Raw genomic sequence first — 57,671 nt, forward strand, 5'->3', positions numbered from 1 at the left:
ACAATGGGGGAGTCCATTAGCAAAATCTCATAGCCTTTTGCCTTGGCGGCTTCAATGTAGCTGTGTTGTGCTTCCATATCCGAAGCATAAAGCACTACCAATTTGCCATCTTTATCGGTCTGGTTGTCCTTGATTTTGGCCTCCAGTTCCTCAAAAGTGTAAAACTTGCCATCCACGGTAGGGTAAAGGGCAAACTTATCGGCTTTTTCAAAGAATTTCTCTTCGGAAAGCATCCCGTATTCAATCACGATTTTGATATCGTTCCATTTTTGTTCAAAATCCTCACGGTTGTTCTTGAATAGGGAACTCAACTTATCGGCCACCTTTCTGGTGATGTAGGAAGAGATTTTCTTCACGGCGCCATCGGCCTGCAGATAAGATCGTGATACGTTCAAGGGAATGTCCGGGGAATCAATGACCCCACGCAACATGGTCAGGAATTCAGGAACAATACCTTCCACGTTATCCGTAACAAACACTTGGTTCTGGTACAATTGTATCCTGTCTTTCTGGATGTTGAGGTCATTCGTCAACTTTGGAAAATATAGGATTCCGGTCAGGTTGAAGGGATAGTCCACATTCAGATGGATATGGAACAAAGGCTCCTCGAACTGCATGGGATAAAGCTCCCTGTAAAAATTCTTGTAATCCTCGTCCTTAAGGTCGGTGGGCTGCTTGGTCCATGCTGGAGAGGGGTTATTGATGATATCGTCCACCTCTTTTGTTGGGGCCGGCTCGTCCTCTTTGGCATCTTCCGGTTTGGGAAGCGTTTCGGTGCGGGTTCCAAATTTAATGGGAATGGGCATGAACTTGTTGTACTTGGTCAGCAGTTCACGGATTTTGGCATCTTCCAAAAATTCGGTGGAATCCTCCGCAATATGAAGGATGATCTCCGTACCCCTGTCTTTTTTCTTGGCTTCTTCCAAGGTGAATTCAGGGGAGCCATCACAGACCCAATGTACCGCGGGCTCGTCCTTAAAACTCTTGGTGATGATCTCTACCTTTTCCGCCACCATAAAGGCCGAATAGAAACCAAGTCCAAAATGACCTATGATTCCAGCGTCCTTACCGGCATCTTTATATTTGTCCAAAAACTCCTCTGCTCCCGAAAAAGCCACCTCGTTGATGTACTTTTTCACTTCATCCTCTGTCATCCCGACCCCTTGGTCCAAAATATGGATGCGTTTGTTGTCCTTGTCCACTTTGACCTCGATGATGGGATTTCCATATTCCACCTTGGCCTCTCCAATGGAGGTCAAGTGCTTTAGCTTTAGGGTTGCATCCGTTGCATTTGAAATAAGCTCCCTTAAGAAGATTTCATGATCACTGTACAGAAACTTCTTGATCAAGGGAAAGATGTTCTCTACTGAAACATTGATTTTACCTGTTGCCATTGTTTTTACATTTTCTTTACGCCATTAGGACAAAAAAAATACCATACTGATAAAGGTGACAAACTGACATTGACCCTTGACATAGGAGCGAGGTGAAAATTTAACATAATTTTGTTTATCTTTTTGGTTAAAAAATTAAACAAAAATAGTATCTTTATGTCGTTATAGGAAAGATTGCTATGAAATGGAATTATCTATAACGCACTTTTATTTATTGGTTAGGTTGTTGGAAATGCACTTTCGCTAGGAAGTGCATTTCCTTTTTCAATACCCATATCCACCTTGATGGAAAGTTTATTTTGTTGATAAATGTGCAGTTCTAAGGATATATTTTTTACTTTTCCGTTAAATAGCCCCTAATTTTTGATAATTTATTTATAAACATAGGATAATGTACAATTCAAGAATATCAGGACTGGGATTCTATGTGCCTGAAAATGTGGTCACCAACGACGATTTGTCCAAAATAATGGACACCAATGACGAATGGATTCAGGAACGGACCGGTATCAAGGAACGTAGACATGTGGTCAAGGGTACCGATACCACCACATCCATGGGGGTAAAAGCGGCTCAACAGGCTATTGAAAGGGCGGGGATTGATAAGAACGACATCGATTTTATTGTGTTCGCCACCTTGAGCCCGGATTATTACTTTCCAGGCCCGGGGGTTTTGGTGCAACGCGATTTGGATATCAAGACGGTGGGCGCTTTGGATATACGCAACCAATGTTCTGGATTTGTGTATGGCATATCCGTAGCGGACCAATACATTAAAAGCGGCATGTACAAAAATGTGCTGGTCATTGGTTCCGAACTGCATTCCCATGGGTTGGACATGACCACTCGGGGTAGGGGAGTCTCCGTAATATTTGGTGATGGGGCCGGAGCGGCTGTGCTCACCCGTGAAGAGGACACGTCCAAAGGAATTTTATCGTCCCATTTGCACTCCGAAGGGCAACATGCAGAAGAACTTTCACTGATTGCCCCGGGGATGGGAAAACGTTGGGTGAACGATATTTTGGCCGATGTGGGTAGCGGTGAAGAGGACACCTCTTATTTTCCATATATGAACGGACAATTTGTCTTTAAGAATGCCGTGGTCCGTTTCAGTGAGGTAATCATGGAAGGGTTGGCGGCAAACAATTTGAGTCCGCAGGATATTGATATGTTGATCCCCCATCAGGCCAATTTGCGCATTTCGCAGTTTATACAAAAGAAGTTCGGACTTTCGGATGATCAGGTTTTCAACAACATCATGAGCTATGGGAATACCACAGCGGCCTCGATACCCATTGCCCTTACCGAGGCATGGGAACAAGGGAAGGTCAAAGAAGGCGACTTGGTGGTCTTGGCTGCATTTGGTAGTGGCTTTACCTGGGGAAGTGTAATCATTAGATGGTAATATGGGAAGACAGATCCCGGAGCTGACCCCGCCACTGATTGAATTCATCAAAAACCAAAAAATGTTCTTTGTGGCCACGGCCATGGATGAGGGTTCCGTGAACCTGTCCCCAAAAGGATTGGATTCATTGAGAGTGATCAATTCCCAACGGGTCATTTGGCTCAACCTTACCGGAAGCGGAAATGAAACGGCCATCCATTTGGAGCACAAAAACCGAATTACCCTTATGTTCTGTGCCTTTGAGGGCGACCCTTTGATTTTACGATTGTATGGAACAGCAAAGGTCTATTCCTATAATAGTACTGAGTGGGAAGAGTATATTGGGTTGTTTCCCGAAATCGCGGGTGGTAGGCAGTTGGTTGACGTACATATTGAAAAAGTGCAGACCTCATGCGGTATGGGAATTCCCATTATGGAATACCAACACCAACGGAAAGAACTGGTGGATTGGGCACAAAAGCAGGGAGAAAGTGGTCTGAAAAAATATTGGGAGAAGAAAAACACCGTCAGTTTGGATGGTCTCCCGCATAAGTTTGACTAAATAAAAACCCCGATCTTTCCAGACCGGGGTTTTTTATTGATACCTCTTGCAATATTAACCAACCAACACTTTTTTGCAGAGGATACCAATGTTGGGTTATAGGATGCCGCCACCCGTATCTTTAGTACGGTTGTCCCTTCTTTTTCGTTGCTTGGCACGGTTTTTACCACTTCCAAACTGATAGGACAATCCTACATATACATTGTTGCTCTCCCAGTTGAATCCTCCCTCTTGCAAATAGGGGCGGTCTCCTTCAAAGGCAAAGCGCATGGTGTTGAAGATGTCGTTGTAATTGAAACTGAGCGTTCCCTTGCCTTCGGCAAAGCTATATCGGGCTCCCAAGTTTACAAAGTACATGGGCTTTACATTAAATTGGATGTTACGGTTTTTGCCTCGATAAAATCCAAAGGCCTGTAGCGTCAGCTTTTTGGTTACGGTAAAACTGTTGTTCATCCGTAGGTTCCAAGCCGTGTTGTCCACCTTAACGCTTTCCACGGTAATATCATCCTCAGTGGGATCGGGAATGTTGCCGGGAATACTCTCTGTGATACCTCTATTGGTTTGGGAGAAAATATCGAAACTTCCATTGATGTTCCACCATTTTGCCGGTCTGTAGTTGGATGAAAGTTCAAATCCATAGGCAGAGGTTTCATCAAAGTTATCAAAGGTGAGTATGATTTTGTTGAAATCCAATCGGTCTACAAAAACAGCCCTGTTGATCTCATCCTTGATGCTTCGGTAAAACACCCCTCCGGTAATACTACCATTTTTAATGCGACGTGTATAATTGGCCTCATAGGAGCTAGTGAACTGGGGCACCAAATTCGGGTTACCAAAAGAAGAGATCAGCGGTGTGGCAAACTCCCTGATAGGATTTACCTGTTGCAATCCGGGACGGTCCACACGTCTGCTGTAGCTTACCTGGAGTTGGTTCTTTTCGTTGGGGCTATAGGTTACAAAGGCCGAAGGATATATTTCGGTATACTTATCGGTAAAGGCCCGTACTTGGTTGGTATCCGCTTGAACCTCCACATCTTCAATACGTACCCCCATTTGATAGGACCACTTCTCGTAGTTTTGACCAAAAGTGGCATAGGCCGAGTAGATATCCATCCCGTAAACAAAGTTCGTGTCGGGAGTGGGTACCAAAACACCGTTCGAGTTGAATGAAGAACCGGTGGAGGCATAGTCCACATCGGTTTCAAAGTTTCTGGATTCCAATCCAACTTCCAATTTGGAGATACTGTCCAACGGATTCACGTAGTCCAAGTTGGCAATGGTCTGGGTTCTTTCCGTATCCACAAAATCCATGTAGTTAGGATATAGTGAGGCACCCACAGACCTGAAATTGGCATCTTGGTTGTTCTCAAAACGGTTATGGTCTACCTCCAATTCAATATTGTGGCCTTCCTTGCCAAAATCCAGCTTGTAGTTAAAGTTGTACTGTTCGCTTCGGTTGTCCGAAACATCGTTGAAAAACTGGGTCACGTTGCGGGAGGCATCCGTATTGTAGGTTACATCGGTGATACCGCTTCCATCGCCCTCAAAAATGTTCTGGTTGGTGAAGAAAGAAATGGTATTCTTATCATTAAGGTAGAAGTCAACCCCCAATTTGTACAAGTGGGATTTGTTGTTGTTGAAGAAATCAAACTCTTGCAGTGAGTTCTCCTCCAGCCTGAAAATACTTCCGTCATTGACATATTTCCCAATGTTGTTGCCGTAGTTTCCGTAAAAGTTGAACTTCCCGTTTCGGTAGTTCAAATCAATGGAGCTGTTGAATTTGGCCTCAATTCCTTTGGTGAGTCCAAGGTTTACGTTTCCGTTGAACCCAATATTGGCGTTTTTGTGCAGTACAATATTGATGATACCACTCATCCCTTCCGGATTGTACTTGGCGGATGGGTTGGTGATCAATTCAATGGATTTAATGGAGGTAGATGGAATTTGACGCAACAATTGCGCTACGGGTACATTGGATAGTTTTCCGTCTACCATGACCCGTACATTGGAGTTGCCCCTTAGGGTGATGTCCCCGGTCTGGGCATCCACGTTTACCGATGGAATGTTGTTCATAATATCTGAAGCAGTGGCACCTGCCGTGGTCAAGTCCTTGCCCACATTGATGACCTTTCTATCTACCCGCTGTTCTATGGTGGTACGTTCGGCAACCACTTCCACTTCAGCCAGTTCCTCGGTGTTCTCCATCAAAGTGATGGTGCCCACCTTTAAGTTTCGGTTGTTCTTGGAGATGACCAAGGGCTGTGAGTGGGTCTTATACCCAATAAATTGTACTTCCAGTACAAAAGAGCCATCAGGGAGTTTGTTGATTTCAAAGGAACCATCCTCCGAGGTGATGCCACCGGTAATGGTCTCTGTGCCATCCTCGGATTTTATCACCACGGCTGCATAGGCAATGGGTTCTTGGAGAGTGTTGTCAATAACGGTGCCGGATATGGAGCCAAAAGCTTCGTTTTCCGGGTTGTTTCCAAAAAGTTTGGTTGAGGGTACACTACATAAGAGCAGTGCAAAAAGTAAGACTACTTTTTTCATGAGCTGTTCGTTTTTTGATTAGATTGACGATGATACCTACAAGACGGTATCAGGGTTGGAATGTTACACTTTAAATTGATTTTAACATTCTTTAACAAATGCGGTGCGGCAAAGGTGTAAGTTGAGGGTAAACATGCGGACCAACATAGGGTTGAAAAAAAGAAACCCTGACATATTCAACCGAAGTTGACTGCCAGGGTTTTACATTGATAAGCTATACTAAACACTAACCATTAACTATAAAAAAATACAGTCTTACCAATGAATGATTTCTTATATACAATAGACGTTATTTTTTATAAAAAGTTGCAATCTTTAACCCAGTTTAACACATAAATTAACAAATGGGCCAAACACTTGTCATTGGGGCTTCTACAAACCCTGGAAGATACAGCAATATAGCAATTCGTAGATTGGTTGAAAACCATGAGGAAACAACCGCATTTGGGATAAGTAGGGGAACTGTATCAGGAGTACAAATTAAGGACAACTTGGACAATTTTCAAAATATAGATACGGTAACCTTGTATTTAAACCCAAAAAGGCAAAAGGAATACTATCAAAAGATAGTGGATTTAAAACCGCGAAGGGTCATTTTTAACCCTGGTACGGAAAACCCGGAGTTCCAAGAAATCCTTTCAAAGGAAGGTATTGAGGTACAGGAAGCCTGTACCTTGGTCCTTCTCGCTACTGGGCAGTACTGAGGTTTGCTCCCTTTTTCCGAATCAGCCAAAGTCCAAAAAAGGTCAATAGCCCATTTAGCGGTAGAAGTTCATATCCAACCACATATCCGCCCAAATAGGATGCTGGCACATTGGCGACCAATACAATGGTCACTACTGAAAGTAAGGCCACGAGCCAAACATATTTGTCATGGATGGTATGTTTGGTGAAAATACCAAAGGCGAAAAGTCCCAATAGTGGTCCGTAGGTGTACCCTGCCACGGTCAAAAGACTATCGATCACATTGCTGCTCAGAATATATTTAAAGGCAATGATGACCAAGACCAACAATATGCTCATGGCAATGTGGGTACGCTTTCTCACTTTCTTTTGTTCTGCCTCATCCTTTTTCTCCACATTCAAAAAATCCACACAGAAAGAAGTCGTCAGGGAGGTAAGCGCACTATCCGCGCTACTATAAGCTGCAGCAATGAGTCCCAGCATAAAGGTGACCGCGAGTGCAAGTCCCAATCCACCGTTCAGTGCAATTTCCGGGAAAAGTAAATCGGTTTTCGGAGTTCCATCCATTAGGGGGACGGCTATGTTATTTCGTTTGGCGTAAATAAAAAGTAGGGCTCCCAACAGCATGAACAAAAAGGTGGCCCCCACCAAAACAAAACTAAAGGATACCATATTCTTTTGCGCGTCCTTCAATGATTTACAAGTAAGGTTCTTCTGCATCATATCTTGGTCCAGCCCTGTCATACAGATGGTCACGAACATTCCGCCAACAAAGGATTTGATAAAGTAATTTCGGTCCAAAAAGTCATCGGTCTTTAAGAAAGAACTATAGTCCTTAAGTTCATCGGAAGTCAAGAATTCCCCAAAACTCCATCCCAGTGCATCATTGATCAATACAATGGATAGTACTACCGCAATGAGCATAAAAAGAGTTTGCAAAGTATCGGTCCAGACAATGGTTTTAATGCCACCACGGTTGGTATAGAGCCAAATCAACAAAATGGAGATGATCACGGTGAACTCAAACCGCACCCCGAGGTCGTCAAAAACAAACTGTTGCAATACTATGGCCACTAGGTACAATCGGAAAGCGGCACCCAAAACCCTGGAGATGAAAAAGAAAAAGGCCCCGGTTTTATGACTTACCGCACCAAAACGCTCCAACAGATATTCATAAATGGAGGTTAGATTAAGTTTGTAGTAGAGCGGCAACAATACAAAAGCCACCACAAAATACCCGAAAAGATATCCCAGTACCACCTGCATATAGCTGAATTGAATATCTTCTACCCACCCTGGAACCGAAATAAATGTGACCCCGGAAAGCGAAGCGCCCACCATGCCAAAAGCTACCACATACCAAGGAGACTGTTTCCCTGCCTTGAAAAAATCAGCGTTGGAGTCATTTTTACCGGTAAAATAAGAAATTAGTATCAGCACCAAGAAATAGGCACCGATGAGTAGGAGAATTTGTGAGGATGTCATAAATGTATTTTGATTTGCAAAGTACAAAAGTTAATTGGTAACGCTAAAATCGTAATTTTGTTGGAACAATCAAGGCTATGGAATTTTCATCAAAGCTATTGCAGAATGCCGTCCACGAAATGTCCCAGTTGCCTGGCATAGGCAAACGGACCGCTTTGCGGTTGGTCCTGCATCTATTGAAACAGCCCGAAGAACGCACGGAGCACCTGTCCAATGCCCTTGTGAAACTCAAGAGCGAGGTCAATTTCTGTAAAAAATGCCACAATATCTCCGATACGGAGCTATGCGAAATATGCGCCAGCACTAAAAGGGATGGGTCCGTGGTCTGTGTGGTGGAGGATATCAGGGATGTAATGGCCATAGAGAACACCTCGCAGTACAATGGTCTGTACCATGTTCTGGGAGGAAAGATATCCCCCATGGAAGGAGTGGGCCCACAAGACCTGAACATTGCCTCTTTGGTGCAAAGGGTAAAGGAGGGAACCATAAAAGAGCTCATTTTTGCACTGAGTTCCACGATGGAGGGAGATACGACCAATTTTTATATTTATAGGCAATTGGAAGGGACGGAAGCGGCCACCTCGACCATTGCCCGTGGAATTTCGGTGGGTGATGAGTTGGAATATGCCGATGAGGTAACTTTGGGAAGAAGTATTTTGAACCGGGTTCCCTTTGAAAGCTCCATTAAGGCCACTTGATCGTTGTTAATTTGTGCGCATAAATCAATGAAGAGTCGATTTCTTTAGTATTTTTGCAAAAAATAAGTCAATATCACTTCGTTAAATAAGAATATGTCAAAATTTGAATTGAAATTACCGCAGATGGGAGAAAGTGTTGCCGAGGCAACATTGACCACTTGGCTCAAGGAAGTGGGAGACACCATTGAAATGGACGAGGCCGTATTTGAAATCGCCACCGATAAGGTTGATTCCGAAGTGCCCAGCGAGGTGGAAGGTGTGCTGTTGGAAAAACGATTCAATGTAGACGATGTCATTAAAGTGGGCGAAGTGGTCGCCGTGATCCAGGTTGAAGGAGCGGTTGATAGTGACGAAAGTAATTTGGATGTGGTCGATGGGAAAAAAGATGTGGTTGTGGAAGAATCCGCCATGGCCTTGGAAAGCCAAATGGCCCAGGCAAAAGAATCCGTATCGGCCCCTGCACCTGACTTTTCAGGAACAGAACGGTTTTATTCCCCCTTGGTGAAGAACATCGCCAAGGAAGAAGGGGTTTCCATGGAAGAATTGGAATCCATCATAGGCACCGGAAAAGAAGGAAGGGTCACCAAAAATGACATCAAGGCCTTTTTGGAAAACCGCTCCACCAATGGAAGCCATAAACCGGTGGATACACCCGTTAGCGCGCCCATAAAGACCGTTGAGACAGCTCCACAAGAACCAAAGGAAAGCGTGGAAAAACCAAAACCGGCCCCCGTTCCTGTAGGGGCTGGGGACGAGATCATACCTTTGACCCGGATGGGCAAGCTCATTGCCCAACATATGGTGGATAGTCTGGCCACATCGGCCCATGTCCAGAGTTTTGTGGAGGTAGATGTTACCAACGTGGTCAACTGGAGGAACAAGGTAAAGAAGCGCTTTGAAGAGCGTGAAGGGGAAAAACTCACCTTTACGCCAATTTTTATGGAAGCTGTGGCCGTAGCCTTGAAAAAATACCCGCTGATGAACATTTCGTTGGATGGTGACAAGGTCATCAAAAAGAAAAACATCAACCTTGGGATGGCCGCTGCGCTACCTGACGGAAACTTGATAGTGCCCGTTATCAAAAATGCGGACCAACTCAATTTGGTGGGCATGGCAAAAACCGTGAACGATTTGGCCAATAGGTCACGTACCAATCAATTGAAACCGGACGAGATCAAGGACGGTACCTATACCGTAACCAATGTGGGTTCTTTTGGCAGTGTCTTCGGGACCCCCATCATCAACCAGCCACAGGTGGGTATATTGGCCTTGGGGGCCATCCGTAAGATTCCATCGGTCATTGAAACCGACCAAGGGGAATACATCGGTATCCGTAGTAAAATGTTCCTGTCCCATAGCTATGATCACCGGGTGGTGAACGGGGCCTTGGGGGGAATGTTTGTCAAGGCCGTAGCCGATTATCTCGAAGCTTGGGACATGAATAGGGAAATCTAGTCCAAAAAAATAAGGTTTTCTATCAACTATTAGTATTTTAGGGATTCTAATTATTTTACCTACATGAGAATTAAAATCCTACTACGCTGTGCCTTACTAGCTTCATTATGTTGTAATTTTTCTTATGCGCAAAATAATGACGCATATAAAAAAGAATATTTCATAAAAAGAGGGGACACCCTTCCGTATCGCATATTACTACCTAAAAATTACAATCCTGCCGAGAAGTATCCCTTGTTGTTGTTTCTGCATGGTTCCGGGGAACGTGGCAAAGACAATGCCTCGCAATTGATGCACGGGGGAAGTCTATTTGCAGAGGATGAAAACAGAAACGCACATCCGGCCATAGTGGTGTTTCCCCAATGCAGGACCAATAGCTCATGGGCAAGGATAGATGTTGAAGGAGAAGGGGCCGATCGAGAATTTGTGTTTCATGAAAAATCAAAGCCTACCACGGATATGCTCTTGTTGGAAGGGCTTTTAAAATACCTGAAGAAAAACTACAAATTGGAACGGGACCAGCTATATGTGGGAGGCCTTTCCATGGGTGGGATGGGTACTTTTGAGCTGGTACGCCGAAACCCACGGATGTTCGCTGCCGCTTTTCCCATTTGTGGAGGGGCAAATCCTAAGATCAGTAAAAGACTCAGGAAGTTAAGTTGGTGGGTCTTTCATGGGACAGATGATAAAAGTGTACCCGAAAAATATTCGGCCCAAATGGTGGAGGCCATGGAAAAAGAAGGCATCAATGTAAAATATTCCGTTTATCCAGGTGTGGGGCACAACAGCTGGGACAATGCTTTTGCAGAACCCGAGTTGTTGACATGGATATTTTCTAAATCAAAATAAAAAAGTTACATGCAGTTACAATTGACCAAGCCCATTTGTTTTTTTGATCTCGAGACCACGGGAACCAATGTGGCCAAAGACCGAATCGTAGAAATTTCCATCCTAAAAATTTTCCCCAATGGAAACAAGGAAAGTAAGACCTGGTTGGTGAACCCGGAAATGCCCATTCCTCCCGAATCAACGGAAATTCATGGTATATCCAATGAAAAAGTGGCCAATGAGCCTACCTTTAAACAGCTATCCAAGGAAATTTACAAAATGATCAAGGACAGTGATCTGGGCGGATTCAATTCCGATCGGTTCGATATTCCCTTGTTGGCCGAGGAAATGTTGCGTTCCGATGTGGATTTTGATATGAAGAGCATGGTTTCGGTAGATGTGCAGACCATTTTCCATAAAATGGAAAAGCGCACCCTGGAAGCGGCCTATAAATTTTATTGCGACAAGAACTTGGATGATGCCCACAGCGCCGAAGCCGATACCATGGCTACCTATGAAGTGTTGTTGGCCCAATTGGAACGTTATCCGGAATTGGAGAACAACATTAAAAAACTGTCGGAATTCACAACCCGAAAGCAATCCATGGATTTTGCCGGATTTATAGGTATCAATGAAGAAGACCAACCTATTTTTGCCTTCGGAAAACACAAAGGCAAGACTGTGGATGAAATTATGGAAAAAGAACCCGGATACTTTGGGTGGATCCTAAATGCCGATTTTCCGTTATACACCAAAAAAGTACTTACACAGATCAAGTTGAGCAAACTCAACAACAAACTCTCATAAGAGTCAACCTTAAAAAAAACACGCTATGAAATTGATATGTATAGGTAGAAACTATGCTGCCCATATTGATGAGCTCAAAAATGAGCGCCCTGACGAACCTGTGGTTTTCATTAAACCGGATTCTGCCATTTTGCCCAAGGAACAGGATTTTTATATTCCCGAGTTTTCCGATGATGTGCACCATGAGGTGGAGGTCTTGGTGAAAATCAAAAAAGTGGGAAAACACATTGATCCAAAGTTTGCCGGCAATTACTATGATGAGATAGGTTTGGGAATCGATTTTACAGCGCGGGACCTTCAATCCAAATTAAAGGCAAAGGGATTGCCTTGGGAAAAAGCAAAAGGGTTCGATGGCGCGGCAGTGGTTGGAAAATGGTTGCCCAAGTCCCAATTCAAGAATGTGGACGATTTAAACTTTTCTTTAACCAAGAACGGTGAAAAAGTACAGGAGGGAAACACTTCCTTGATGTTGTGGAAGATAGATGAACTCATTGCCCATGTATCCACATATTTTATGCTCAAAAAGGGAGATATTTTGTTTACGGGCACCCCGGCAGGTGTTGGTAAAGTAAGTCCAAATGACTACCTTTCAGGGATGCTTGAAGGAGAGCAACTATTTGAAATTAACGTAAGATAATGATTTACAGCCTCGATAAGATTAATGAAATGGCGGAAGGAGACCAAGATTTCATCAACTCCGTTATTGCCGTTTTTTTGGAAGAAGTCCCAGAAGATTTGGAAGGCTTGGAAAAAGCCATCAATGCAAAGGACTACGAAAATGTATATAAGTTGGCACATAAAATAAAGCCCAACGTTGATATTTTGGGGATGGAACAGACCAGGGAAAGAGCCTTGGAAATTGAAACCTTGGGAAAGAACACCGGTAATTTTGACGAGATTGAACAAAAATTCCCTCTTTTGAAGAAAGACGTTCTCCAAGTAGTATCCGAACTCAAGAACGATTTTAATCTATAGATGCAAGCAGAGATCATCACCATTGGGGATGAAATCCTTATTGGGCAGATAATTGACTCCAACTCCACTTTTATAGCCAAGGAACTGAATAAGATAGGTGTTTCCGTTTATCAGATCACCTCTGTTCAAGACGATAAAGAACATATCCTGAACGCTATGGAGGAAGCAGGAAATAGATCTTCGGTGGTCATCATAACCGGAGGTTTGGGTCCTACCAAGGACGATGTGACCAAACACACCCTTTGCGATTTTTTTGGAGACGAACTCGTTATGGACCAGAAGGTACTGGAACATATTGAAGTGCTGTTTCAAAAGTATATTTCCACACCCATTTCAGAATTGAACCGGAAGCAGGCCTTGGTCCCATCAAGGGCCACGGTGTTGCACAACGCTTATGGTACTGCACCGGGACTTTGTATGGAAAAGGGGAAAACGGTCTATGTGTCACTTCCTGGCGTTCCCATGGAAATGAAGAACCTGATGAGTGCTTCCGTTTTGCCCATGATCATGGAAAAGTTTGATCGCCCCTTCATTTTACATCGAACCATATTGACCTATGGTTTGGGGGAAAGTGCCCTTGCGGAGAAGATAGAGGATTGGGAAGATGGCCTTCCCTCTTTCATAAAGTTGGCTTACCTGCCCAACTTGGGCAAGGTGCGACTCCGACTTTCCGCTAGGGGGTCTGATAAAGACGAAGTTGTTTCTGCAGTGAATGATGAGGTGGGAAAATTATATACCATTATTGGTGATATTATCTATGGTGAAGAGGAAGAGGCATCCGTGGAAGCCCAGATAGCCTCTTTACTTACCGAAAAACATATGACCTTGGCCACGGCGGAAAGCTTTACAGGAGGGAGAATTGCGGAAGAAATTACCTCAATACCCGGGGCATCCCAATATTTTAAAGGAAGTGTGGTGAGTTATGCCACAGAAACCAAAATAAGGTTGTTGGAGGTTCCGGAAGCGTTGATCCAAGAACATTCCGTGGTAAGCGAGGAAGTGGCCATGGCCATGGCCAAAAATGTCAGGAATATCCTGAATACGGATTTTGCCATAGCCACCACGGGCAATGCAGGTCCCACCAAAGGAGATTCCGATGCGGATGTGGGAACGGTTTATGTTGCCATTAGTACGCCCAAGCGTACTTTTGCAGAGAAATTCAATATGGGAAACCATCGGGAACGTGTTGTGGAGAAGTCTGTGAACAAGGCTTTTGAGCTCCTTTTAAAAGAAATTTTAAATTTCTGAAAAAGAATTTTGTACGTCCCATTAAAATGGTATAAATTTGCAGCCTCAATAAAATCACTCAAATAGTTAGGGAGATGTCTAAAGTTTGTGAAGTTACAGGAAAGAAAGTGATGTTCGGGAACAATGTTTCTTTCTCTATCAATAAAACGAAGAGAAGATTCGATGTAAATATTTCCAAGAAGAAATTTTACATTCCGGAAGAAGACCGCTGGGTAACCTTGAACGTGTCGTCCAGAGGGTTGAAGATCATCAACAAAAGAGGAATCTCTGCTGTGTTGAAGGAAATCAATTCCAAAAAGTAAGTAGTCTAAGATCTTAAGTACGATACAATGGCAAAGAAAGGAAATAGGATTCAGGTAATTTTGGAATGTACAGAGCATAAAGAGTCTGGCATGCCAGGTACGTCAAGGTACATTACCACCAAGAACAAGAAGAATACGCCAGACAGGATGGAAATCAAAAAATTCAATCCTATCCTTAAGCGTATGACCGTTCACAAAGAAATTAAATAATAGGTTTTTCAACAGTAGACCTAAAAAATATAAGCCATGGCAAAGAAAACAGTAGCAACCCTTCAGTCATCATCCAAAAGATTGACCAAGGCCATTAAAATGGTTAAATCACCTAAATCAGGAGCATACACTTTTGTAGAATCCGTTATGGCCCCTGAAATGGTCAACGATTGGTTGAACAAGCAATAAGAAGCTTTTTTACGTTTCTTGAACAAAATTAAAAACCGCCTTTAAGGCGGTTTTTTTGTATGCTTTTGTTACTGGAAATTAATCTTTGTTCACTCGATAGGTGATTCTGCGGTTGGTGACCACGGTATTCACTTGAAGTGTCAATGTAGCTGTATTGGATGAAGTATTCCCGCAAATATAGCCATCATTGGTCACGATTACCCGGTATTGGTTATTGTGTTCCGAGGGTGTTGGATTGGTGATGGATAGCGTACTGGTGGTGGTTCCGGAATAAATCCCCGCATCTGTGAGATTGTTCCATGATCCGCCGCTGAACACCTGCCATTGAAATTGATCTCCAGCTGAAGTTACCGATATACTGGTAGAACAGCCGGGGCAAGTGGTTACATTGGCCGGTTGGGAGGAAATACTTGGCGCCGTACCGGCTTCCCTGTAATCGTATGTGGTGTTGGAATCATTGTCTGCTGGGGTGGTATATCCATCCGAACCACTGGTGACCACACCATTCACATCTACGGTTATGGGCAATGGCCCCAGATACCCATCATCATTGTTATCGGTAAAACCAGATTCCACTACATCATTGCAGCTATCCCCATCCGCATCGGTGCTGTAGGGGTCGTAGGTGCCATCGGCATCAGAATCCAATACAGAATAGGTTGGAATGGCATAAACGGTATCATTGTCTTCAATGCTATTATATAGTCCATTGTTTCCGGAACCGGATGTGGCCCCGTCAATGACCCCGTCATTATTGCTGTCGGAAACCCCTCCCAAGTTCAATACTCCAGATTCAACAATATCCAATATTCCATCATTGTCAGAATCCAAATCCACTTCGTTGCTGATACCATCCCCGTCGGTATCGCATATGGCACTGGCAAATAGGTCGCCCGTAAACCCTTCTGGACCGGGTCCCGCTTGGTTGGTCACGGTAAAGGTGTTATTGTTGCCCGGCACCCATGTTATGGTGTTGAACGGTGTGCCCCCTTGGGCCTGCATCAATTCCAAGGAAGTGGAGGAAGTGGTCTTGGTGCCGTACAAGTTGGCTTGACCAAACTCGTCTATGATCAATCGCAGTCTGGGCAATCCGTTGGAGTTGGCTACCCATGGAGAGCTGATAAAGCTACCATCTGATTGAAATACAAAGTATTCTTCACCACCGCCAAGGGCACCATTTTCAAATTCTAAGATAGAAGGGTGCACGGTGGTTCCGTTGATATCCAATTGAAAGGAGTTGTCCATGGACGAAAAGTCGAGCCGTAGATACCCTGTATCGGTATGATTGATGACCACCGAACGTTCACCTACATCGGCCGATACCAAAAAAGAAGCATTGGCTGTGGTACAATATTCCTCTTCATCCGTGATACCATCGTTGTCATCATCCAAGTCCACGGCATCACTGATGCCGTCATTGTCTGTATCTATGACTGGGATTGAGGTGGCCGAGATTTCAACATTGTCAATATAGGCACGGTCGTTGCTTTGACTCCAATCAGCTCCTCCCTTTAAAAATCGTATAGTGGTATTGCTGGATATGTAGCTCGTTATGTCTTGACTAAAAGAACCGCTTGTGGAGCCGGCAAATGTATCCAAAGTGGTATAGGAAGACCCGTCACTGGAAATTTGAATCGCTAGGGTCTCCCCGGATTCAAGACTGGAGGTTTGCCAATCAAAAGTAAGTGTGGCAGCAGTATATCCGCTCAAGTCGGCCCTTCTTCTAATATTTTCGGACCATAAATAACTAAATCGTAACTCGTTTCCGGTTATCCGTATATAGCCACTCGAAGCGGAGTTGTCGTCACCGGATTCTATCCAATTCGTTGCCCAATTTTGGGAGCCATTGTTATTGGAGTAGGATACGGAACTAAAGGTATCAGAAAAGGTGTCTTGTGCGGAAACTGTTATGGAAAACAGGACCGCAGCTATTAAATATAGTTTGTTGTGAGGTTTTTTCATGGTATAGGTTGAGAAACTAAACCAATATAAAAGTAAGGGTGTTGCCATAAGTGTTCTAATATTTGTTGTGTAGTTGTGCATTTCATCGGTAAAACCTTGTCTGCATGAGGTTTGTCAATTTGTGGGGAAGGCTGTATTTAGGGATGTGGGAAATTGGCAAAAGCCATTTTGTTTTAACAAAACTGCCTGTACTTTCCTATCTTTGAGCCTTGGAATGATGTATATCTGATGAGTTTATTCAAAAAAATTTTTTCAAAAGAAAAGAAAGAAACCCTGGATAAGGGGCTTGAAAAGTCCAAAACCAGCTTTTTTGGTAAGTTGGGCAAGGCAGTGGCCGGAAAATCCAAGGTAGATGATGAAGTACTGGATAGTCTGGAAGAAATCTTGGTCACTTCGGACGTTGGGGTGAACACCACCCTAAAGATCATAGACCGTATTGAGGAACGGGTATCCCGAGACAAGTATATGGGGACCGATGAGCTCAATACCATACTCAGGGAAGAAATAGCAGGGCTTTTGTCGGAAACCCATGTGGGTGAGGAAACCGAATTTTCCGTTCCTACAGATAAAAAACCCCATGTGATCATGGTGGTGGGTGTCAATGGAGTGGGTAAGACCACTACCATTGGTAAGCTGGCCCATCAGTTTAAAAACCAAGGCCTGAAAGTGGTTTTGGGGGCTGCGGATACCTTTAGGGCCGCTGCCATAGATCAATTGGAAGTATGGGCAAAACGCGTGGACGTCCCCATCGTTAAGCAAAAAATGGGGAGTGACCCCGCCTCAGTGGCATTTGATACCTTGAATTCAGCCGTGGCGGAAAACGCCGATGTGGTTTTGGTGGACACCGCAGGCCGACTTCATAATAAAGTCAACCTTATGAACGAACTTTCCAAGGTAAAGCGGGTCATGCAAAAAGTAGTGCCCGATGCGCCGCACGAGGTACTTTTGGTATTGGACGGTTCCACGGGGCAGAATGCCTTTGAGCAGGCCAAACAATTTACCAAGGCCACCGAAGTGACCAGTTTGGCGGTCACCAAGTTGGACGGTACTGCAAAGGGCGGGGTGGTCATTGGTATTTCAGACCAGTTCCAGATTCCTGTAAAATACATTGGGGTAGGTGAAGGCATTGACGATCTTCAAGTCTTCAATAAATTCGAGTTTGTGGATTCCTTTTTTAAGATGTAGAGGATATTTATGGGCAAATACGCGGTATATTGTTTTTTGATTCTCGGCTTTTTTTCGTGTAAACCGGAAAAGGCAGAATCCCTCAAAGACAAGGTACTGTGGTTTCCTTACAACGATTCTACGGAAGTGGCCGCCAATGCGGAGCACGAGAATACGAGGATGCGCTACAAGTTCATCCAAAGCAAGGTGTTGGATAAGAATGAGGTGTTTTTGCCCCTATACGATGAGGTTTCCCAATTTGCTGAAGAACGCTACGAAATGATGAAGCCCTTGGTTTTGGAACAAGACATCCCCACCATCCAAAACCATATCGACCAAGGAAAATTCACCTATGAAGACTTGGTATTGTTCTATCTCCACAGAATCTATAAATACGAACTGCCTAACAATACTACTTTAAATACCATCATTGCCTTGAATCCGAATGTGTTGGAGGAGGCACGTGGATTGGATGAAAACCTTGAGATTCACCACCCCATTTATGGAATGCCCATCCTACTGAAAGACAATATTGGGACCTTGGGAATGAAGACCACAGCTGGTGCCGTGGCACTCAAGCAGAACCAGACCGATGATGCCTTCATTGTGGAACGTCTTAAGGCCAATGGTGCCTTGATATTGGGTAAGGTAAACCTTAGTGAATGGGCCAATTATATATGCGAGGGCTGCCCCAATGGCCAAAGTGCGGTGGGAGGGCAAACCCTTAACCCCTATGGGCGAAGGATTTTTGATACCGGAGGGTCCAGTGCCGGTAGTGGAACATCCACAGCCGCCAATTACGCGGTGGGTGCGGTGGGTACCGAAACCTCAGGATCCATCCTTTCGCCGTCTACCAATAATTCCGTGGTGGGCCTAAAACCTACCATTGGCTTGTTGAGCAGAACGGGGATTGTGCCTATATCCAGTACTTTGGATACACCGGGTCCCATGACAAAAAATGTAACGGACAATGCCATTTTATTGGATGCCATGTTGGGAAAAGATGAAAAGGATTCCAAATCAGTGGCCCCCGAACCTGGAATTTTATCCGCGTGGTTAAACCCGGAGCCCCTCCAGGATGTTCGCTTGGGGGTGATGAAGGATTTGTTGGAGCGGGACTCCCTTTATGCCGTTTCGGTAAACCGGTTGAAGGAAGCGGGCGCGCAGATTGTGGAATATGAACCCAATGATGTGGCTTTGGATGGTTTTTTGTCCTTGTTGAACATTGATATGCGTAACGATTTAGTGGCTTATTTGGACAGCCAGGTCAAGGATAGTCTAGTGCAGGTCAAGTCGGTTCGGGATATTGTGAACTTCAACAAGAGGGATTCCTTGGTCAGAATTCCCTACGGCCAAGGTCGTTTTGATGGCATTCTGCAAGATTCCATATCCGAGGAAGACTTTCAGGTCCTAAAGGAAACTTTAAAGGCATCGGGAAAGGAGTATTTCAGCATTATGGACAAGGAAAATCTGGATGCTGTGCTAAGTGTGGGAAGCGGCCACTCCAGTTTGGCGGCAGTCGCGGAATATCCAGCACTGACCATTCCCATGGGCTATCGCAAGGAAGGCAGGCCAACCAACCTGACCTTTATTGGCAAACCTTGGACAGAGGCTCATTTGCTGAGAATTGGCAAAGCTTTTGAAGATTTGACCAAATCAAGAAAAATTCCTGCGGCCTACAAAGACTGATCTTTAGGCTCGGTCTCAGTTCTTCCCACGCCAAAAATCTCCTTATAAATAGATGTAATGCCTTGTGTTGTTGTATTTTTGCACTCCATTTATAGCAACTATGCGCACAAAATCGCTTAAAAAGAACAAAATCAATGTAGTGACACTGGGATGTAGCAAGAATGTCTACGATTCTGAGGTGTTGATGGGCCAATTAAGGGCCAACAACAAAGAAGTGGTCCATGAAGAGGAAGGCAATGTGGTGGTGATCAATACCTGCGGATTCATTGCCAATGCCAAGGAAGAGAGCGTGAACACTATTTTGGAATATGTTCAAAAGAAGGAGGCCGGAGCTGTGGATAAGGTTTTTGTCACTGGTTGTTTAAGTGAGCGCTATAAACCCGATTTGGAAAAGGAAATCCCCAATGTGGACGAATATTTTGGGACCAGCGACCTGCCCAATTTGCTAAAAGCTTTGGGTGCGGATTACAAGCATGAGTTATTGGGGGAACGTTTGACCACCACGCCCAAGAACTATGCCTATTTAAAAATTGCCGAAGGTTGCGATCGTCCCTGTTCCTTTTGTGCCATTCCCTTGATGCGGGGCAAACATAAAAGCACACCCATTGAAGCGCTGGTGGTTGAAGCCGAAAAACTGGCGGCCAAAGGAGTCAAGGAACTTATCTTGATAGCCCAAGACCTTACCTATTACGGGTTGGACCTCTACAAAAAGCGCAATTTGGCAGAGCTTTTACAGGCACTGGTAAAAGTGGAGGGCATTGAATGGATACGTTTGCATTATGCTTTTCCCACGGGTTTTCCCATGGATGTATTGGAAGTGATGCGCAATGAATCCAAAGTCTGTAATTATATAGATATTCCACTTCAGCATATATCCGACGCTATCCTAAAAAGCATGCGAAGGGGGACCACCCAGGCCAAGACCACTAAATTGTTGCAGGATTTTAGGGAGGCCGTGCCCGGAATGACCATTAGGACTACCTTGATCGTAGGCTATCCTGGGGAGACCGAAGCAGATTTTGAAATCTTGAAAAACTGGGTCAGGAAAATGCGATTTGAACGTTTGGGATGTTTCACCTACAGTCATGAGGAGAATACCCATGCCTATTCCTTGGAGGATGATGTTCCTGAAGAAATCAAACAACAACGGGCTAACGAGATCATGGAAATCCAATCCCAGATTTCATGGGAACTCAACCAAGAGAAGATTGGGAAAACCTTCCGTTGTATCATTGATCGAAAAGAAGGCAATTATTTTGTGGGGCGTACAGAGCACGATTCCCCGGATGTGGACAATGAGGTTCTCATTGATGCGGCCCAGCATTATGTGAAAGTGGGTGAGTTTGTGGATATTGAAATTACGGACGCTTCCGATTTTGATCTATACGGGGTCCCCGCAACATCCAAATAGTTACATATTCACAAATTCGAAACCCGACAAAGGGATATCCCTTAGGTCGAACTCGGTTTCATTGAGCAGGATGCCATGCTCCAAATAAGCCTTTAAGTTGGCCAGCCAAAAGGTCCAACCATTGCTACATCCGTGGTGTATATTGAGTTTGTTTTCCTCATCAGTGGGGATTTCAAACTGCCGTAAGGTTAGAAGAACCGCTTTACCATGGTCTTCCAAGCTTATGGAAACCTTGCAGCCCGTGAAGGTGAACTCCAAAAAATCCGTTCCATTGGCTTGCAATACTTTTCCAGTCTCCTTTCCGTCCCAATTGTGCCATTTCCAGATATAATCGTCTCCGGGTTGGATAAAAGTTTCTGGTAAGCGTGGTTTTCCATCCGAAGTATAGATGGCTTCCCTCAAAAACCAAGAACTGATCCCTTCGGAAGTCCCCCAACACCAATACAGCTTTTTCATGAAGGACTTGATAAAAATTTTTTTGTTGAAACAGTCAAAAGTAAGCTTGTTCATCGCTTCCGATTTAGTTCATATTGGTAGAGTTCCCTGCCCAGTTGGGCCAAAAATGGAATGCCCACTTCGTCATATTCGTAGGCATTGTCATTAAAAATACCATCACTATTCACCAAAATGGTGGCCGTGATCATAAAGTCGATGTTGTTTTTGGTGTCCTGAATGTACGCACAGTCCGTTAAAGTGCCATAGGCATAGCCCACCTTATTGTAGATTTTGATGTGGTCCGGTATAGGGTCAAGCTCATCCCCGAACATAAAGAACTTTACATAGCTGTCGTAATATTGTTCCGGGTCATACCCTAGTTTGGCAGGCAAGGTATGCATGGCCTCCAAAAGAAATGCCCGTTGGTCTTCACTTAGGTTGAATTGTTGTTCTTTGGGAAAGGCTTCCGGAAATATGACCCGCTTTAGCAAGGCATGCTGCGCTTGGATAGGATAGTAATTTTTCAAGGAGAAGTCAAAAGCTTCCAATTGCAATGAATCATCCGCATAAAATCCTCTTCCTTTTTTTATCCGGTTCAATGTCATGGGTTGGACTGCCGTGTTGATGATGGGACTGCTTACTGCCGTTGTGGAGTCATTCAAATAAATGACCAAGGGTTTGGTGGTTACGTCATCTGCATTGCCTGTGGACAATCTATGGGCAATACGAATGGGGGCTACACCGCGGTTCTGCATTCTGTTGTTGACACCATCCTGTCCCAAAAACTCTATCAATCGGTTATTGGCGGCATTGTCTGAAACCGCAAAAATTTCTGAAATGGCCTTGGCGAAGGTGGTTTCAACGGAATCCCCCTCAATATAGAATCGGGTGTCCCTAGAAAGGGAGTCCACTTCATTGAGTTTTTCAAGGGCGGCGACCGCAGCGGGAAACTTGACCGTACTGGCCGGATAAAAGTAGTTGTCCTTATCCACCTGAAAATCATGATCGGTAAAAAGAATGCTATCGTTGCGACGGTCTATCTGGGTGTACCGTATTTGGATTTCATGCGCATCCCGTTGATCCATGACCCTTTTGATAAGGGGATTTTCAGACGCTAGGGCAGTTTTGAGGGGGTCAGCGACATTTTTAGTGGTGCAACCCATAAAAATCAGCAACAACGGGAGGGTTCCGATGCACTTTTTGGGTAAGGCGAAAAATGTGCTTTTCATCTCATGGGCTTTTACGGGTTCTCCGTGTAGATCTCGCCGCGATGGGGCCTTAGAAGACTTCGAACCTTTTTTACATTTTGTTCGGTTATGACCATGTACACGATACTGTGCGATGGGCTGTATTGTTCCACACCAATTTGCTCAAAGGGAACCTTTTCCACAACGGCAAATTCTTTTAGGTGTATTTGATAATGTTCGGCGGTATGTGCTGCACTGGGACCTCTAAAATCCCAAATGGCCCTAATTTTTCTGTCCAATGTTTTTTCCATGGTTATGAGTCAAGAACGGATATTCCTTTTTCGGCAAAGGCCTTGAAATCCTGCATGTAGGTCAAGGATTGTTTTTTAAAAGCTCCCGGCATTAAAAAGCCCATGATTTTCATGCCCAATCCAGAGAATTGAAATTCACTTTCTGAAACCCATTTGGTTTGCCCATCCACTTCATGGAAATAGTTTTTTTGGATATTGTGCACGCCTTTGGTGTCATAAAAGGTATGGAGTTCGTCCGGTAAGTTGCGTTTTATGATGGTTTCCACCATTTGGAGGTCACGTTTTCCCATTTTATAGGTGAGGCTCATTTGAGCTCCTTCCAATCCTGGTTTTGCGGAGAGTTGCTCGTAACCCACAAGGCCTTTTTGCCAATGCTTCATGTTCTCGGGGTCGTCCAATTTTTTAATGAACTCATCACGTGGTAGGTCCACGGTAACTTCTGTAGTGTACTTCATTCTGTCTGGTTTGTGCCAAGATACTAAATTATCCTTGTCTTTGCCCGCATACTAAAAATCTGTTAATGAGAAAGGAACCTACTTGTACGGGATGTTGTATTTGTTATTTTTGCGCAATGCATATGCTCCAAAAAAACATTCTGTACCTACTTTGCTGTACATCGGCAGTGTTGATTTCCTCATGCAGTTCCTTTTTTAAGGAGCAAGAAGAAAGGGAACCTTTGGCCCGGGTAGGGGACACCTATTTGTACAGGGAAGATGTTGCTGCTTTGGTTCAAGACGATATGTCGCCCGAGGATAGTACCCTGTTTGTGACCAACTATATCAACAATTGGGCTTCAAAGCAATTGTTGTTGTCCAAATCAAAGATCAATCTTCCAGAGGAAAAATTGGCCGAGTTTGACCGACTGGTCTCCGACTATCGCGCCGATCTGTATACCAGGGCCTATATCGAAGCTCTGGTGCTTCAGGCCAAGGACACTGCGGTAACCCGTTCCCAGCTGGAACAGTATTACGAGCGGGAAAAGGAAAACTTTAAACTCAACGAGAAACTGGTACAGCTCCGTTTCGTGGGCATGCCCAACCAATTTTTGGATTTGGACGGGGTAAAGACCCGGATTCGGAATTGGAAAGATTCGGACAAACGCTACTTGGATTCCATTGCGGTGCAGTTCAAGAAAATGCATTTTAACGATTCCATTTGGGTAAGCGCCTCAAGGGTTGTGGAGGAAATACCGCCCCTAACACCATCAAATGAGACCTCGTACTTAAAAAAATCACAATTTTTTGAGCTGCAAGATTCGTTAGAAGTATATTTGGGGATGGTAACCAATGTTCTGGAAGTCAATGATACAGCACCTTTTGAATATATTGAACCGGATATCCGCCAGTTGATTTTGAACCGACGGCGATTGAACTACATAAAAAAACTGGAAACCGAAATCATAGATGAAGCCATTAAGAAGAAAGAATTTGAGGTTTATGAAGACAAAAACTAGAATAGTATGGGCCTTGGCCTGTGTTGCATCATTGGGACTTGTACAAGCCCAAGAAATGGACGAAGCTTTGGGAACCGTTCGGGATACTACAAATTCTTCCAACAAAGTAAAATTGGATGGAATTGCCGCGGTAATTGGGGATTATGTGATTTTGGAGTCCGATATCGATAAAACCCTGATCGACCTAAAAAGTCAAGGAGCGTCCACCCAGGATATAACCCGTTGTGGCCTTTTGGGAAAACTTATGGAAGACCGTCTGTACGCCCACCAGGCCGTGCAAGACAGTTTGTTGGTTTCCGATGATCAGGTAAATGCCCAAAGCGATAGACAGATCCAACAATTGATAGCCCAAGTGGGTTCCATGGAAAAAGTATTGAAGTTCTACAAGAAAACCGATATTGAGAGTTTTAGACAGGAACTTTTTGAAATCAATAAACTGAACATGCTGTCTGAAAAAATGCAGAGCAGTATTGTTGAGGAAATTGAAGTGACACCGGAAGAAGTACGTCAGTTCTTCAATAAGATACCCGAGGACGAGAGACCTGTTTTTGGAGCTGAGCTGGAAATCGCCCAAATTGTGAAACAACCTACGGCACCGGAGGAAGAGAAACAAAAGGTGGTAGACAGATTGAAGCAGATCAAGCAGGATATAGTGGAAAACGATGCCAGTTTCAATGTAAAGGCCATATTGTACTCCCAAGACCCAGGATCAAAATCCAATGGCGGTTTTTACAGTATGACGCGTGAAACTCCCTTTGTCAAAGAATTCAAGGATGTGGCTTTCAGCCTTCGGGAAGGGGAAATATCCGACCCTTTTGAGACCGATTTTGGATACCACATCATTTATGTTGAAAAAATCAGGGGACAGGAATTGGACTTGAGGCATATTCTTTTGATTCCTGAAGTGCCTAAGAGTGCCGTAGAGAAAGCGGTAAAGGAGCTGGATAGCATTAGACAACATATTTTGGATGGAAAGTACACCTTTGCGGAGGCCGCCCTGAACTTTTCGGATGAAAAAGAGACCAAGTTTGATGGAGGCCTTCTTCGAAACCCCATCAACTTCGACTCTCGTTTTGAGTTGACCAAGATGGATCCAGCCCTCTACAACCAGGTAAGGGATATTAAGGATGGTGAAATTTCACGACCACTACGGGAAGATGATCCCAGGGGAGGTGCCCCTAAGTTCAAGATCATGAAGATTTCCAATCGGTATGATGAACACAAGGCCGATTTCGCAAAAGATTACCTTAAAATACAGGAACTGGCCCTACGTGAAAAGCAGTTCAAGGCCATTAAAAAATGGATGGACGAGCATATTGAGGACACTTATATCCATGTGAACACAGAAAGCAAGGATTGCGATTTTGCAAACAACTGGGTAAAGGAATAAGTGCATGTCTGACGTAACTGCTGTTGAAAATCTAGTAAAAAAACACCAAGAACTTAAGAAGGAAATTGCCAAGGTCATTGTGGGCCAAGAGCAGGTAATTGAACAGATACTGTTGTCCATTTACACTGGAGGACATTCCCTTTTGATTGGTGTTCCCGGCTTGGCAAAGACCTTAATGGTCAATACCATTGCGCAGACCTTGGGACTCGATTTTAAACGCATTCAGTTTACGCCAGATTTAATGCCCAGCGATATTCTGGGGAGTGAGGTTTTGGACAAGGACCGTAACTTTAAATTTATCATGGGCCCTGTTTTCGGCAATATCATTCTAGCGGATGAAATCAACCGTACACCACCCAAAACGCAGGCAGCCCTATTGGAAGCCATGCAGGAACGGGCGGTGACCATTGCCGGAAAGCAGCACAAACTCAACAAGCCCTATTTTGTATTGGCGACCCAAAACCCGATAGAACAGGAGGGGACGTATCCTTTGCCAGAGGCTCAATTGGACCGGTTTATGTTTGCCATTGAGTTAAAATACCCATCCATTGAGGAAGAAATCCAAGTGGTGAAATCCACCACAACGGATGATGAGGTGGAAATTAAAACCTTGTTCAACGCCGAAGAGATCATTGAAGTACAACATTTGGTGCGTAGAATCCCCGTTGCGGACAATGTGGTGGATTACACGGTTCGATTGGTGCACAGCACCCGACCGGGTATGGAAGGCTCTTCGGACTACGTGAACAATTATGTGGACTGGGGCGCGGGACCAAGGGCTTCCCAAAATTTGGTATTGGCCGCCAAGGCCCATGCAGCCATTCACGGCAAGTTTTCTCCGGACATTGAGGATGTAAAGGCAGTTGCCGTTGGCATACTTCGCCATAGAATCCTTAAAAACTACAAGGCGGAAGCCGAAGGTATTACCGAAGAGAAAATAATATCAGAATTGTTATAAATAACAAATCTTCTAACATTATTTAGATCAATTCTAATTCCAAAATACTTAGCATTTTAGTAAATTTACCGAATTACTAAAATCTTAAAATTCATTTAATAGAATGGCATTTGATATAGACATGATTAAGGGTGTCTACGCTTCCATGGGGGAGCGTGTGGACAAGGCCCGGGAATTGGTTGGTAAACCGTTGACTTTAGCTGAAAAAATATTGTATTCCCACCTTTGGGATGGTACACCCACCACAAAATTTACCCGTGGTAAAGATTATGTTGATTTTGCTCCAGATAGAATCGCTTGCCAAGATGCGACTGCCCAGATGGCATTGCTTCAATTTATGCAAGCAGGAAAAGATAAAGTAGCTGTTCCAACAACCGTGCACTGTGACCACTTGATTCAGGCCAAGGAAGGTGCAGCCACCGATTTAAGACATGCCAACGAGACCAGTAAGGAGGTTTTTGATTTCTTGGGCTCGGTTTCCAACAAATACGGAATCGGATTCTGGGAGCCAGGAGCTGGTATTATCCACCAAGTAGTGCTTGAAAATTATGCCTTCCCTGGGGGGATGATGATTGGTACCGATTCCCATACCGTAAACGCAGGTGGATTGGGAATGGTGGCCATCGGTGTTGGTGGTGCTGATGCTGTTGATGTTATGGCCGGTATGGCTTGGGAGTTGAAATTCCCAAAATTGATTGGTGTAAAATTGACTGGTAAACTTTCTGGTTGGACCGCTCCAAAAGATGTTATCCTAAAGGTTGCTGAAATCCTTACCGTAAAAGGAGGAACAGGAGCCATCGTAGAATATTTTGGCCCAGGTGCTACTTCCATGTCCTGTACTGGAAAAGGAACCATTTGTAATATGGGTGCTGAAATTGGCGCTACCACTTCCACTTTTGGTTACGACGAGTCTATGGAGCGCTACTTGAGAGCTACCGATAGGGAAGATGTTGCCGATGCAGCCAATGAGGTAAAAGAATACTTGACCGCAGACCCAGAGGTGTATGCCAATCCAGAGCAATATTTTGATCAGGTTATTGAAATCAACTTGACAGAATTGAAGCCATTGTTGAACGGACCTTTTACGCCAGATTTGGCTACCGAAGTAGGTACCATGACGGAAAAGGCGCAAGCAAACGATTGGCCATTGGCCGTTGAGTGGGGATTGATAGGTTCTTGTACCAACTCTTCTTATGAAGATTTGTCCAGAGCATCTTCAATCGCGCAACAAGCCTTGGATAAAAAATTGAAGACCAAAGCCGAATTCGGGATCAACCCAGGTTCTGAGCAGGTAAGATATACCACCGAGCGTGATGGAATTTTGGAAATCTTTGAAAAGTTGGATGCCAAGATTTTCACCAATGCTTGTGGGCCATGTATTGGTCAGTGGGCACGTTACAAAGACCCAAAGAATGCACCAAAGAACAGTATTGTGCATTCCTTCAACCGTAACTTCGCCAAGCGTGCCGATGGTAACCCTAACACACACGCTTTCGTGGCTTCTCCGGAAATGACTGCTGCAATTGCCATTGCAGGACGTTTGGACTTCAACCCATTAACGGACACCTTGATCAATGAAGATGGTGAGGAAGTAATGTTGGATGAGCCAACAGGATGGGAATTGCCACCAAAAGGATTTGAAGTAAAGGAAAACGGGTATGTTGATCCTTTGGAAGATGGTAGTGGTGTAAATGTGATCGTTGCTCCAGATTCTGAGCGTTTGCAATTGTTGACACCTTTTGAGCCAATTACTCCAGCAAGTCTTCAAGGGATGAAGTTGTTGATCAAAGCTTTCGGAAAATGTACCACGGATCACATTTCTATGGCTGGACCATGGTTGCGTTACAGGGGACATTTGGACAATATCGCCAACAACACCTTGATAGGTGCCGTGAATGCCTTCAACCAAAAGACCAACTTTGTTAAAAATCAGTTGACAGGTGAGTACGGAGGGGTACCGGATACGCAACGTGAATACAAAAAAGCGGGAATCAAAACCATTGTTGTGGGTGACCATAACTACGGAGAAGGTTCTTCAAGGGAGCACGCTGCTATGCAGCCTCGTCACTTGGGTGTTGCTGCTGTTTTGGTGAAATCCTTCGCAAGGATCCACGAAACCAACTTGAAAAAGCAAGGAATGTTGGCCTTGACCTTTGCCAATGAGAGTGATTATGATTTGATTCAGGAAGATGACACCTTCAACTTCTTGGACATTGACCAATTTGCTCCAGACAAACCATTGACCATTGAGGTGGTACATGCCGATGGAAGCAAGGATACCATCATTGTCAACCATTCGTACAACAATGCCCAGATTGCATGGTTTAATGAAGGTTCCGCATTGAACTTGATCAAAAAGGAGAATGCCTAAATTATTTTTTAGATAATTCAAGAAAACTCCTGATATTGTTAAAATGTCAGGAGTTTTTAATTTTAACCAAATCCCCCAGAATGAAGATCAGTAAAAAAACTATTCTCAATATTGTACTGATTTTGTTCATACTTTCCTTTTTTGTGACCCCATTGGGGCACTATGGAAAGATTTTTCTCAATCGGATACTTGCGTTCTCCCCTACGGTGATAGAACAGTCGCAAAGGCAGGTTATAACTGATTATGACTGGAAACTGAAGGATGAGGAGTGGAACATTTTCAATTTTGAAAAGTCCAAGGGAAATGTGGTCTTCATTAATCTTTGGGCATCGTGGCGCTTACCCAGCGAAGCTGAATTGGGGAGTGTCCAGGAGTTGTATGACCAGTATAAAGGCAAAATGGACTTCTATATCATTACCAATGAGAATAGGCCACCCGTGGAAGCTTTTATAGAAGAACACGGATTTACGTTTCCAGTAACCTATTTGATCATTGGGGAGAAAATGCCCATAGACCCCCAAAAAGTTCCTTCATCGTATTTGATTGATAGATCAGGGCATATTGTCATTCATCAAAAAGGTATTGCGGATTGGAGCAATCGGAAATTATACAAAGTGTTGGATACACTGATAGAAGAGTAGATGCAGAATGAAATTTTCCAAAGAACAGATCGGTAACGGAATATGGTTGTTGGCCATTGTCTTGATTCTTTTTACCCCGATTGGGTTTCATGCCCGGGTGCTCGTAAACAAGATTAAGGTGTTTGTGATGAGTGCCGATGAAGTGGACATGGATGAGCAAAAGACCTTGACGAACTATCGTTGGGGGCTTATGGATGTTAAGGGCCAACGCATCAATTTTGATTCTTTTAAAGACCAAGTGGTCGTGGTGAATATCTGGGCCACATGGTGCCCACCTTGTGTAGCGGAATTGCCCAGCTTTGTGGACCTCTATGGGGATTATAAGGATAAGGTGGTATTTGCCTTTGTGGCGAATGACGATACAGATAAGGTGAAGCAGTTCTTGAATAGGAAGGGGTATAAGCTACCGGTCTATTTTCAAGCCACGTCCACACCCACGGAATTGGTTTCCAAAAGCATCCCAGCTACATATATTATCAGTAAGTCGGGAAAGATTGTGGTCGATGAAAAAGGAGCGGCCGATTGGAACTCCCAAAATACAAGGGAATTGCTGGACCGCCTTATTTTGGAGTAGTTTGTTGGTTTTTGAAATATTTAAAGGGCACTAACAACATTCCAAAACATTCCCCATCTTCCTTCCCCAAGTGTTTGTGATGCATTTTATGGGCCCGTCTTACCCCCTTGGCATACCAATTATTGGCATTTCGGAACAATTTGAACCGCTGGTGGATAAAAATATCGTGCACCAAAAAATAAGCTATGCCATAGGCCAGGATTCCGAAGCCCAAGGGCCATCCATACCAAAATGAAGTGTAGTTGCCCAGAAAGAACAACGTCATGCTTACCACCGCATAAAAAATAAAAAAGGCGTCATTCCGCTCAAACCAAGAGTCATGGTCTTTTTTATGATGGTCTCGGTGGAGGGACCACAAAAAACCGTGCATCACATATTTATGGGTAAACCAAGCCATGAATTCCATAAAACAGAAGGTGGCCAAAAAAAGGAATATCCAGAGCGCTATTTTCATTTATACCAGTTGAAGTTTATAGTTGAGGTAGGAGTGGGCCAAAAGTCCGAATTTTTGATAATTGGGCACTCTAATCCGAGTGTTCTTGATCTCAAGGGAAGGTGTTCCATGTAGTTTTTGCAACAATTTTTTATAGTACCGATATGCGGTATATACCCCAAACTTGGCCTGCTCCGGTAATTTAATGATACCCGAGTATCCCACGGCCAGATCGGCCTTGATCTCGTTGATGATTCTTTTCTTGGAAACTTCGTCCAGTTCCAGCAGATTGGTGTTGGGAAAATAGGTCCGGTCCAAATCTTCGAAATCCGCTTTTAAGTCCCGTAAAAAGTTGATTTTCTGGAAAGCGGAACCCAGCGCCATGGCCGATTCCTTGAGTTCCTCATATTTTTCCTTGTCGCCATGTACAAAAACACAGAGACACATCAGTCCTACAACATCCGCTGAACCATAGATGTATTCGCGATATTCATCAAAGGAAACATAGGTTTTCTTGGTCAGGTCCATCCGCATACTGTTCATGAACGATTCCACCAAATGATGCGGGATTTCATATTTATGATAGGTATGTTGAAAGGCATTGAGGATAGGGTTCAGGCTTATCTTATGGGCAATGGCATGTTCCATGTCCTTTTCAAAATTGGCAAAAAGCTCTTCCTTGTCGTAATCATGAAAGGTATCCACAATTTCATCCGCAAAGCGCACAAACCCATAAATATTATAGATATCCGCACGAATGGATGGGGCCAACATTTTAGTGGCCAAGGAAAATGAAGTGCTGTAGGATTGGGTCACAATCTTGCTACAGTGGTAAGAGACATCGTCAAAAATAGATTTCATTTTACTACGTTTTTAATGATTAGATCAGATACCAATTTTCCTGAGATCAGGGAAGGGGGCACTCCTGGTCCCGGTACGGTAAGCTGACCGGTAAAAAATAAATTTTTTACCCTGCTACTTTTGAGGTTAGGTCTTAAAAATGCAGTTTGCCGTAGGGTATTGGCCAAACCATATGCATTTCCTTTATAGGAATTGTACTGCTCCACAAAATCGTTTACACAGAAACTTTCCTTAAATATAATCGAATTTTTTACATTTTGTTGGGTTCGCTTTTCGAACCTATCCATCACAATATCAAAATATTGCTCCCTTAGTTCAGGGGTATCTTCCAATCCTGGGGCAATGGGTACCAGAAAGAATCCCGTCTCACAGCCATTTGGGGCCATGGAGGCATCGGTGGCCGAAGGGAAGTTGGCATAGAACAAAGGTTCACTGGGCCACTGGGGCGTATCGTAAATTTCTTGGGCATGTTTTTCAAAATCCGTATCGAAAAAGAGATTGTGGTGCTCTACATGCTCCAACTTTTTCCGAAAACCAATATAAAAGAGTAGGGAAGAAGGGGCGTAGGTCTTATTTTCCCAGTACTCCTCTGAATATTGTCGGTGTTTTTGGTCCAACAAGGTTTCGGAATGATGGTAGTCTGCGCCACTGACCACATAATCTGCAAGATGGTTGTGGCCCTTGCAACGTATGCCAATGACTTCTTTGTCCGATACCAAAATTTTGGACACGGGGCTATTGGTATGTATGGTAACCCCCAATTCCTCGGCCAAACTTTTCATGGCCTTGATAATTTCGTACATGCCACCCTTGGGATGCCAGGTGCCCAGACCGAAATCTGCAAAATTCATGAAATTATAGAACGATGGTGTCTTACTCGGCTTGGCCCCCAAAAAGAGTACAGGGAATTCCAAGGTGGAGATCAACTTAGGATTTTTAAATCGTTTGCGAACCTCTTGACTGATGCTCTTAAAGAACTGGTCTACCCTGAGCACGGTTTCCTTGGTCACCAGCTCCAGTGGTGAAAGCCCGGGCCGAAGCACTACTTTGTTAATGGCAATTTGGTAGTTTTCCTGTGCCTGTGAAATAAAATGTCTCAGATGTTCACTGCTACCTTGTTCTATTCGTTCAAACTCCTGACATATTTTCTCCATGGTATCCCCAATGGTCAAGGTGTCGTCCTTGAAAAACACCTTGTAGGCAGGGTCCAACCGGTCCAATTGGTAGTAATCTGTGGTTTTCTTACCAAAATCGGCAAAGAATTTCTCAAAAATATCCGGCATCCAATACCAGCTGGGACCAATGTCAAAAGTAAACCCCTCCTTTATCATCTGTCTTGCCCTACCGCCAACGGTATCGTTTTTTTCAAAGACTTCCACTTCCAGACCCGCTTTTGCCAAATAGCATGCAGCGGAGAGGGACGAAAAACCGGAACCTATGACAATGGCTTTTTTCATGGGATGCTTTATATGGATTCCAACAGCTGTTGTATGGAACCAAAGGATTTTATGTAATTGGGGAGGTCGTCCTCCGTTAGTTCTTGGACCTGATGTCCCAAAACATAGAGCCTTGAACCTTCTGGGAGATCCATTACTTCCGAGAATCTGGAAAAATAGGCATCCAAATCGCTCTTGGTCGGAGCTACCGTAAAATAAGAGATAAAGTCAATTTTGTGGTAATACTTCGCAAGGTCCACCAAACTCTCTATTGGCATGCTCTGTCCCAAATAAATGGATTTGTACCCCCTATTGACAATTTCGTAGTTGATGTACAACAGACCGAGTTCATGGATTTCATTTTCAGGAAGAAAAAGCGCAAAGACCTGATCGTCCCTCGAGGGTTTCTCAATCTGAAGCGTTTCGGTATTACTGTATATTTTTTGTTTTATGAGGTTGCTGATAAAATGTTCGTGGGCCGGACTAATAGTGTCCGTCTGCCACAGAAGTCCCAATTCGTTTAGGAATGGGATAAAGACCTCATTGAATATTTCACTGAACGTTTTAGTGGACAGCAGGGTGTCATACGTCTTTAAAAAGAGGGCTTGATCAAAATTGAGCATGGCCATTTTTAGATGGTTGATCACATGGTCTTTGTCTCTGTCCTTTAAAGTGATGTCCCTCACTAAATCCGGAATCTGTGATTCATCCAGTTTGGCAATCTTGGAGATTTTATACCCGTGATTATAGAGTAAGGTTACATTTAGCAACTTCTGCAGGTTTACAATATCATAAGTCCTGATATTGGTATCGGTACGCTCAGGAGAGAACAGTTTATATCTTTTTTCCCAAATGCGGATGGTATGGGCCTTTATTCCCGAAAGGTTTTCCATGTCGCGGATGCTGAAAGATTTCTTTACGTTGTTCATCTTTTATTAAAAAACATTAAACAAATTTACAATTTTGACCGAGATGACCTACTTTTTTATCGTAAAATTTAGGAAAGAAATATGAATAAGATGGAGTTTTTGGAAAAAGAGAAGAAGTTTGGATGGTGGATAATGTGGTTCGATAAAGCCAAACCAATATCCTATATCCCTAATTATAGTCCAATAAAATCGATGTATTATTGAGGGATAAGTTGTACCTGTTTTTTAAACTCTGCTGTGTTATCGACGGACAAAGCTAAATTTCGATACTTCTTTTTTTGGCCATAAAGCCCTATCAATTCGTTCTCCTTTTTCAATCGGATAATAAGATTATGACTTTCCAGTTCTCCCAGAACCGATAATTTCCGGGTTTCTTTGTCCAATACAATGTCCTTAGAGGTAATTTCAATAGCATCGATGTCTTCAAGGTCAATGACCGTTTCCGCCATGATACCATAGCGAAGAAACAAACGATTTCCCTCAATAGAGCTGGGTCTTTTAAGCATGGATTTTAAAAATCCAAAAATCTGAATACCGGAATAAATACTTAAAAAAGTTACTGTATAGGCTGCAATGGTATTCCATTTGGCCAGCAGCATATGAAGGACAACCGTCTCAATGGAAACAATACATATAATGGCAATGAACAGGGCTATACTACCACTCTCTTTATAATGTGAGAATTCATTCTTCTTTAGTGCCCTTTTCCTCCAATATACAAATCCATAGTAAAAAACTGCCATTTCCATTACAACTGGCATTACCACCATTTTTGGAAGTATTTTTTGGCAGGTGCTCTTTAATGTGGTAAAAAAGTCAAAGGATTCTTTTCTATCCAGTTTAAACTGTTGGATGGCATTTCTAATATGATAACCTATGTAGAACAACACCAAAATTTCTACCACTGGGAGTGCCCAAGTTTTAACTAGGCCAAGGTAGTACTGATTTTCAAGGGGGAGAATAAGGGAACAAACTATAATTCCGAATATGAAAAAAGGAACAATGGTGGTTTTGGGGATAGTTGTTTTTCTAATGAGTAAAAAATAAACCAGAGGAGCGGTCAATACCAAATCCAGTGTTATCCCTATGGCCATGCTATCAGGATGGAGTATAAAGGCGGACGATTGGGCCAAGAATACCATCAACCCAATAATACATAAGGGTGTTCCAAAGATAATCAGTCCTTTTTGAAAATGTAAAGATCGATTCATTTCCAGTCTTTTATATAGTTGTGGTCATGGTTCTATCCATGATATACAAGGTAAGTAGAATGGATGGGAAATGAATGGAATACAGTAGAAAATACATGGGAGTTCGGGTTATAAAAACAAATCCCCAACAACATACTGTTGTTGGGGATTTTGGTGCCCACGACTGGAGTCGAACCAGCACGTCCTTACGAACACTACCCCCTCAAGGTAGCGTGTCTACCAATTCCACCACGTGGGCAGGCTTTTATGTTCAACGATTGTAACGGGGAATCGTTGAGGGGCACAAATATACTTCTTTTGTAAAAACCTCATCGCTACAAACTGCATTATCGTTTAGAAAATATGTCTTAATGCTATAGGTCCAGATTTCCGGCCAGTTGTTTTAGGATGATTTCGGATACTTTGGCCTGGAACTTGGCATTGCTGTGCCGTACTCGGGCATTGATGTAGTTCAATTGTGCCGTTCTGAATTCAATGGTGGGGATAATACCTATCCGATATTTTTCAACCGTGATATCCAAGTTCTCCTTGGCAATGCTTTCATTTTTTTCCTCCAATTCAATAAGGCTAATGTTGGTCAGGTAAGTTTGATAGGTGGTGCCTACCATGGCAATGAGCGATTGTTTTTGTTGGGCGATGGCAATCTCCGCATTTTCCACGGCCATCTTACCCAGTTTTTCATTACGGTTTTGGTTAAAACCATCAAAAAGGTTCAAGGTGGCCCCAAACCCATAGTTAAAGCCTCTGGAATCTGAGCTGGTGGTAAACCCCAAACTGGATTCCGTATGGCCAAAATTGTATCCCGTGGACACAAAAACCGAAGGATACCGTGATGCTTTTATCTGTTTCAGTTGCAGTTCGCTGATTCTTTTGTTGATGATTTCGGCTTGCAATTGGGGGTTTTCGGCGGCAACCCTGTTTTCCAGTTCTTCCAAGATCAAGGCTTGGTCCACAAAAATTTCGGGAGCGACCTGAAAATCAATTTTTAAATCCCGTGCCAATTGCTCGTTCAATTGAATCTTGGTATTCTTGTACAACTCCTGCTGACGTTGTATTTGGGTCTGGTCGGTATTCAGGTCCACTTGCGCATTGAGCACCTCCAATTTTGAGGCTTTTCCGATGGTAAAGCGGTTTTGGGCCAGTTCCACCCGTTGTTCGGATATGATCAAGGTGCTGTCCAAAGCGGACAATTGCTGTTGCTGTTGTACCAAATCGTAATAGGTGACCAGTACTTCGCCAACTTTGGTGAGGATGACCTGTTTTAGCTCGGCTTCCCCTAATTTTTGGGTTTCTTTGAGCTGTTCATGGTTGGCAAACATGCGGAACCCATCAAAGATGGTCCATTCCAAGGCCACTCCATAGTTGAGGTTCCTGTTTTTGGCATTGTCTAGTTCCACCTCGGTGCCATCCGATCGGACTTGGGACAAATTTTGTCTGCTATTGTTGTCGGAGATATTGGCATCTACTTGGGGAAGCATTCCCGCTTGTCCAGGACTGACCGAAAGTTCGTCCATCCTCAGGTCGTTTCGGGCCATTTTAACCTGATAGTTGTTTTCCAAAGCGATTTTCACCGCTTCATCCACGGTAAGAAGCTCTTGTGCCGTCCCTACAAAACAAACACCCAATCCAAATAAAAGGACATAAAATTTTAGACGAATCCCCATATTATGATGCTTCAAGAATTTTGAATTCTGGTCGAACGACCTTTTTCTTGGACCACATGAGATACAAAGCCGGAATCACAAATAAGGTGAGGACCAAGGAAAATAGAGTCCCACCAATGATTACGACCCCCATACCTGTTCTACTGGCCGATGCCGCACCCAATGAAAGGGCAATGGGCAAAGCTCCCAACGCAATGGTAAGACTCGTCATAAGGATGGGACGCAAACGCGATTCCGAAGCTCTCATGATGGCCTGCATTTTGGACAGTTCCTCTTCTTCCTGCAACTGATTGGCAAACTCCACAATAAGAATCCCGTTCTTGGTCACCAGTCCGATGAGCATAATGGTTCCAATCTGGCTGAAAATGTTCCACGTTTCCCCAAATAACCAGAGGGAGAACATGGCTCCCGCCACGGCCATGGGTACGGTTAGGATAATGATAAATGGGTCGATAAAGCTTTCAAACTGTGCTGCCAAAATCAAGAAAATCAATAAAAAGGCCAAACCAAAGGCAAAAATGGTATTGGAACTACTTTCCACAAAATCACGGGACTCTCCACCAAGGTCGGTGGTGAACGTTTCGTCCAATACACGGTCCTTGATGGTATTCATGGCATCAATGCCATCGCCAATACTCATACCTGGGGCCAAACTGGCGGAAACCGTGGCCGACATATATCGGTTGTTATGAAACAATTGAGGTGGACTACTGTGCTCTTCCGTGGTAACCAAATTGTCCAGTTGGATCAAAAGACCATCTTTACTTTTTACAAAAATGGAGGTGAGGTCCATAGGCTCATCACGATCCAATTTGTCAAACTGACCTATGACCTGATATTGTTTTCCGTTCATGAGGAAGTATCCGAACCGTTGTCCACTCAAGGACAACTGGAGGGTTTGGGCCACATCGCGTACAGATACCCCCAAGCTTTCCGCTTTTTCACGATCTATGGATACGTATAGCTCCGGTTTGTTGAATTTTAGATTGACATCCGAAAAAGAAAAGGTTGGGTCTTTTTCAACCTCGGCCATGAACTCAGGGATTTTCTCTTCAAGTTTTTCAAAGTTTTTCGCCTGGATGATAAATTGAATGGGTGGTCCACCGCGCCGGTTCACCGAAATGGTGGGGCGTTCGGAAACATTGGTTTTACCTCCAACAAAGACTTTGGCCCATTGGCCAAGATCATCCGCAATCTCTTTTTGGGAACGTTCCCGTTCACTGGGGTCCACAAGGGCAACGTTGGCACGACCACTATTTACAGAAGAGGTACCGAAACCAGGGGAGGTCAGTACCAAACTTACTTTCTTTTCTGGAATGGAATCGTTGATGAGCTCGGTGATACCCGTCATCAATTGGTCCATATATTCGTAGGACGACCCTTCAGGGGCGCTTACACTGAGTCGAACAAAATTACGATCGTCATAAGGTGCGGTCTCCTTCTGCAAAAGCGAATAGAACAGTACAATGAGTCCAATACAGCCAAACAATATGGGGAAACTGAGCCATTTTCGCTTCATGAATTGGCCCAATAGCTCCGCATAGGATTTGTTCATCGCCACAAAATATTTTTCCGTGACCTGATAGAACCGTGACCTACTTTGTTTTCCGGGCTTGGTCAAATAGGCATTCAACATGGGAGTTAGGGTCAAGGACACAAAGGCCGATACCAATACCGCAGCACCAAGGACCACCCCGAATTCCCGGAAGAGCCGTCCCACAAATCCTTCCAAAAAGATTACCGGCAAAAACACCGCGGCCAGGGTAATGGATATGGAGATGACCGCAAAAAAGATTTCTTTGGAACCCTTTATCGCCGCCTCAATGGGATTCATTCCTTCCTCCACTTTTTTATAGATGTTCTCGGTGACCACAATACCATCATCCACCACAAGTCCGGTGGCAAGCACAATGGCCAAAAGCGTCAAAACGTTTACGGAAAAACCGAACAGCCACATAAAAAAGAACGTGGCGATCAGCGAAACGGGAATGTCCAATAAAGGCCGAAGTGCCATGGACCAGTTCCTAAAGAATAGATAAATGACCAGGATAACCAGGACAATGGATATCAAAATCGTCTCGGCCACTTCGGTTACCGCTCTTCTGACAAATACGGTATCGTCTATGACCACGTTCAGCTTAAAATCCTTGGGAAGGTCCTTTTTCAGTCTTTCGTACTCCTCATAAAAGGCATCGGCGATTTCAAGATAGTTGGTCCCGGGTTGCGGCACCACGGCAATGGCTACCATGGGCTGCCCTGAATCGCTCATTTTGGTCTCCATGTTTTCCCCTTCCAGACTTGCTTTTCCAATATCCTTGAGCTGTACCAGTTTTTCGCCATCGGCAAGGATGATGATATTGTTGAATTCTTCTTCGGTATTGAGATTCCCCAAGGTCTTAACGGTCAACTCCGTGTTTTTACCAGTAAGTTTTCCCGAGGGGAGTTCCAAGTTTTGGGCCAATAGGGCACTTCTTACATCGGCCACGGTAAGGCCATAGGAGGCCAGTTTTAAGGGGTCTATCCACAAGCGCATGGCATAGCGGCGTTGTCCCCAGATCTGTACGCTACTTACCCCTGGAATGGTCTCTATACGCTGGGCAAGGACATTTTCGGCATAATCGGAAAGTTCCAGAATGTTCTTGTTGTCACTCTGTACCGTCATGGAAATGATGCGTTGTGCATCGGCATCGGCCTTGGATACCACGGGTGGCGCGTCCAAGTCTTCGGGAAGGCTTCGGACTGCTTGGGAAACCTTGTCCCGCACATCATTGGCGGCATCTTCCAGATTTTTGTCCAAATCAAACTCAATACTGATGGAACTGGAACCTTGCACACTGGATGAGGTGATGTTCCGTATCCCATCAATGGAATTGATGGCCTTTTCCAAAGGCTCCGTGATCTGTGATTCAATGATGTCCGCATTGGCCCCTGAATAACTGGTCCGTACCGATACCATGGCAGGGTCTATGGATGGAAATTCCCGAACCCCCAAAAATGTATAGCCAATGATTCCGAACAGAATGATGGAAATGTTCATCACAATGGTCAGGATGGGCCGTTTGATGCTTATCGTGGAAAGGTTCATTGCGCCGCGGTCAAGGGTTCAAACTCTTCTAAAACAACCTCTACGGGAGCTCCGTCCTTCAAGGCCATTACCCCATAGGTCAAAACGGTGTCCCCGGGATGGAGATTGGAAAGCACCTGTACCGCTTTTCCGGTACGCGAACCGGTCTCCACATCAATTTCCTTGGCTTTTCCGTCTTTAAGCACAAAAATCTTCTTTCCGTTCTGTACGGGAATCAAGGATTCTGATGGCACCAACAAGGCATCGTCCAAAGTCTCCAAGGGAAGGCTTACATTGGCATAGGCCCCTGGGTAAAGTTTCCTGTTCCTGTTGTCCATTTTTGCCCGCATTCTAAGGGTTCTGGTGGCAATGTCCACCTCTGGGTCAATGGCGTATATGGTAGCGTTGTATTCTTCCCTGGAATCCGATGTGGTAAAGGAAAGTACTGTGCCCACGCTTACTTGGGAAGCATATTTTTCGGGAATGGAAAATGTGATCTTCAACTCGTCCGTATTCACCAATTTGGCTATAGTGGTCGATGGCGTTACATAGGTCCCTTTAGATATGGAACGTAATCCGATGGTTCCTGAAAAAGGTGCTCTTACCGTGGTTTTTGATAACTGTGCGGCAATGAGTTCCGATTCGGCATTGGCCGATTGGAAGTCTGCACTGGCGATGTCGTATTCCTCTTGGCTTATGGCCTGTTTCTCCAAGAGCAGTTTGGCTCTTCTTTCGTTTTCAGAGGCCAGTTTCTTTGCGGTTTGCGCTTTGGAAAGCTGGGCTTGAAGTTCAATGTCATTTACCTTGAACAGTACCTGTCCTTGGGATACCTTGCTTCCCTCCTTGAAGTTGATACTTTCCACCACGCCGGAAATTTCACTGCGTAGGTCTATCTGTTCATTGGCTTCCAAAGTACCGGAAAGCGATATATTATCTTTAAAGGTCTTGGGTCTTAAAACCATTCCTTTCACCGTAGTGATTGCGGGACCACTTGGAGCTGATTTTTGGACACTGTTGTTGGACTTGATTCTGTAGGCTATGAGGGCGCCCAATCCAACAACAAAAAGGGCATAAACAATATGTTTCGTCTTCATGAATATCGATGTATGGCAAATACCACAAAAGCCCATGATCGGGCTTGTCCAAAGATAGCCCTAATGGCCTAATCTGTAGAAAGGTAAAAAGTTAAATGTCCTATTTTTCTGTAAACGTCTTAATACCTCGGGCCAACGACGGAAACCCACCCCTTAACCGTAAAAATCCCCTATTTGAGGATAGGTGTCGAGAATGCTTTGGATACCCTTGATTTCCTTTCAAATCCCCATGGAATGGGGGTTTTGGACCTGTTCCATCAAAAAATGGGGAAAATGTTATTTTTTTTCCAAAAGAAATAAATGCCCTGAAAAGTTCATAATTTTGCACATCCTATTTTATAATGTAACGGTAAAACCGAAATGAAGACCTCCCTCGCCCTAGCTTTTTATGCAATTTCCCTAACCTTTGTTTTTGCTCAAGATGTACCACAAGATTCCTTAAACACTTTACAGGAGGTGGTGCTTATAGAGCAAGGAATAGAGAAAAGGGCTGTGGGCATAACCCCGTCCAGTTCCATTGGGATAAAGGAAATAGAAAAGTTTGGTCCGTTGGACATTGCCTCTTCCATCAATCAAGTTTCTGGAGTGTACCTGCTCTCGGGAGCATTGAATACCAACAGGATTACCATACGGGGGGTAGGAGCGCGTACACCTTATGGTACGGATAAGCTTCGTTTATACTTTAACAATATCCCGGTCACCAACGGAACGGGTTTTTCAACCATTGAGGCCTATGACTTGGAAAATGTTGGGGCAGTTGAAATCATAAAAGGCCCCAAGGGGTCCACTTTTGGGACCAATTTGGGAGGAGCGATCATTCTCAATACCAAAGCTCCGGAGGTGGGCAAGACATTTTTGACGAATTCCCTAACTGTGGGTTCGTATGAGATGTTCAAGAACAATCTGGCGTTTCGGCATTCCGAAAAAAACTTCAACTTGAGTCTCAGCTATAATCATTTGAAAACGGAGGGGTATCGACAGAACAACCAGTTTGAAAGGGATGGCATTTTACTTACTTCATCCGTAGTGTTGGGAGGCAAGAGCAAGTTGGATTTTATGCTCAATTATATAGATTACACGGCTGGAATCCCCAGTTCCATCAACCAAACCGATTTTGAAGAAAACCCCACCAATGCAGATGGCAACTGGTTGGCGGCACAAGGTTTTGAGGCCAACAAATATACCTTGACCGGGGTTACGCATACCTATGAATTCAATCCGGGTCTAAGGAACAGGACAAGCCTTTTTTACACCTATTTGGATCACTATGAACCCCGCCCGTTCAATATCTTGGATGAGTTTACCAACGGATTTGGCCTCAGGTCGGTCTTTGATGGAAAGTTCCTCTCCGGCCATTTTACCTTGGGAACCGAAATTTATAATGATGAATACCACTGGGGCACTTTTGAGAATCTGTTCCGGGACAATGAGGGTGTTGGAAGTGTTCAGGGAGATAGGCTGAGCAACAATACGGAGTTTAGAAGGCAGTTGAATCTTTTTGGGACTTTTGAACTTCCCTTGGACAAGAATTTGACGGCGCAGGTTGGATTGAACCTCAATAAGACCAAATACGATTTTAGGGATCTGTTCAACAGTGGGGAGGCCAATACATCGGCCGATCGTGATTTTGATGCTATCCTATCACCAAGCTTGGAACTTCAGTACAAATTGGACCAAGGGTTTGTATATGCCAATGTGAGCAGGGGATTTTCCAATCCTGGATTGGAGGAAACCTTGACGCCCGAAGGGGTTATCAATCCTGATATTGCCCAAGAAAAGGGGATAAGCTATGAGCTTGGAGGTCAATTTGGACTGTTCAACGACGCCTTGCAACTTTCGGCCAACCTCTATACCATGCGGATCAAGGATCTTTTAGTGGCCCAACGGGTGGGAGAAGACCAATATATAGGGAAGAATGCGGGTAAGACCCGTCACCAAGGCTTGGAGTTGGATGCGAGGTATGCCATTTCGGTCACCAATACATTTTTGTTAACCCCTTATTTGAGCTACACGCTGAACGATCACAGTTTTATTGATTTTGTTGATGGCGATAACGATTACAGTGGAAACCCATTGACAGGCGTGCCAAAACATAGGCTCAGCTCCGGGTTGGATATGGTTCATGATAGTGGGGTTTCCCTTAACATATCGCATCAGTACGTGGATGATATTCCACTAACGGATGCCAATAGCTTGTCCAGTGAGTCCTATAATGTGTTCAGTCTTTCTTCCAAATATGCCGTTCCCATGGGCAAGAATTTCAAATTGGGCTTAAATGCAGGGGTAAACAATGTATTTGATACCAATTACGCTGGGTCTGTATTGATCAATGCAGTGGGTTTTGGTGGAAACCTGCCCCGCTATTACTATCCTGCCAATGGTAGGAATTACTACGGTAAAATAGGGGTTACCTATCTATTTTAACCCTAGAGGGCATAAAATGTATAGGTAATGGTCCAGGTGAATACCTCGCCGGGGTCCGCTTTTACATTAATGTATGGTTGGGGGCAAATAGTTTGTGGTGCCGACCAAACGGCTAAGGACGATATGGGTTGATCACAGGTGATTCGCACCCCGATTCCAGCGTCGTGGTTTTCCAGTCTGATGTCATAATCCTTTGGGTCATTGGGGTCAAAACCAAAAGCCGGACGAATCTGTGCAAAGTCATCAACAAGTGCTTTGGTGAACACTACTTTGTTGTCCTCGATTTTGGCATAATCCCCTAGACCGGTCTCCTCTGGTGAAGAAGCATAAGGCACACCATCCTTATCGGTTAGGGTAAACGGAAAAGTTACGGAATAGCCTGGGCCAATGGAAAGATTGTCTATCACAAAAAAATTATGGTTGTTCACCAAACTCTCAATAGGCAGTTTTCCTGTGTTTTTAAATCGATGTTGCAGTACCAGCTGAGGCTTTCCTTTGGTCAGTTTCACCTTTTTTTCATAGCTATACGAATAGCTGTCAGAGGTTATCTCATGACGGAACGTAACGGCATTGGATCGCACCTTTACTTTTCTTTTGCCATGATCGATAATATCATAGGTCTTGGAAAATGAGTGCTTGTCCCCGTCATCCTTTTTGAGCAGACCTACCCCGATCTTCAAAAATGCTTCACCCGTAGTGGCTTTTTCAAAACCTACTGCCTTAAAATCTTCTACTGGTCCCATAATGGCATCGTGCGATAAGGGGTCATAACCCTGGAACCATTTGCCAAAATAGGTGTGGTCCTTGTATTCCAACTTGGGAATGATTCCCGCCCAGTCGAATCGGGAGGCGCGGTAATACCCCTTGTCCTTATCTGGGAGATATAGGGTTGCGGAGACATCACCATTGCTTATTTCTACTTGGGGTACTTGTTGTTGGGCCCATCCGAAGGTGGTGAGCAATCCAAGGAAGCATACAATTCGTTTGCTATTTTTCATTTGATGGAATGTGGGTTTGAACTCTAAAATAAGGTAAAAGCAAAACAATTTTGATGCGTTGGCATTGGGTTGTTACGGATGATTCGTTTTCTGGGACTTTTGTTCCAAAAATCAACCAAACCTTTTTTAGGACGGTATCGCCATAAGAGGAATGTTCTTTTCTCGATTTATAACAAAAAAGCAATGGATTTTACGATGTACATGTTGTATTTTTCAGTTTTAATAGGTGTTTGCAACAATGGCAAGGCCAAAATATTCCCAGAACAGCATGAACCCAAAAAGTAAAGCCCTTTCAAAAAATCTGTATAGGTTTACGATAATCATCCTTGTCACCACCATTTGTTTATTGGGGTGTAGGCAAAATAATTCCGCAGGGGATAAGACCGAAGTGACTGCATTTGTTGGGGCAAACATCATTGATGGAACGGGAGCCGAAACCATCAAGGGAGGTGTTCTTTTGGTGGAGCAGGGTAAAATTATAGGAATAGGAACAAAGGAGTCCATTACAGTTCCCGCAGGAGCTTCAATTGTGGAGGTGAACGGAAAGACCATAATACCTGGGATTATTGATGCCCATTGCCATGTGGGTTTGGCCAATGGCCTGCAGACGGGGTATAGCGGAGAAAATGTGGTGAAACATCTAAATACCTATGCAAGGTATGGGATTACCACCTTGGTTTCCCTAGGGGACGGAACAGAGATTTCGGCAGAACTTCGGAACAAGCAAAACGTGCCGACCTTGAATAGGTCCAGACTTTTTATAGCAGGAGAGGTTATCTCTGGGGACACCAAGGGAGATGTCAGGGAAATCATTGATCATAACGATTCGCTCAAAGTGGATTTTATGAAGATACGGGTAGATGATGTCCTCGGCACCTCACCAAAAATGACCGAAGACATTTATAAAGCGGTAATTGAGTATTCCCATGAATTGGGGTATCGGGTGGCCTCGCATATTTTTTATCTGGAAGATGCCAAAAATGTATTGCGGGCAGGTACCGATTACATAGCGCATAGCGTTCGGGATACACTGGTGGATGAGGAATTTATCACATTGATGAAAGAAAACAAGGTGTATTATTCCCCAACTTTGATGCGGGAAGTGTCCACCTTTGTCTTTGGGGGTGAACCCGATTATTTTACCGATCCCTTTTTTACCAAGGAGGTGAATGCTGCCACCATTGCGGAATTACGTAATCCGGAACGTATGGAAAGTATTGCCAAGAGTGCCAGTGCCCAAGCATATAAGGCAGCGCTGCCCACGGCCATGAAAAACCTGAAGCGGCTATCGGATGCGGGAGTCACTATTGTCATGGGGACGGATAGTGGACCTGCAGGTCGATTCCCCGGGTATTTTGAACATTTGGAAATGGAAATGATGGTAGATGCCGGCATGTCGCCCATGGAAGTGATCATGGCATCCACGGCGAATACGGCCAAGGTGATGAAATTGGAAGGCGTTGGTTCCTTGGAACAGGGCAAATGGGCAGATTTTATAGTTCTGGACAAAAACCCGTTGGAAGACATATCCAATACAAGGACTATTTCCTCCGTTTGGATTGCGGGAAATAAGGTGTCGGATAAGAAGTAACCATTTTACACCTGAGGAATTTTAAAGAGGATGCTGTTCCACTAACTCCAGTCTTTTCACAATGGTATTTTTTTTCAGGAGGGTACCTGGGGACAAAACCGCATTGGCACCTATTCGGGAATTATCACCCACCAAAGCCCCAAATTTTTTGACCCCAGTTGGAATGATTTCGCCTTCAAAATTTAATACAATCTCCTTATCGTTTCTTTCATTGTAGTGGTTGGCTGCTATGGAGCCTGCTTCAAAATTCACATTTGAACCAATGATGCTGTTCCCAACATAATTTAAATGGGCAATGGCAGTGTTTGAGAATATGAGGCTACCCTTGATTTCAGTGGAAGGCCCAATTTTTACCGACCGATCTAAAAAGACCCCTTCCCTAAAATAGGCATGGGCCCCTATATGACAATTTTCCATAACGATGGTGGGATGTTTAAAAGTGACCCCTTGTTCCACAATGGACGATTTATGGATGGCCACATCGTTTTCAATCTCAAAATCTGTTCCAAGCAACGGTAAAATATCAAGGATGATTTCTTTTAAGTTCGTTGTGACCTCCCAGGGTGAGGTAAATTTTTTTAAACGGTCATAAAAAGGAATATCAGCAATAAAATCCCGAATGTCTATCATGAATATTGAAGATTTAAGGAAATGACATTTTCTTTGTTTGGATACTGGAGAGGTATTTTTAGTATACCAAATGTAGATGCCCAGTACCCTTGTCTTTGCTAATTTAACGTATAAATTCCAATTTGTCCATGTAGGTTTTCATACCTTTGAAGCCTACATGGGGTGTCCTGGAGAACAGGGCTGAGATTATACCCGGAAGTTGACCACTTCGCACCTGATCCAGATCATGCTGGCGTAGGGATTTTGGCAAACGTGCTTTGCGCGTGTTCCATTAGGGGTTCCCATGGTTTGTTTGGATAATGGATAACCCGGTTAAATGGAATTACTTTCACAACTTACTTTATTGCAATGGGTGGGAACAGGCTTTGGTGTGGTCCAAGTCCTTTTGGCCCGTCAGAACAATATCCATAACTATCTGTTTGGCATCGTTGCCATTTTGATCAGTATGTGGGTGTTGTATCAATCCAAATTGTATGCAGATATCTTGTTGAACCTGTACTATCTGGTCATGAGTATCTACGGCTGGTTCTATTGGAAAATGGGAAAGCAAAAACAGGAAACCCCAATTTCGTATTCCACCAAAAATGAGCATGGGATTGCCATGGGAATTGTTGTGGGCTGTTTTGTGTTGATGGCCTATTGGCTGGGGCAACATACCGATTCGGATGTTCCGTACTGGGATGCCATGGTCTGTGCCTTTGCATGGGCCGGAATGTGGCTCATGGCCAAACGAAAGATTGAAAACTGGATATACTTGAACATCAGCAACCTGATATCCATCCCACTATTGATCTATAAAGGATTGTACATCTATGCAGGTTTAACGGCCTTTTTGTTCATCGTGGCCGTATCGGGTTATATCAAATGGAGAAAAATACTTGCAGATGAAATTGAAGGACAACATGCAAAGGCTTAGGGAGCTCTGCTTTGGAAAGGAAGAACTCCCCAAAGAGGTTTTGGAAGGAATTTCCAAGGAAAACCTATGGAACTTATGGGTGCCCAAGTCGTATGGTGGATTGGAATTGAGCTTGACCGATGGATTGAAAACGTTAAGACATCTGGCCCAAGTGGATGGGAGCTTGGGGTGGACCGTGACCCTGTGCTCCGGGGCGAATTTCTTTATTGGGAACTTGCCCAAGGAAACGGCTGATGAACTATTCAACAACCCAAAAGAACCCGTTTGTTTTGGGGGTAGTGGGGGAGTGTTTGGCACAGCCGAGAGAAAAGGGGACGGATACATTATTAACGGAATCTGGAAATATGCCACGGGTGCCCCCTATCTTACCCATTTTACCCTGAGTGCAAAAATCCAAGAAGAGGGAAAGGATGTGCTCAATGAAGCGGGTGAGACCATGGTACGTTGTTTTGTTTTGGACCGAAAGGATGTAAAGGTCATTAAGGATTGGAATACCATGGGGTTGAAGGCGACCGCTACCCATTCCTTTGAAGTATCTTCCAAATGGGTAGATGAAAAGTATAGCTTTGTCTATAACCAATGGTACCATCCACAGAACATCTTTAAAATCCCTTTTGGGATATTTGCCGATTTGACCCTTTGGGTCAATTATGTAGGTATGGCAGCCCATTATATGGAAGAAGCCGAAATGGTATTGGGGCCGAATGAAATGTTGGAGAAATTGAAAGAAGTTGTGTCCCGGTCAGATGAAAAAATAGGTGGTTGGGCAAAACGGACCGAAGATAACATCAATTTGGAAGATGGGTTCCCGGAAGATTGGATTCGTGAAGTTCATAGTGAAGCTTCAGCTTCGGTTAAGACCATTTCGGAATGCATGATGGAGGTCTACCCTTTGTTGGGGATTAGAGGGTGCAGTAATAGGCACCAATTGAACCATGTGTTCAAAGATTATTTTACGGCCACCCAACACCATATTTTCAGTACCAAAGTGGTGTAAGGGTAAAAATGGCGTAATTTTTAAGGGAAATGAGTCTTTTGGACCAAAATTTAAAATGCAAAAGAGCCAAAAAAACAAAATCCTGTAAGTCTTTCAACGTACAGGATTTTTTGGAAGTGACCTGACTGGGGCTCGAACCCAGGACCCTCTCCTTAAAAGGGAGATGCTCTACCAACTGAGCTATCAGGTCAAAATTTCAATGCTTGGCTGTCTCGCTAAGCGGGTGCAAATATAACATCAATAATCTATTTTCCAAAAGTGAATTAATGATAAATTTGTGTTTTTTTGAAATCGTATTTAAATCGGATGTATGAGAATAGTTTTGATGGGGTATATGGCAAGTGGTAAGTCCTCCGTTGGAAGGTTGTTGGCCAGGGATTTACAGATGGAATTTGTGGATCTGGACGATTATATTGAAGGGGAGCAACAAAAATCTGTGAAATCCATTTTTTCGGAGCACGGAGAGATTTTTTTTAGAAAATTGGAACACAAGATGCTTTCCCAAGTACTGGATGGGAAGGAGAACTTGGTACTGTCCACTGGAGGGGGAACACCATGTTATTCCGGAAATATGGATACTATTTTGGAAAAATCGGATCATTCCATTTATCTACAGTTGTCCATACCCGCCTTGGTGGAACGACTTAAAAAAGAAAAGGAGCAGAGACCCTTGGTGAGGAATATAGAAGATGCCGATTTGCCCGAGTTTGTTGGAAAACACCTTTTTGAAAGGAGGACGTACTACGCGCAGGCGAAGCATATTGTGGCATGCGATGGGAAGAACCTGGATGAGGTGGTTGCCGAAATCAAAGGACTACTCTAAGTAGACGATATCGTTTTTGGGTTTGAACTCCACTTTGATGTGTTCATTCAAGGAGGTAGAAAGTGAAATTCCCTTAAAATCGGCCTTAATAGGATATTTTTTATGGTTCCTATTGACCAGCACGGCAGTTTTTAACTGTTTAATGGGGGTTTTCAAAAAATGGTGCACACCATAGATCAAGGTGGTACCGGAGTTGAGGACATCATCCACCAAAACAATGGATTTATTCTTATAGTCATCTTCCGGAATTGAGGTTTCCACACCACTTTTCAAGGGATTCTTCTTATCCATGCTCACCTTGCAGAGTACAATCTGTGCCTCCGTGATTTTTTTAAGGATGGTCACTATCTTTTTGGCAAAATCGTTCCCTCCTCCATTTACGCCTGCCACTACAATCTCCTTTTCATCCACATTGGTCTCATAGATTTGGTAGGCAATCCGTTTAGCGATATGCTGAATCTGATCGTGGGTAAGAATGTGGTTTTTCATGAAATGGATTAATTCATTCAAAGATATGAAAACAGACTATTCGGACTCATCCAAATAATCATCAATATCCCTTCTGTCCTTTTTGGTAGGGCGTCCCAATCCCTTTTTTCGGTAGTGGGTCTTGGCAAAGCTGAGCAATTCGTTGTGCTCAAAAGCTTCCTTGGGCGTGGTATCCTTTCGGTAAATGTCCACCAATTTGGCCCCGACCCTGCTTTCCGGGATGTCCAAAACGGTAAGTTGATAGTCTATTTGATTTTTCCGAAGCACAATTTTGTCCATGGGGAATACCTCCCTGGAAGGTTTCACCGCACTGCCATTTACCTTGACCTGGCCTTTTTTAACAGCCGTGGAGGCAACGTTCCGTGTTTTGTAGTATCTAATGCACCAAAGGTACTTGTCTATCCGCATGATCTCTGCAAATCTTTGTTAACGCACTGAGCAAAAATAGCGGAAAATTGTATCTTGCGCAGCTAAATGACACACTTGATGAGATACGGGATTTTGGTTTCTTTATTTTTAACATTTGCTTTTTTCTCATGCAAAAAGGATGATGATGGGGTTGAGACGGTTCCGCCAAGGGACTTGTCCGAAGTAGCCTTGGAGGATGACGATGAGATAAAAGAATATTTACAGACCCATTTCTATAATTATGAAGAGTTTGAAAATCCACCGGCAGGTTTTGACTACAAAGTCAAGGTAGATACCATTGCCGGGGACAATTCAGATAAGACCCCAATTTCGGAATCCCCGCTCTTAAAATCCGCAACGGCCACCGTATCGGCTTCTGAGTTCGGTATTTCTGATGGTGATGAGGATATTGTGCATACCTATTACTATCTGGTGGCCAGGGAAGGTGAAGGGGAGCATCCCACTGTAGCCGATTCCACCTATGTGTTATATGAAGGCTATAGATTGGATGGTACTTTATTCGATAGTGCGATCAGCAGCGGGACTTGGTTTGATCTGCAAGGGACCATAAGTACTGCCGGAGCCATTAAAGGGTTTCAGTTTGGGTTGACCCATTTTAAATCCGGAGACGGTATAATTGATAATCCTGATGGAACTTTTGAAGTCCAGGGGTTTGGTTCAGGAATGATTATCATGCCTTCTGGATTGGCCTATTTTAGTAGCGCCCAAGTAGGAGAGAGTTATGCACCCATTATATTCAATATTAATTTATTGGTGGTGAATACCGCCGATCATGATGGGGACGGTGTGCCAAGTATTGAAGAGGATAGGAATGGAAACAAGAATTTATTTGATGATGATACGGATGAGGATAATGCCCCCAACTATTTGGATGGTGATGATGATGGTGATGGTGTCTCTACAAGAAGTGAGATAACCGATGAAAATGGGGCGATTATTATACCATACCCAGACGCAGATAATGACGGTATCCCGGATTATTTAGACCCCGATACCAATTAGGAAAAAGATATAAAATAAAAAGGGCCCGTCATTGACGGGCCCTTTTTTGTGGAATCAAATTTCCCCTATAATTTTAAGGATAGCGCAAAGATGACCTGTGAAGGTCTCGAGTCTACCCTACCAGATATGTCCGTAATGTTATCACCGATAAACTCAGCCTCNGGGCCCTTTTTTGTGGAATCAAATTTCCCCTATAATTTTAAGGATAGCGCAAAGATGACCTGTGAAGGTCTCGAGTCTACCCTACCAGATATGTCCGTAATGTTATCACCGATAAACTCAGCCTCGTTCTTGGAGAACCCACGCTCATAGCGTACATCCAAACCAACTTTTCCCAAATTGACGCCTACACCGGTATTGAGACCAACCGTAAAGTCGTTCTGGACATCCTCCACCTCAAGGTCTCCCAAATCGTTTTTAAGGGTATACTGGAATGCAGGTCCCGCGAAAATGTGCAAAGGGCCAATGATTTTGTACCCCAATAGTACGGGTAGATCTAATTTTGAGATGTCATAGTCTTGGGAATCACCGTCCACCTCATAGCTACTTTTGGTTTTGGAGTATACCAATTCGGGCCTAAGATAAATCTTTGGGAAATCCAATTTTCCCCAGAAGCCCACATGGTAACCCGCCTTTCCTTCGCCGCCATCCACGATGTCCTGTCCGGAATCGCCAACAGAGCTTATCAAATCCCCGTTCTTGTTGTAGCTTAAACCTGCTTTAATACCAAATCCTGAACCGCTTTGGGCAATTGCGGCAGACCCCAATAGGGCCATTGCTGCCACTAGAAGTGTTTTTTTCATAAGTATTTCGTTTTAATGGATTGAAGAATATCACACAAAAGTGATACCGAAAATTATTTTCGCTTCAATACCCTTAAAACGGCAGCCTCAATGGCTTTATTGTTCAACCCGTATTTCTCCATGAGTTGGTCCGGGGTGCCACTTTCCCCAAAAGTATCTTGGGTGGCCACAAACTCTTGAGGTGTGGGAAGGTGTGTGCCCAATACCCTGGAAACACTTTCGCCAAGACCTCCCAAAAAGTTGTGTTCCTCCGCGGTGACCACACATCCCGTTTTCTTGACGGAAGCCAAAATAGCGGCATCATCCAAAGGTTTGATAGTGTGTATGTTGATCACTTCAGCGGAGATACCTTGTTTTTCCAAACTTTCCGCAGCCAAAAGGGATTCCCAAACCAAATGTCCGGTGGCAATGATGGTCACATCGGTACCTTCATTGAGCATGAGGGCCTTGCCAATTTCAAACTTTTGGTCCACAGGGGTAAAGTTGGCCACTTTGGGTCTTCCAAAGCGAAGGTAAACAGGACCGTCGTGTTCGGCAATGGCAATGGTGGCGGCTTTGGTCTGGTTAAAGTCGCAAGGGTTGATCACCGTCATGCCCGGCAACATTTTCATAAGACCGATATCTTCCAAAATCTGGTGGGTAGCACCATCTTCACCCAAGGTAAGCCCTGCGTGCGATGCACAGATTTTCACATTTTTACCCGAATAGGCTATGGATTGACGAATTTGGTCATACACCCTGCCTGTGGCAAAATTGGCAAAGGTGGAGGCAAATGGAATCTTTCCGCCAATGGTCAATCCAGCGGCCATGCCCATCATGTTGGCCTCTGCAATCCCTACTTGAAAGAAACGCTCGGGATTCTCCTCAATAAAGGTTTCAATTTTCAATGAACCTATCAAATCGGCACAAAGCGCCACTACATTGGGGTTGGTTCTGCCCAATTCTGTCATTCCTGCTCCGTATCCGCTTCGTGTATCTTGTTTTCCTTGATCTGTATATTTTGTCATCTTGTGAGGTCTTCAGAATTAATAATCGCCTAAGGTTTCAGGGTTTTGTGCCAATGCGGTGGCCAATTGCTCATCATTGGGAGCTTTTCCGTGCCAGGCATGGGTGTGCATCATAAAATCTACGCCATTGCCCATCTCGGTGGTCATGACAATACATACCGGCTTCCCTTTTCCGGTTCTACTTTTGGCTTCTTTGAGTCCAGCAATGACCTGTTCCAAATCGTTGCCGTTTTCAATCTCCATCACATCCCATCCAAACACCTTGAATTTTTCAGCAACATCGCCCAAGGGCAATACGTCTTCGGTAGACCCATCAATTTGTTGTCCATTTCGGTCAACGGTGGCAATCAGGTTGTCCACTTTATTCCCTGCGGCATACATAATGGCCTCCCAGTTTTGACCTTCTTGAAGTTCACCGTCTCCATGTAGGCTATACACCAAATGGTCATCGCCATTGAGTTTTTTGGCCAACGCAGCTCCAATGGCCACGGACATCCCTTGACCCAATGAACCCGAAGCTACACGCACACCGGGCAGCCCCTCATGGGTAGTGGGGTGTCCTTGTAGGCGTGAATCCAGCAATCGGAACGTGTTTAGTTCATCAATAGGGAAATAGCCCCTTCGTGCCAGTACACTATAAAATACAGGAGAAATATGTCCATTGGATAAAAAGAAGAGATCTTCCCCGATTCCATCCATATCAAATCCTTCCTTGAGGTCCATAATTTCGTTGTACAGAGCAACAAAAAACTCGGTACAGCCCAAAGAGCCTCCCGGGTGTCCGGAATTTACCTTGTGGACCATTCGTAAAATGTCCCTTCGTACTTGGGTCACTAAATCCTGTAATTCTTGTGTATTTGGCATTAGTATAAATTTAAAGCCCAAAAGTAACCGCATTCATTGGGCTAAACAAGTGGAAATGGAAGATTTAATCAAAGACTTTGCACACAAACTTTATTTTTTTGTTAAGGAACGGGGAAAATGAGTTGGCTATATTTGCGGTCTTAAACAAATGCATTGAAATTTACCTTAGTACAAAAGGATACCAAAAGTAAGGCCAGGGCCGGGGAAATGACCACGGACCACGGTACCATCCAGACCCCTATTTTTATGCCGGTGGGCACAGTGGCCTCCGTAAAAGGGGTGCACCAACGGGAATTGACGGATGAGATCAATCCCGATATTATTTTGGGAAACACCTATCATCTATACTTGAGACCGGGGACCAGTATTTTGCAACAAGCTGGGGGACTGCACAAATTTATGGGGTGGGAACGCCCTATTTTAACAGATAGTGGGGGGTATCAGGTCTATTCACTTTCGGATAATCGAAAGATCAAGGAAGAAGGGGTCAAGTTTAAATCGCACATTGATGGTTCCCATCATGTCTTTACCCCCGAAAATGTGATGGAGATACAACGGACCATAGGGGCGGATATCATCATGGCTTTTGACGAATGTACCCCATACCCGTGCGATTACAATTATGCCAAACGATCCATGCATATGACCCATAGGTGGTTGGATCGTTGTATGGCACATCTGGAAAAGCTTCCGTATACCTATGATTATACCCAAACCTTTTTTCCTATTGTCCAAGGTTCCACCTATAAAGATTTGAGAAAACAATCCGCAGAGTATATTGCTTCCGTAGGGGCAGAAGGGAATGCCATTGGAGGTCTATCGGTAGGGGAACCTGCTGAGGAAATGTACGAAATGGCCGAGCTGGTCTGTGATATCTTGCCGGAAGACAAACCACGCTATCTCATGGGAGTGGGAACACCTATTAATATTTTGGAGAATATTGCCTTGGGTGTGGATATGTTCGATTGTGTAATGCCTACCCGGAATGCCCGAAATGGGATGTTGTTCACGGCGCACGGGACCATCAATATCAAGAACAAAAAGTGGGAAAATGATTTTTCACCCATTGATGAGATGGACATCACTTTTGTGGACACCGAATATTCCAAGGCGTATTTACGACATTTGTTTGCCGCCAATGAGTATTTGGGCAAGCAGATAGCCACCATTCATAACCTTGGTTTTTATTTGTGGTTGGTGCGAACCGCAAGAGAACGTATTTTAGCAGGGGATTTCCTGGAATGGAAAAACCAGATGGTACAACAAATGGATAAAAGACTGTAATGCTCACCATACTTGACAGGTACATCTTAAAGCGTTATTTGGTCACCTTTTTGGGGATGCTGATGCTTTTTGTTCCCATTGGTATCATGGCAAATTTGGCGGAAAAGATCGGCAAGATCATAGACAATGAGGCCCCTTTAAGTGAGGTAATCGTGTTCTATGGCAACTTTACCTTGGTGATTGGGAATTTGCTGCTACCTGTGTTTTTGTTCCTCTCCATCATATTCTTTACCTCAAAACTGGCCAGTAATACGGAGATTGTGGCCATTTTAAGCTCTGGGGTGTCTTATGGCCGTTTTTTGAGGCCCTACTTGATTGGGGCCACCTTGGTGGCCATCCTTATATTTATGATGGGAATGTTCATTGTGCCCCATGCCAGTATCGGCTTCAATGAGTTTGAATACAAATACTTTAAAAAGGGTAGGCAGGACCGGGTCACGGACAATATCTACAATCAGCTCAATGAAAATGATTACATCTATGTGAGCAGTTTTGACCCCAACCGTAAAATAGGGTACAACTTTACGTATGAGCATTTTGATTCCATAAAACAACTGGACTATAAAATTTCGGCAAGCAATATCAGATGGGTGGAAAATGACAGTTTATACCGATTGACCAATTACACCAAACGAAAATTGCGCAATGGGGTGGAACTTATAGAGACCAAAAGGAGGTTGGACACCCTGTTCACCTTCAAACTGGACGACCTTACCCCGGTATCCTATGTAGCGGAGACCAAGAACCTATTTGAGCTCAATGACTTTATAGAAGATCAGAAGAGTAAAGGAGCGTCCAACGTAAATGCCTATGTCTTGGTCAAATATAAAAGATGGGCCTTGCCTATTGCGGCCTTTATCCTAACGATAATAGCGGTAGCGGTTTCCTCGGTAAAACGCAGAGGGGGAATGGGGCTTAATTTGGCCTTTGGTATTGGGGTGGCCTTTGTGTATATATTCTTCGACAAGGTTTTTGGCACCTTGGCGGAGCAATCAGGTTTTTCTCCGTTGTTGGCCGTGATCATCCCCAATCTCATTTTTGGGATTTTTGCGGTTTATATGCTCATGAAAGCCAAGCGATAATTTTAGAAATGGACGTATTTGTCTAACGTTAAATGAGTTGGATGATTTCTTCAAGTAATGCATAAAGTTTTATATTTGTCCCCACTATTTTTAAGAATCGAACTTCCATGGAGTATTTAGATTTTGAACTTCCGATCAAAGAACTTGAAGACCAACTTCAAAAATGTATGGTGATTGGAGAAGAAAGTGACGTTGATGTAACGGAAACCTGCTCACAGATTGAAAAGAAATTACAAGAGACCCGAAAGGATATCTATAAGAATTTGACCGCTTGGCAGCGGGTGCAACTATCCAGACATCCCAATAGGCCATATACCATGGACTATATCAATGCCATTTGTGGGGATACGTTCTTGGAGCTTCATGGCGATAGAAATGTAAAGGATGACAAGGCCATGGTTGGAGGATTGGGCAAAATAGGTGATCAAACCTATATGTTCATCGGCCAGCAAAAGGGGTATAACACCAAGACCCGGCAATACCGAAATTTTGGTATGGCCAATCCGGAAGGATACCGTAAAGCGTTGCGATTGATGAAATCTGCAGAGAAATTTGGTATTCCCGTGGTCACTTTTATTGATACCCCCGGTGCCTATCCAGGTTTGGAAGCCGAAGAAAGGGGACAGGGTGAAGCCATTGCAAGAAATATTCTTGAAATGACACGGCTTCAAGTACCCATCATCTGTATCGTCATTGGAGAAGGAGCGTCGGGTGGCGCCTTGGGTATTGGAGTGGGCGATAAAGTGTTGATGCTGGAGAACGCTTGGTACTCCGTAATCTCTCCTGAAAACTGCTCTTCCATTTTGTGGAGAAGCTGGGAATACAAGGAAAAGGCGGCGGAAGCCCTTAAACTGACCGCTTCGGACAGTAAAAAAATCAAGGTCATTGACGAAATCATCAAGGAACCCCTTGGCGGTGCACACGCCAACAGGGAAAAGACCTTTGAAACGGTCAAGAACAAAATTTCCTCCCATTACGAAGAACTCAAAAAGTTATCACCAAAACAGCTTATAAAAACCCGAATGGACAAATACGCCGAAATGGGGGTTTTCAATGGCTAATTCTCGTTTTTCAAAGGCTAACTTTTTTTATTAGGTTTTTTCCTCCGATTTTTTTGCGTTATTAACAGGCAACGCGAGTTATTAACATTAACTTTGTTCATTACCTGTGGAAATCGCATTACGTAAAATTAAAGTTAACTTAAGACCAATTAGCTACTTTCGCATTCATGGACAAACCTAGCCCAGTCATCGGTCATAGAGTGGACAAGTCAACCCTCATCAATCTAGAAAAAGGCAAAATACCGCCTCAAGCAGTTGATTT

The 57,671-nt window shown here is 44.0% G+C and carries 55 protein-coding genes and 2 tRNA genes (2 of these 57 cut by a window edge); 32 read left to right on the forward strand and 25 right to left on the reverse strand.

The annotated features are described in order from the left end of the window. Positions 1–1,394, reverse strand: partial view of a molecular chaperone HtpG gene (gene htpG / locus ACPD8L_RS16870; protein WP_423944791.1) — the 5' portion only. The gene continues 496 nt to the left of window position 1, outside the view; the window shows 1,394 of its 1,890 coding nt (coding positions 1–1,394); the start codon lies at positions 1,392–1,394; its stop codon lies beyond the left edge, outside the window. A gap of 391 nt (positions 1,395–1,785) precedes the next feature. Here htpG and ACPD8L_RS16875 point away from each other — a divergent pair, with 391 nt between their 5' ends. Beyond that, positions 1,786–2,799 (forward strand): 3-oxoacyl-ACP synthase III family protein, encoded by a 1,014-nt coding sequence (locus ACPD8L_RS16875; RefSeq protein ID WP_421808937.1) that lies wholly within the window; start codon positions 1,786–1,788, stop codon positions 2,797–2,799. A gap of 1 nt (position 2,800) precedes the next feature. Beyond that, positions 2,801–3,340, forward strand: coding sequence for a pyridoxamine 5'-phosphate oxidase family protein (locus ACPD8L_RS16880; RefSeq protein ID WP_423944795.1), 540 nt, complete (start codon positions 2,801–2,803; stop codon positions 3,338–3,340). 96 nt (positions 3,341–3,436) lie between these two features. On the opposite strand, the gene ACPD8L_RS16885 is transcribed toward ACPD8L_RS16880, so the two are convergent. Then, complete coding sequence (locus ACPD8L_RS16885; protein ID WP_423944797.1) at positions 3,437–5,890, reverse strand: TonB-dependent receptor; 2,454 nt, start codon at positions 5,888–5,890, stop codon at positions 3,437–3,439. 344 nt (positions 5,891–6,234) lie between these two features. On the opposite strand from ACPD8L_RS16885, the gene ACPD8L_RS16890 reads away from it, so the two are divergent. Further along, on the forward strand, positions 6,235–6,594 hold the full coding sequence (locus ACPD8L_RS16890; RefSeq protein WP_421808940.1) for a CoA-binding protein: 360 nt from the start codon (positions 6,235–6,237) through the stop codon (positions 6,592–6,594). Here the strand turns inward: ACPD8L_RS16890 and ACPD8L_RS16895 are convergent. Beyond that, a complete protein-coding gene (locus ACPD8L_RS16895) occupies positions 6,578–8,059 on the reverse strand; it encodes a sodium:solute symporter (protein WP_421808941.1) in 1,482 nt (493 codons plus the stop codon). The two genes, ACPD8L_RS16890 and ACPD8L_RS16895, sit on opposite strands and share 17 nt — an antisense overlap. Before the next feature lie 77 nt (positions 8,060–8,136). On the opposite strand from ACPD8L_RS16895, the gene recR reads away from it, so the two are divergent. From recR to ACPD8L_RS16945, 10 genes are all read left to right on the forward strand, one after another. Continuing rightward, entirely contained in the window at positions 8,137–8,757 is a 621-nt protein-coding gene (recR, locus tag ACPD8L_RS16900) for a recombination mediator RecR (RefSeq protein WP_421808942.1), read from the forward strand. A gap of 93 nt (positions 8,758–8,850) precedes the next feature. After that, on the forward strand, positions 8,851–10,212 hold the full coding sequence (locus tag ACPD8L_RS16905) for a dihydrolipoamide acetyltransferase family protein (RefSeq protein WP_421808943.1): 1,362 nt from the start codon (positions 8,851–8,853) through the stop codon (positions 10,210–10,212). 63 nt (positions 10,213–10,275) lie between these two features. Then, positions 10,276–11,061 (forward strand): carboxylesterase family protein, encoded by a 786-nt coding sequence (locus tag ACPD8L_RS16910; protein ID WP_421808944.1) that lies wholly within the window; start codon positions 10,276–10,278, stop codon positions 11,059–11,061. Between the two features lie 9 nt (positions 11,062–11,070). After that, complete coding sequence (locus tag ACPD8L_RS16915; protein ID WP_116219399.1) at positions 11,071–11,847, forward strand: exonuclease domain-containing protein; 777 nt, start codon at positions 11,071–11,073, stop codon at positions 11,845–11,847. Positions 11,848–11,872: 25 nt separating this feature from the next. Continuing rightward, a complete protein-coding gene (locus tag ACPD8L_RS16920) occupies positions 11,873–12,484 on the forward strand; it encodes a fumarylacetoacetate hydrolase family protein (protein WP_421808945.1) in 612 nt (203 codons plus the stop codon). Beyond that, positions 12,484–12,822 (forward strand): Hpt domain-containing protein, encoded by a 339-nt coding sequence (locus ACPD8L_RS16925; RefSeq protein WP_116219401.1) that lies wholly within the window; start codon positions 12,484–12,486, stop codon positions 12,820–12,822. Before ACPD8L_RS16920 ends, ACPD8L_RS16925 begins: the two co-directional genes overlap by 1 nt. After that, positions 12,823–14,070, forward strand: a complete 1,248-nt coding sequence (locus tag ACPD8L_RS16930) for a competence/damage-inducible protein A (protein WP_421808946.1) — start codon at positions 12,823–12,825, stop codon at positions 14,068–14,070. Between the two features lie 74 nt (positions 14,071–14,144). Then, positions 14,145–14,372 (forward strand): 50S ribosomal protein L28, encoded by a 228-nt coding sequence (rpmB, locus tag ACPD8L_RS16935; RefSeq protein ID WP_116219403.1) that lies wholly within the window; start codon positions 14,145–14,147, stop codon positions 14,370–14,372. A gap of 27 nt (positions 14,373–14,399) precedes the next feature. Continuing rightward, entirely contained in the window at positions 14,400–14,582 is a 183-nt protein-coding gene (gene rpmG, locus ACPD8L_RS16940) for a 50S ribosomal protein L33 (RefSeq protein ID WP_031444791.1), read from the forward strand. A gap of 36 nt (positions 14,583–14,618) precedes the next feature. Continuing rightward, the gene (locus tag ACPD8L_RS16945; protein WP_116219404.1) at positions 14,619–14,771 is read left to right on the forward strand and encodes a DUF4295 domain-containing protein; all 153 of its coding nucleotides are present in this window, start codon (positions 14,619–14,621) and stop codon (positions 14,769–14,771) included. Positions 14,772–14,849: 78 nt separating this feature from the next. Here the strand turns inward: ACPD8L_RS16945 and ACPD8L_RS16950 are convergent, their stop codons facing one another. Beyond that, positions 14,850–16,733, reverse strand: coding sequence for an immunoglobulin domain-containing protein (locus ACPD8L_RS16950; RefSeq protein ID WP_421808947.1), 1,884 nt, complete (start codon positions 16,731–16,733; stop codon positions 14,850–14,852). Positions 16,734–16,961: 228 nt separating this feature from the next. On the opposite strand from ACPD8L_RS16950, the gene ftsY reads away from it, so the two are divergent. The 3 genes from ftsY (at position 16,962) to rimO (ending at position 20,997) form a co-directional block, all read left to right on the forward strand. After that, the gene (gene ftsY, locus ACPD8L_RS16955; RefSeq protein WP_423944807.1) at positions 16,962–17,918 is read left to right on the forward strand and encodes a signal recognition particle-docking protein FtsY; all 957 of its coding nucleotides are present in this window, start codon (positions 16,962–16,964) and stop codon (positions 17,916–17,918) included. Positions 17,919–17,927: 9 nt separating this feature from the next. Beyond that, positions 17,928–19,586 (forward strand): amidase family protein, encoded by a 1,659-nt coding sequence (locus ACPD8L_RS16960; RefSeq protein ID WP_423944810.1) that lies wholly within the window; start codon positions 17,928–17,930, stop codon positions 19,584–19,586. A gap of 100 nt (positions 19,587–19,686) precedes the next feature. Continuing rightward, positions 19,687–20,997: a 30S ribosomal protein S12 methylthiotransferase RimO gene (gene rimO, locus ACPD8L_RS16965; RefSeq protein ID WP_423944812.1), complete on the forward strand. Its 1,311-nt coding sequence runs from the start codon at positions 19,687–19,689 to the stop codon at positions 20,995–20,997. On the opposite strand, the gene ACPD8L_RS16970 is transcribed toward rimO, so the two are convergent. Genes ACPD8L_RS16970 through ACPD8L_RS16985 form a run of 4 tightly spaced genes read right to left on the reverse strand, consistent with a single transcriptional unit; the run spans position 20,998 to position 23,385 of the window. After that, positions 20,998–21,507, reverse strand: coding sequence for an SRPBCC family protein (locus tag ACPD8L_RS16970; RefSeq protein ID WP_423944815.1), 510 nt, complete (start codon positions 21,505–21,507; stop codon positions 20,998–21,000). It lies immediately after the preceding gene. Continuing rightward, positions 21,504–22,661, reverse strand: a complete 1,158-nt coding sequence (locus ACPD8L_RS16975) for a serine hydrolase (protein WP_423944817.1) — start codon at positions 22,659–22,661, stop codon at positions 21,504–21,506. The genes ACPD8L_RS16970 and ACPD8L_RS16975 overlap by 4 nt, the downstream gene beginning before the upstream one ends. A gap of 11 nt (positions 22,662–22,672) precedes the next feature. Then, positions 22,673–22,930 carry a hypothetical protein gene (locus tag ACPD8L_RS16980; protein WP_423944820.1) on the reverse strand — a complete coding sequence of 86 codons (258 nt, stop codon included), beginning with the start codon at positions 22,928–22,930 and terminating at the stop codon, positions 22,673–22,675. A 2-nt stretch (positions 22,931–22,932) separates the two neighbouring features. Then, positions 22,933–23,385, reverse strand: a complete 453-nt coding sequence (locus tag ACPD8L_RS16985) for an SRPBCC family protein (protein WP_116219410.1) — start codon at positions 23,383–23,385, stop codon at positions 22,933–22,935. 122 nt (positions 23,386–23,507) lie between these two features. Here ACPD8L_RS16985 and ACPD8L_RS16990 point away from each other — a divergent pair, with 122 nt between their 5' ends. The 6 genes from ACPD8L_RS16990 to ACPD8L_RS17015 all read left to right on the forward strand — a co-directional run bounded on the left by ACPD8L_RS16990 (position 23,508) and on the right by ACPD8L_RS17015 (position 30,317). Beyond that, positions 23,508–24,383, forward strand: coding sequence for a peptidyl-prolyl cis-trans isomerase (locus tag ACPD8L_RS16990; protein ID WP_421808953.1), 876 nt, complete (start codon positions 23,508–23,510; stop codon positions 24,381–24,383). Beyond that, on the forward strand, positions 24,367–25,773 hold the full coding sequence (locus ACPD8L_RS16995; protein ID WP_421808954.1) for a peptidylprolyl isomerase: 1,407 nt from the start codon (positions 24,367–24,369) through the stop codon (positions 25,771–25,773). Before ACPD8L_RS16990 ends, ACPD8L_RS16995 begins: the two co-directional genes overlap by 17 nt. Before the next feature lie 4 nt (positions 25,774–25,777). Then, on the forward strand, positions 25,778–26,731 hold the full coding sequence (locus ACPD8L_RS17000) for an AAA family ATPase (RefSeq protein WP_423944824.1): 954 nt from the start codon (positions 25,778–25,780) through the stop codon (positions 26,729–26,731). A gap of 103 nt (positions 26,732–26,834) precedes the next feature. Continuing rightward, positions 26,835–29,102: an aconitate hydratase gene (locus ACPD8L_RS17005; RefSeq protein WP_116219414.1), complete on the forward strand. Its 2,268-nt coding sequence runs from the start codon at positions 26,835–26,837 to the stop codon at positions 29,100–29,102. Between the two features lie 80 nt (positions 29,103–29,182). After that, positions 29,183–29,743 carry a TlpA family protein disulfide reductase gene (locus ACPD8L_RS17010; RefSeq protein WP_423944828.1) on the forward strand — a complete coding sequence of 187 codons (561 nt, stop codon included), beginning with the start codon at positions 29,183–29,185 and terminating at the stop codon, positions 29,741–29,743. A 7-nt stretch (positions 29,744–29,750) separates the two neighbouring features. Beyond that, positions 29,751–30,317 carry a TlpA family protein disulfide reductase gene (locus tag ACPD8L_RS17015; protein ID WP_421808958.1) on the forward strand — a complete coding sequence of 189 codons (567 nt, stop codon included), beginning with the start codon at positions 29,751–29,753 and terminating at the stop codon, positions 30,315–30,317. On the opposite strand, the gene ACPD8L_RS17020 is transcribed toward ACPD8L_RS17015, so the two are convergent. The 9 genes from ACPD8L_RS17020 to ACPD8L_RS17060 all read right to left on the reverse strand — a co-directional run bounded on the left by ACPD8L_RS17020 (position 30,304) and on the right by ACPD8L_RS17060 (position 41,009). Next, on the reverse strand, positions 30,304–30,771 hold the full coding sequence (locus ACPD8L_RS17020; protein ID WP_116219417.1) for a sterol desaturase family protein: 468 nt from the start codon (positions 30,769–30,771) through the stop codon (positions 30,304–30,306). The two genes, ACPD8L_RS17015 and ACPD8L_RS17020, sit on opposite strands and share 14 nt — an antisense overlap. After that, entirely contained in the window at positions 30,772–31,611 is an 840-nt protein-coding gene (locus ACPD8L_RS17025; RefSeq protein WP_423944833.1) for a phytoene/squalene synthase family protein, read from the reverse strand. Next, positions 31,608–33,068 (reverse strand): phytoene desaturase family protein, encoded by a 1,461-nt coding sequence (locus ACPD8L_RS17030; RefSeq protein WP_116219419.1) that lies wholly within the window; start codon positions 33,066–33,068, stop codon positions 31,608–31,610. The genes ACPD8L_RS17025 and ACPD8L_RS17030 overlap by 4 nt, the downstream gene beginning before the upstream one ends. 8 nt (positions 33,069–33,076) lie before the next feature. Next, the gene (locus ACPD8L_RS17035; RefSeq protein ID WP_116219420.1) at positions 33,077–33,976 is read right to left on the reverse strand and encodes a MerR family transcriptional regulator; all 900 of its coding nucleotides are present in this window, start codon (positions 33,974–33,976) and stop codon (positions 33,077–33,079) included. A gap of 197 nt (positions 33,977–34,173) precedes the next feature. Beyond that, positions 34,174–35,187: a hypothetical protein gene (locus ACPD8L_RS17040; protein WP_421808962.1), complete on the reverse strand. Its 1,014-nt coding sequence runs from the start codon at positions 35,185–35,187 to the stop codon at positions 34,174–34,176. Between the two features lie 151 nt (positions 35,188–35,338). Continuing rightward, a tRNA-Leu gene (locus ACPD8L_RS17045) sits at positions 35,339–35,425 on the reverse strand. Positions 35,426–35,540: 115 nt separating this feature from the next. After that, positions 35,541–36,851, reverse strand: coding sequence for a TolC family protein (locus tag ACPD8L_RS17050; RefSeq protein ID WP_423944887.1), 1,311 nt, complete (start codon positions 36,849–36,851; stop codon positions 35,541–35,543). Between the two features lies 1 nt (position 36,852). Beyond that, on the reverse strand, positions 36,853–39,936 hold the full coding sequence (locus ACPD8L_RS17055) for an efflux RND transporter permease subunit (RefSeq protein ID WP_423944837.1): 3,084 nt from the start codon (positions 39,934–39,936) through the stop codon (positions 36,853–36,855). Continuing rightward, positions 39,933–41,009 (reverse strand): efflux RND transporter periplasmic adaptor subunit, encoded by a 1,077-nt coding sequence (locus tag ACPD8L_RS17060; protein WP_423944839.1) that lies wholly within the window; start codon positions 41,007–41,009, stop codon positions 39,933–39,935. The genes ACPD8L_RS17055 and ACPD8L_RS17060 overlap by 4 nt, the downstream gene beginning before the upstream one ends. 360 nt (positions 41,010–41,369) lie before the next feature. Here ACPD8L_RS17060 and ACPD8L_RS17065 point away from each other — a divergent pair, with 360 nt between their 5' ends. Continuing rightward, positions 41,370–43,433: a TonB-dependent receptor family protein gene (locus tag ACPD8L_RS17065; protein ID WP_423944842.1), complete on the forward strand. Its 2,064-nt coding sequence runs from the start codon at positions 41,370–41,372 to the stop codon at positions 43,431–43,433. A 2-nt stretch (positions 43,434–43,435) separates the two neighbouring features. Here ACPD8L_RS17065 and ACPD8L_RS17070 read toward each other — a convergent pair whose 3' ends face one another. Beyond that, positions 43,436–44,431: a hypothetical protein gene (locus tag ACPD8L_RS17070; protein ID WP_423944845.1), complete on the reverse strand. Its 996-nt coding sequence runs from the start codon at positions 44,429–44,431 to the stop codon at positions 43,436–43,438. Between the two features lie 268 nt (positions 44,432–44,699). Between ACPD8L_RS17070 and ACPD8L_RS17075 the strand changes: the two genes are divergently transcribed. Further along, positions 44,700–46,022 carry an amidohydrolase family protein gene (locus ACPD8L_RS17075; protein ID WP_423944848.1) on the forward strand — a complete coding sequence of 441 codons (1,323 nt, stop codon included), beginning with the start codon at positions 44,700–44,702 and terminating at the stop codon, positions 46,020–46,022. A gap of 21 nt (positions 46,023–46,043) precedes the next feature. On the opposite strand, the gene ACPD8L_RS17080 is transcribed toward ACPD8L_RS17075, so the two are convergent. Next, positions 46,044–46,652, reverse strand: coding sequence for an LbetaH domain-containing protein (locus ACPD8L_RS17080; protein WP_423944851.1), 609 nt, complete (start codon positions 46,650–46,652; stop codon positions 46,044–46,046). Positions 46,653–46,968: 316 nt separating this feature from the next. Between ACPD8L_RS17080 and pnuC the strand changes: the two genes are divergently transcribed. Then, complete coding sequence (gene pnuC, locus ACPD8L_RS17085; RefSeq protein WP_423944854.1) at positions 46,969–47,568, forward strand: nicotinamide riboside transporter PnuC; 600 nt, start codon at positions 46,969–46,971, stop codon at positions 47,566–47,568. Beyond that, positions 47,537–48,565 carry an acyl-CoA dehydrogenase family protein gene (locus ACPD8L_RS17090; protein ID WP_423944856.1) on the forward strand — a complete coding sequence of 343 codons (1,029 nt, stop codon included), beginning with the start codon at positions 47,537–47,539 and terminating at the stop codon, positions 48,563–48,565. Before pnuC ends, ACPD8L_RS17090 begins: the two co-directional genes overlap by 32 nt. Positions 48,566–48,682: 117 nt before the next feature. Here the strand turns inward: ACPD8L_RS17090 and ACPD8L_RS17095 are convergent. Then, positions 48,683–48,755, reverse strand: a tRNA-Lys gene (locus ACPD8L_RS17095). 120 nt (positions 48,756–48,875) lie between these two features. On the opposite strand from ACPD8L_RS17095, the gene ACPD8L_RS17100 reads away from it, so the two are divergent. Then, on the forward strand, positions 48,876–49,388 hold the full coding sequence (locus ACPD8L_RS17100; protein ID WP_421808971.1) for a shikimate kinase: 513 nt from the start codon (positions 48,876–48,878) through the stop codon (positions 49,386–49,388). Here ACPD8L_RS17100 and ACPD8L_RS17105 read toward each other — a convergent pair. Both ACPD8L_RS17105 and ACPD8L_RS17110 read right to left on the reverse strand, forming a co-directional pair. Then, positions 49,380–49,877 (reverse strand): phosphoribosyltransferase family protein, encoded by a 498-nt coding sequence (locus ACPD8L_RS17105; protein ID WP_129656189.1) that lies wholly within the window; start codon positions 49,875–49,877, stop codon positions 49,380–49,382. The genes ACPD8L_RS17100 and ACPD8L_RS17105 overlap by 9 nt on opposite strands. A 36-nt stretch (positions 49,878–49,913) precedes the next feature. Beyond that, positions 49,914–50,285 carry an RNA-binding S4 domain-containing protein gene (locus ACPD8L_RS17110; protein WP_421808972.1) on the reverse strand — a complete coding sequence of 124 codons (372 nt, stop codon included), beginning with the start codon at positions 50,283–50,285 and terminating at the stop codon, positions 49,914–49,916. A gap of 78 nt (positions 50,286–50,363) precedes the next feature. Between ACPD8L_RS17110 and ACPD8L_RS17115 the strand changes: the two genes are divergently transcribed. Then, positions 50,364–51,308, forward strand: coding sequence for an FKBP-type peptidyl-prolyl cis-trans isomerase (locus ACPD8L_RS17115; protein ID WP_423944860.1), 945 nt, complete (start codon positions 50,364–50,366; stop codon positions 51,306–51,308). A 191-nt stretch (positions 51,309–51,499) separates the two neighbouring features. Here ACPD8L_RS17115 and ACPD8L_RS17120 read toward each other — a convergent pair whose 3' ends face one another. The 3 genes from ACPD8L_RS17120 to ACPD8L_RS17130 are packed head-to-tail and all read right to left on the reverse strand — an operon-like array spanning position 51,500 to position 53,982. Continuing rightward, positions 51,500–52,111 (reverse strand): outer membrane beta-barrel protein, encoded by a 612-nt coding sequence (locus tag ACPD8L_RS17120; RefSeq protein WP_116219434.1) that lies wholly within the window; start codon positions 52,109–52,111, stop codon positions 51,500–51,502. 53 nt (positions 52,112–52,164) lie between these two features. After that, positions 52,165–53,118 (reverse strand): transketolase family protein, encoded by a 954-nt coding sequence (locus ACPD8L_RS17125; RefSeq protein WP_116219435.1) that lies wholly within the window; start codon positions 53,116–53,118, stop codon positions 52,165–52,167. Positions 53,119–53,136: 18 nt separating this feature from the next. Continuing rightward, complete coding sequence (locus tag ACPD8L_RS17130) at positions 53,137–53,982, reverse strand: transketolase (RefSeq protein WP_423944863.1); 846 nt, start codon at positions 53,980–53,982, stop codon at positions 53,137–53,139. A gap of 153 nt (positions 53,983–54,135) precedes the next feature. Here ACPD8L_RS17130 and tgt point away from each other — a divergent pair, with 153 nt between their 5' ends. The 4 genes from tgt to dnaB form a co-directional block, all read left to right on the forward strand. Then, positions 54,136–55,266, forward strand: coding sequence for a tRNA guanosine(34) transglycosylase Tgt (gene tgt, locus ACPD8L_RS17135; protein ID WP_421808973.1), 1,131 nt, complete (start codon positions 54,136–54,138; stop codon positions 55,264–55,266). After that, positions 55,266–56,348 carry an LptF/LptG family permease gene (locus ACPD8L_RS17140; RefSeq protein ID WP_116219438.1) on the forward strand — a complete coding sequence of 361 codons (1,083 nt, stop codon included), beginning with the start codon at positions 55,266–55,268 and terminating at the stop codon, positions 56,346–56,348. The genes tgt and ACPD8L_RS17140 overlap by 1 nt, the downstream gene beginning before the upstream one ends. A gap of 107 nt (positions 56,349–56,455) precedes the next feature. Next, on the forward strand, positions 56,456–57,409 hold the full coding sequence (locus ACPD8L_RS17145) for an acetyl-CoA carboxylase carboxyltransferase subunit alpha (protein WP_116219439.1): 954 nt from the start codon (positions 56,456–56,458) through the stop codon (positions 57,407–57,409). A gap of 167 nt (positions 57,410–57,576) precedes the next feature. Beyond that, positions 57,577–57,671, forward strand: the 5' portion of a protein-coding gene (gene dnaB / locus ACPD8L_RS17150) for a replicative DNA helicase (RefSeq protein WP_116219440.1). It continues 1,453 nt past the right edge of the window; 95 of the gene's 1,548 nt are visible here — the first part of the coding sequence; its start codon is at positions 57,577–57,579; its stop codon lies off the right edge, out of view.

The sequence above is a fragment of the Flagellimonas algicida genome (assembly GCF_049629585.1).
Classification (GTDB): Bacteria; Bacteroidota; Bacteroidia; order Flavobacteriales; family Flavobacteriaceae; genus Flagellimonas.

Coding starts and splice junctions, on each gene's coding strand:
- ACPD8L_RS16975 (WP_423944817.1), bottom strand. CDS start 22,661: ATGAAAAGCACATTTTTCGCCTTACCCAAAAAGTGCATCGGAACCCTC.
- ACPD8L_RS17035 (WP_116219420.1), bottom strand. CDS start 33,976: ATGAACAACGTAAAGAAATCTTTCAGCATCCGCGACATGGAAAACCTT.
- ACPD8L_RS16890 (WP_421808940.1), top strand. CDS start 6,235: ATGGGCCAAACACTTGTCATTGGGGCTTCTACAAACCCTGGAAGATAC.
- ACPD8L_RS16990 (WP_421808953.1), top strand. CDS start 23,508: ATGCTCCAAAAAAACATTCTGTACCTACTTTGCTGTACATCGGCAGTG.
- ACPD8L_RS16995 (WP_421808954.1), top strand. CDS start 24,367: ATGAAGACAAAAACTAGAATAGTATGGGCCTTGGCCTGTGTTGCATCA.
- ACPD8L_RS17015 (WP_421808958.1), top strand. CDS start 29,751: ATGAAATTTTCCAAAGAACAGATCGGTAACGGAATATGGTTGTTGGCC.
- ACPD8L_RS17075 (WP_423944848.1), top strand. CDS start 44,700: ATGAACCCAAAAAGTAAAGCCCTTTCAAAAAATCTGTATAGGTTTACG.
- ACPD8L_RS16895 (WP_421808941.1), bottom strand. CDS start 8,059: ATGACATCCTCACAAATTCTCCTACTCATCGGTGCCTATTTCTTGGTG.
- ACPD8L_RS17120 (WP_116219434.1), bottom strand. CDS start 52,111: ATGAAAAAAACACTTCTAGTGGCAGCAATGGCCCTATTGGGGTCTGCC.
- ACPD8L_RS17010 (WP_423944828.1), top strand. CDS start 29,183: ATGAAGATCAGTAAAAAAACTATTCTCAATATTGTACTGATTTTGTTC.
- ACPD8L_RS17040 (WP_421808962.1), bottom strand. CDS start 35,187: ATGAATCGATCTTTACATTTTCAAAAAGGACTGATTATCTTTGGAACA.
- ACPD8L_RS17115 (WP_423944860.1), top strand. CDS start 50,364: ATGAGATACGGGATTTTGGTTTCTTTATTTTTAACATTTGCTTTTTTC.
- rpmG (WP_031444791.1), top strand. CDS start 14,400: ATGGCAAAGAAAGGAAATAGGATTCAGGTAATTTTGGAATGTACAGAG.
- pnuC (WP_423944854.1), top strand. CDS start 46,969: ATGGAATTACTTTCACAACTTACTTTATTGCAATGGGTGGGAACAGGC.
- ACPD8L_RS17130 (WP_423944863.1), bottom strand. CDS start 53,982: ATGCCAAATACACAAGAATTACAGGATTTAGTGACCCAAGTACGAAGG.
- ACPD8L_RS17025 (WP_423944833.1), bottom strand. CDS start 31,611: ATGAAATCTATTTTTGACGATGTCTCTTACCACTGTAGCAAGATTGTG.
- rpmB (WP_116219403.1), top strand. CDS start 14,145: ATGTCTAAAGTTTGTGAAGTTACAGGAAAGAAAGTGATGTTCGGGAAC.
- ACPD8L_RS17080 (WP_423944851.1), bottom strand. CDS start 46,652: ATGATAGACATTCGGGATTTTATTGCTGATATTCCTTTTTATGACCGT.
- ACPD8L_RS16920 (WP_421808945.1), top strand. CDS start 11,873: ATGAAATTGATATGTATAGGTAGAAACTATGCTGCCCATATTGATGAG.
- ACPD8L_RS17105 (WP_129656189.1), bottom strand. CDS start 49,877: ATGAAAAACCACATTCTTACCCACGATCAGATTCAGCATATCGCTAAA.
- ACPD8L_RS16875 (WP_421808937.1), top strand. CDS start 1,786: ATGTACAATTCAAGAATATCAGGACTGGGATTCTATGTGCCTGAAAAT.
- ACPD8L_RS16985 (WP_116219410.1), bottom strand. CDS start 23,385: ATGAAGTACACTACAGAAGTTACCGTGGACCTACCACGTGATGAGTTC.
- ACPD8L_RS17100 (WP_421808971.1), top strand. CDS start 48,876: ATGAGAATAGTTTTGATGGGGTATATGGCAAGTGGTAAGTCCTCCGTT.
- ACPD8L_RS16885 (WP_423944797.1), bottom strand. CDS start 5,890: ATGAAAAAAGTAGTCTTACTTTTTGCACTGCTCTTATGTAGTGTACCC.
- ACPD8L_RS16970 (WP_423944815.1), bottom strand. CDS start 21,507: ATGAACAAGCTTACTTTTGACTGTTTCAACAAAAAAATTTTTATCAAG.
- ACPD8L_RS16880 (WP_423944795.1), top strand. CDS start 2,801: ATGGGAAGACAGATCCCGGAGCTGACCCCGCCACTGATTGAATTCATC.
- ACPD8L_RS17070 (WP_423944845.1), bottom strand. CDS start 44,431: ATGAAAAATAGCAAACGAATTGTATGCTTCCTTGGATTGCTCACCACC.
- ACPD8L_RS16910 (WP_421808944.1), top strand. CDS start 10,276: ATGAGAATTAAAATCCTACTACGCTGTGCCTTACTAGCTTCATTATGT.
- ACPD8L_RS17125 (WP_116219435.1), bottom strand. CDS start 53,118: ATGACAAAATATACAGATCAAGGAAAACAAGATACACGAAGCGGATAC.
- ACPD8L_RS17050 (WP_423944887.1), bottom strand. CDS start 36,851: ATGGGGATTCGTCTAAAATTTTATGTCCTTTTATTTGGATTGGGTGTT.
- ACPD8L_RS17000 (WP_423944824.1), top strand. CDS start 25,778: ATGTCTGACGTAACTGCTGTTGAAAATCTAGTAAAAAAACACCAAGAA.
- ACPD8L_RS17055 (WP_423944837.1), bottom strand. CDS start 39,936: ATGAACCTTTCCACGATAAGCATCAAACGGCCCATCCTGACCATTGTG.
- recR (WP_421808942.1), top strand. CDS start 8,137: ATGGAATTTTCATCAAAGCTATTGCAGAATGCCGTCCACGAAATGTCC.
- ACPD8L_RS17060 (WP_423944839.1), bottom strand. CDS start 41,009: ATGAAGACGAAACATATTGTTTATGCCCTTTTTGTTGTTGGATTGGGC.
- ACPD8L_RS16915 (WP_116219399.1), top strand. CDS start 11,071: ATGCAGTTACAATTGACCAAGCCCATTTGTTTTTTTGATCTCGAGACC.
- ACPD8L_RS16925 (WP_116219401.1), top strand. CDS start 12,484: ATGATTTACAGCCTCGATAAGATTAATGAAATGGCGGAAGGAGACCAA.
- ACPD8L_RS17110 (WP_421808972.1), bottom strand. CDS start 50,285: ATGCGGATAGACAAGTACCTTTGGTGCATTAGATACTACAAAACACGG.
- ACPD8L_RS17020 (WP_116219417.1), bottom strand. CDS start 30,771: ATGAAAATAGCGCTCTGGATATTCCTTTTTTTGGCCACCTTCTGTTTT.
- rimO (WP_423944812.1), top strand. CDS start 19,687: ATGCGCACAAAATCGCTTAAAAAGAACAAAATCAATGTAGTGACACTG.
- ACPD8L_RS17090 (WP_423944856.1), top strand. CDS start 47,537: ATGAAATTGAAGGACAACATGCAAAGGCTTAGGGAGCTCTGCTTTGGA.
- ACPD8L_RS16905 (WP_421808943.1), top strand. CDS start 8,851: ATGTCAAAATTTGAATTGAAATTACCGCAGATGGGAGAAAGTGTTGCC.
- ACPD8L_RS17140 (WP_116219438.1), top strand. CDS start 55,266: ATGCTCACCATACTTGACAGGTACATCTTAAAGCGTTATTTGGTCACC.
- ACPD8L_RS16980 (WP_423944820.1), bottom strand. CDS start 22,930: ATGGAAAAAACATTGGACAGAAAAATTAGGGCCATTTGGGATTTTAGA.
- ACPD8L_RS16945 (WP_116219404.1), top strand. CDS start 14,619: ATGGCAAAGAAAACAGTAGCAACCCTTCAGTCATCATCCAAAAGATTG.
- ACPD8L_RS16950 (WP_421808947.1), bottom strand. CDS start 16,733: ATGAAAAAACCTCACAACAAACTATATTTAATAGCTGCGGTCCTGTTT.
- ACPD8L_RS16960 (WP_423944810.1), top strand. CDS start 17,928: ATGGGCAAATACGCGGTATATTGTTTTTTGATTCTCGGCTTTTTTTCG.
- ftsY (WP_423944807.1), top strand. CDS start 16,962: ATGAGTTTATTCAAAAAAATTTTTTCAAAAGAAAAGAAAGAAACCCTG.
- ACPD8L_RS17005 (WP_116219414.1), top strand. CDS start 26,835: ATGGCATTTGATATAGACATGATTAAGGGTGTCTACGCTTCCATGGGG.
- ACPD8L_RS17030 (WP_116219419.1), bottom strand. CDS start 33,068: ATGAAAAAAGCCATTGTCATAGGTTCCGGTTTTTCGTCCCTCTCCGCT.
- ACPD8L_RS16930 (WP_421808946.1), top strand. CDS start 12,823: ATGCAAGCAGAGATCATCACCATTGGGGATGAAATCCTTATTGGGCAG.
- ACPD8L_RS17145 (WP_116219439.1), top strand. CDS start 56,456: ATGGAGTATTTAGATTTTGAACTTCCGATCAAAGAACTTGAAGACCAA.
- ACPD8L_RS17065 (WP_423944842.1), top strand. CDS start 41,370: ATGAAGACCTCCCTCGCCCTAGCTTTTTATGCAATTTCCCTAACCTTT.